This window comes from Brachybacterium sp. 107, from assembly GCF_052379725.1.
Lineage (GTDB): Bacteria > Actinomycetota > Actinomycetes > Actinomycetales > Dermabacteraceae > Brachybacterium.
Genome location: NZ_JBQSYW010000001.1, coordinates 398,966 through 456,636 on the forward strand (window position 1 = coordinate 398,966; position 57,671 = coordinate 456,636).

Here is a 57,671-nt window from a genome sequence, read left to right on the forward strand (position 1 = left end):
GCTCGCTGACCCCCGACGCCCCCGAGATCATCTCGGCCGCCGGCGCGATGGTCGCCTACCAGGGGCAGATGGACTTCTCGTACCAGGGCTCCGGCGGCGGCATGAAGCTGCTCAAGAAGATGGCCACGGGCGAGGGCGGCAACATGATGCGCACCCGCGGCCAGGGCGAGATCTTCTACGCACGCCAGGCCGATGAGATCTTCCTGATCCAGCTCGAGGGCGAGGCCCTCACCCTGAACACGAGGAACATGCTCGCCTTCGACAGCTCCATCCAGTGGGACATCAAGTCCCTGGGCGGGGCAGGCTTCATGGCCGGGGGGCTGTTCAACCTGTTCCTGCAGGGACAGGGCATGGTCGCCGTCACCTCGGACGGTCCGCCGATGCTCCTGGACTGCTCCCAGCAGCCCACCTTCGTGGATCCGCAGGCGGCGGTGTGCTGGTCGGCGAACCTGCAGCCCCAGATCAAGAACGACTTCAAGATGGGCTCGCTGATCGGGCGCGGCTCCGGCGAGTCCTTCCAGCTGGGCTTCCACGGCCCGGGCTTCGTCGTAGTCCAGCCCTCCGAGGGCATCCAGGTCTCCAGCGGTTCCTGACCGCCGCATCCAGCATCGACCCGCACCGGATGCCTACGATGGTCCGGTGAGCATCGCAGCACCTGGAGCACTGGTCGACGAGCTGGCCGCGCTCGGCCCTCGAGGCCGGCGCCTGGCTGCGACGTCGGCGGCGAGCATGTTCGCCGCCGACGTCTCCGCCCCGACCCCCGTGATCGACCCCGTCCCGGTGGTCCTGGACGCCGAGGACTGGGACACGCTCTCCGCGGGGCTGATCCAGCGGGTGCGCCTGCTCGACGCCCTCTACGCGGATCTCTACGGCCCCCGCACCGTGCTCGGCACGGACGTCGCACCGGCCGCCGAGCTGCTCCAGGACCCCGCCTATCTGCGCTCCGCGATCGGGATCCCCTCCCGGGGCGCCACCCACCTGTTCGCGGTGACCAGCACCGTCGCCCGCCAGGCCGACGGCAGCTGGGTCGTGCTCGAGGACAGCGTGGACGTCCCCGACGGGGCAGGTTTCACCCTCGAGCTGCGGCGGGTCCTCTCGAGGTGCGCGCCGACGCTGTACCGGACCACGGAGCTCCGCCGGCTGCATCCCTTCTTCGACACGGTGCGCACGGCGCTGCACCGGCGCACCCGCACCGACGGCCGCGCGGGGAGGACGGTCGTGCTCACCGACGGCGACGCGGACGATCCTCTGCGCGCGTTCGATCAGAGCTGGCTCGCCAACCTCCTGGGCTCCCCCGTGGTCTCCGTCGGCGATCTGCAGACCGGGTCGGGCCCGTTGACGCTGCGCCTGCCGGGCGTGGACTCCGATCCCGGCGACACGGTCGACGCGCTGGTCCGTCTGCTCCCCTCCACCCAGCTGGATCCGCTGGATCTGGGCCCCACCCCGTACGGCGGGGTCACCGGACTGGTCGAGGCCGCTCGCTGCGGGGACGTCGAGATGCTCAACCCCTTCGGTGCCGGGCTGCTCGAGAATCCCGCCCTGCGCGCCGCTCTCCCGGACCTGTGCCGCCAGATCCTCCACGAGGACCTCCAGCTGCGCCCCGCCGCCCCGAGCTCCGACGCCTCCCCCGGGTCGGAATCGTCCCGCTGGCTGTCCTCGGATCCTGCCGGGGGTGACGAGCTGGTGGAACGTCCGGCCCGGTTGCGCCTGATGGTGATCACCTCCGAGGACGGCTACGAGGTGCTGCCCGGCGGCGTCGCCCACACCGACGACGAGGCCCCCGAGGCGCTCAAGGACGTCTGGGTCACGGTCCCGGAGACCTTCGCCCTGCCCGAGGGGCCCGACGGGAGAACGAACGGCGAGTGCTCCGTGCCCGGGCAGGCGAGCGGTTCCGCACCCGAGTCGAGCTCGGCGAACGCCTCCGGGACAGACCTCGGGGCGGATCTCGGGGTGGACCTCGGGGTGCTCACCGCATATCCGGCGATGACCCGATCCATCGGATCGGACCTGTTCTGGTTCGGCCGCTATCTCGAACGGGTCGATTCCACCGCGAGGCTGCTGCGCACCGTCCTGGACACCTCGAACGATCTGGGCTCGGAACGGAGCGCCTCCGCCGGCACCGCGCAGGCCGTGCTCCTGGGTGCGGTCACCGACGTCACCACCACCTATCCGGGGTTCCTGGACCTCGATCCCCAGGACCCGGAGTCGGTGCGCAGCGAGCTCGCCAGCCTGCTCACGGACGGCGGCCGGCCCGGTTCCCTCGCCCAGTCCTATGCTTCCCTGGCACACACCACCCGGACCCTGCGCGATCTCATCTCGGATGACGTCTGGCCCGTCATCGCCCGCATGCGTGGCAGCTTCCACCAGCTGTCCAGCAGCGACAACCGGCCGCTCGAGCAGGGTCTGACGGACATCGTCGACGGCTGCCTGACCCTGTCCGGGGCGGTCGCCGACTCGATGCCCCGCAACCTCGGCTGGGATCTCACCGAGGTGGGCCGGAAGCTCGAGCGGACCATGGGGCTGCTGTCCCTGCTGCGAGCCACCCTGGGACATCGCCGCACCCGCGCCGCGGAGGCCCGGATCGCCGGCGCGGTCGCCCTGATCACGGAATCCGGGGCGTCCTACCGGCGCACGTTCCACGCTGCCGTGCAGCCCGAGCTCCTGCTCGAGCTGCTGCTCCACGACACCACGCTGCCGCGCTCGATCGCCTTCCAGCTGGACCGGTTGAACTCCACCCTGGACCGGTTGCCGGAGGTGACGCCGTCGCCCGAGCTGCGCGCGCCGCTGACCGCCCTGCGTTCACGCATCGGCTCCTGGCAGCCGCAGGAGCTGCTGCGGCCGGTGCCGGCCTCGGGAATGGCTCCCGGCGCCCCGTCGGCCGCAGCTCCGGCGGCGCGTGGTGGCGCCCCGACCTCGATGCTCGAGGAGGCCGACGCCGCGATCGCGTCCCTGCGCGAGCTCGCCACGGCGCTGGAGAACCGCTTCTTCCAGCCCTCGGAATCCACCTCCAGATGGGGGATCGATGATGTCTGACCACCAGCAGGCCCGCCCGCAGACCCGCCCGCTCGCGCCCGAGATCCCGCTGCGCAGCGAGGGCGACCCGTCGGCCGACGCGGTCGACTATCTCGTGCACCACCTGACCAGCTACCACTATGCGAAGCCGGTCTCGCGGAACTACGGGCGCGCCCACGTCGAGCCCCGCGCCACCCCGTACCAGCGGGTGCTGTCCCACGAGGTGATCGTGGACCCGGTGCCGGCCCGGCTCACCGCCCACACCGACTTCTACGGCAACTCCTCGACCTATCTGCTGGTGGACGGCCCGCATTCCCAGCTCGACGTGCACTCGCACGCCCGGGTGACCGTCTCCGAGCGGCGCTACCCCGTCGAGGCGATGTCCCGCCCCTGGGAGCAGTGCGGACCGGATCATTGGGGGCCGCTCCTGCCCGCCGAGAGCATCGACTTCGTGCACCCCTCGCCACGGATCCCCGACCAGGTCGAGGCGCACGAGGTCTCGGCGAACGTGTTCACGCCCGAGCGCCCCATCGGGGAGTGCCTCGCGGAGCTCACCGGCTGGATCCACGCGAACTTCACCTATGACTCCCGAGCGACCACCGTGACCTCGACGCTCGAGGAGGTCCTCGCGGCGCGGCACGGGGTCTGCCAGGACTTCGCGCACGTGGGGGTCGCCGTCGTGCGAGCCGCGGGCCTCGCCGCCCGGTACGTCTCGGGCTACCTGCGCACAGCGCCGTCCTCCGAGGGCACCCTGGTCACCGAACCGGCCGACGAGATGATCGGCTCGGCCGCCTCCCATGCGTGGCTCAGCGTGCTCGTGCCCGGCATCGGCTGGGTGGACATCGATCCCACCAACCGCACCTTCGTCGACCAGCGCTTCGTCACCACCGCCTGGGGGCGGGACTACGCGGACGTCCCGCCGCTCAAGGGCATCGTCGTCGGCCCGCCCGGAGCGACCAGCACTCTCGATGTCGCCGTCGGCGTGGTGCCGGTGGCACCCGGGGCGCCCGGGGTGTCCGGGTCGCCATGACGGGCGGCCGGCAACGGCTGTGAGCGCGTCGGCCCGCTCACACGGACCGGGGCCGGGACGAATTTCGCGTATATGGTTGTGCGGAAATCAACGTGCGATCGACGACGCACCGACCAGGCGCCCCGCGCCACGAGACCGAGGTGAGATGTCCTTCTCCCAGCAGCCCTTCCGTCTGGCCGTGATCGGCTCCGGCCCCGCCGGCGTGTACGCCGCCGAGACCCTGCTGCGCAACGAGCGCGTCAAGAACGGTGACCTCGAGGTCGCGATCGACCTCTTCGACCGCCTCCCGGCACCCTTCGGCCTGATCCGGTACGGGGTCGCGCCCGACCATCCGCGTATCAAGGGCATCATCACCGCCCTGCACCGCATCCTCGGCCGCGGCGACATCCGGTTCCTCGGCGACGTCCAGTACGGCACCGACCTCACGGCGGAGGACCTGCGCACCCACTACGACGCGGTCATCTTCGCCACCGGCGCCCTCAAGGACGCCGATCTCGACATCCCCGGCATCGAGCTGGACGGCTCCCACGGCGCCGCCGACTTCGTGGCCTGGTACGACGGCAACCCCGACTACCCCCGCACCTGGGAGCTCGACGCCGAGTCCGTCGCCGTGATCGGCAACGGCAACGTCGCCCTCGACGTGGCCCGCGTGCTCTCCAAGAGCGCCGACGAGCTGCTGCGCACCGAGATCCCCGCCAATGTGTACGAGGGCCTGCAGTCCGCCGCGACCACCGACGTGCACGTCTTCGGCCGCCGCGGCCCCGCGCAGACGAAGTTCTCGCCGCTCGAGGCGCGCGAGCTCGCCCACCCCAAGGGTCTGCAGGTGGTCATGGACCCCCGCGACGTCGAGCAGATCACCGAGACCCAGTGGGCGGCCATCAAGGCGGACAAGCGCACCGACCAGGTCACGCAGACGTTCGTGGGCTGGCTCGAGGAGCAGCAGCGCCGCGAGGCGGCCGGCGAGGAGCCGACGGACAAGAACGGCGGCCCCGTCCAGCGTCGCCTGCACATGCACTTCTGGCACCGCCCCGTCGAGGTCCTCGGCGAGGACGGGAAGGTCACCGGCATGCGTTTCGAGCGCACCCGCCTCGACGAGGAGGGGCGCCTCGAAGGCACCGGCGAGTTCGTCGACTACGAGCTCGGTGCCGTCTACCGCGCCGTCGGCTACCACGGCTCCGAGCTGCCCGGCATGCCCTACGACGCGAAGCGCGGCGTGATCTGCAACGTCGCCGGGCGCGTCACCGAGGCCGATGGCACGCTCGTGCCGGGCGTCTACGCCAACGGCTGGATCAAGCGCGGCCCGGTGGGCCTGATCGGCGCCACGAAGTCCGACGCGATCGAGACCATCTCGAGCCTGCTCGAGGACCTCGATGCCGGCCATCTGTCCGCCGCGCGCGAGCGGGACAACGAGGCGATCCTGCGCCTGCTCGAGGACCGGGGCGTGCAGTACACGACCTGGGACGGCTGGATGGCCCTGGACGAGCACGAGAAGACCCTCGGTGCCGCCGCGGTGGACGCCGACGGCGAGCCCCGTGCCCGCGTCAAGGTCGTCGAGCGCGACGAGATGGTCTCCGTCTCCCGCGCCGGGATGCCCGAGCACTCCCGCGCCTGATCCGCAGGACGCGGGGCGCTGGGCGCTAGGCGCTAGGCGCTAGGCGCTAGGCGCTAGGCGTAGGACGCACTACGCGAGACGCAGTTCGATGTCCCGTTCGTTGACCAATGTATTCGGAGGCTGCTGTGCTCGTTCTCGGTTCGATCCTGGCTCTGGCCGCGGCACTGCTCCATGGGTTCATCTTCGCCCTGGAGTCGCTCCTGTGGGGAACGCCCCGGGCCCAGAAGGTGTTCGGGCAGCAGAGCGCTGCCGAAGTCTCCACGACCCACGACCTGGCGTTCAACCAGGGGTTCTACAACCTGTTCCTCGGGGTGCTCGCCGCGCTCGGCGCTGTTCTCACGCTCGCGGGCGTGACCACTGTGGGCGTCACGCTCATGCTCGCCGGCACGGGGTGCATGCTCGCCGCAGCGGCCGTGCTCCTGCTCAGCTCCCCGGCACATCGGGGAGCTGCGGTGAAGCAGGGCGCACTCCCCCTGCTCGCCGTGGTCGCTCTGCTGATCGCCCTCGCCCTCTGACCGGAGGCACGTCGGAGGGGTACCGATGTCGTGCCCGAGGGTGGTGCCGGAGGGGTGCCGGAGGGGTGCCGGAGGGTTGCCGACGGGGTGCCGACGGGGTGCACAGCCTCACCCACTCGCCGATGGGCAGACACTCCCCGCCCCGCTTGCCGAGTCCCTCGATACGTCCCGCATTTGAAGCGAATCAAGGGAATCGGGGCATCCTGCCGGGGATCCGATCCCTTATGGCACGAGACCTCACGACCACTGGGCACCTCGCACCGATCCGGCACCTCGCACATCGGATCTGTCACCTGGCACCGGGCACCAGTGGCCGGCTCCGCAAGGATCACGTCGGCGGCAGTTGAGCGACAGCCTCGCGATGAGTCCTGATCCGCTGGTCGGCTGTTCGGATGCTCGCGTCCAGCAGCGCGAAGAAGTCCTTGGAGTCCTTGTGGTCCTCCACGGTGATCCGCAGTACCGCCCACCCTTCGCGGTGCAGCAGCTCGTCCTTCGTATGATCCTTCCGAGCCTGCTCTGCCGTGAAATGCCGCTTGCCGTCGTACTCGATCGCGATCTTCCACGCGGGGTACGCGAGATCGATCCAGTACTCCTTGCCGGTCACCGGGTCGCGGAGGGGCCGGTTCGTCTCAGGTTCGGGGTACCCGGCTCGGACCACCATCAGCCGCGTCATGGTCTCGCGCGGAGAGTCGACCCGATCCCTGGCGTCACGCACGGCCGCCCTCACGGCACGGATACCGCGTGCACGTCGTCCCCGGCACGCTGTCCGCACCGCGTCCACCGTGAGCCCTCCCGCGACACGAATCCGTGAACCGAGGGAGTCGATGCAGGCCACGAGCTCGTCATGGCTGAGCAACGGTGCAAGGTCCAGCAGTACGTGGAACGGATGCTCCACCCTGACTCCGTCCACGACGAGGGAGGGTGGATCCTCGCGCACGTGGACCCTGAGCCTTCGGGCTGAGCCCCGCTTCTGCTCCGGCTGCACCGTGCAGTGGATGTCCGCACCGCCCTCCCAGGTGAGCTTGTCCGGCAGCGGGAGGCCGAGGAGCTCGGCCGCCGTGACGTGGCAGATGAGACTGCCCGGGACCACTCTCCTCTGGAGGATCCGCGCCACTTCCCGAACTCCGGCCGGCTCAGCAGCCACGGTGTAGCACCCGGGAAGCACGCGCAGGAACTCGGGGCTCGACAGTCTTCGGATGCTGACCCCCATCTTGAGCATGCCGGCGCGCGTGAACACCCGACCCGTCGGAATGCTCGCTCCGTTGCTGTCCTGACCGCTGCTCATCCCCCGACAGTAGGAACGTGATGGGTCGCGGAGACTGCTGCAGCCCTCGCAGTGGAAAAGATCCACTGGGGAGGAGAGACGCGAGCAGAGCACGCCCGCCACGCCGACGCGCGCCAGATCAGGGGCGACGCGCCGAACGAATCCACGAGAACGTCCCACCAGCGGGACGAATCAGTGGACTCGGCGAACGAGGGAGGCGGAAAGGGTCCGAGGGGCAACCTAGCGGACCAGCGGACCAGCGGACCATCGGACCAGCGGATCAGCGGACCAGCGGACCAGCGGATCAGCGGATCAGCGGATCAGCGGCGGATGCTTGCGAGGTAGTCGCCGATGCGGTCCACGGCGTTCGCGAGCATCTCCGCGGGCGGCAGCGTCACCAGGCGGAAGTGGTCCGGGGTGTCGAGGTTGAAGCCGGTGCCGTGGGTGACCAGCAGCTTCTGCTGGCGCAGCAGGTCGTAGGCGAACTGCTCGTCGTCCTCGATCGCGTACATCTCGCGGTCGAGCTTGGGGAACATGTACAGCGCTCCCTGCGCCTTGACCACGCTGATGCCGTCGATCGCGCTGAGGCCCTCGTAGGCGACATCGCGCTGCTCGCGCAGACGCCCGCCCGGCAGCAGCAGCTGGTTGATCGACTGGTGCCCGCCGAGCGCCGTCGCGACGATGTGCTGGGCCGGGACGTTCGGGCACAGGCGCATGTTCGAGAGGACGTCCAGGCCCTCGATGAAACTGGTCGCGTCGTCCTTGGGTCCGTACAGCGCCATCCAGCCGGCCCGGAACCCGGCCACCCGGTACGCCTTGGAGAGCCCGTTGAAGGTGATCGACAGCAGGTCCGGGGCGAGCGAGGCGATCGAGGTGTGGACCGCGTCGTCGTAGAGGATCTTGTCGTAGATCTCGTCGGCCAGGATCATCAGGCCGTGGGTGCGAGCCACCTCGACGATGTCGCGCAGCACGTGCTCGGGGTACACCGCGCCGGTGGGGTTGTTGGGGTTGATGACCACGATGGCCTTGGTGCGGTCGGTGACCTTCGAGGCGATGTCCTCGACGTCGGGCCACCACTGCTGCTCCTCATCGCAGCGATAGTGCACGGCGCGGCCGCCGGCCAGCGACACCGAAGCGGTCCACAGCGGGTAGTCCGGCTGCGGCACGAGCACCTCGTCGCCGTCGTCGACGAGTCCCTGGCACACCATCTGGATCAGCTCGGAGACACCGTTGCCGAGGTAGACGTCGTCGAGGTCGATGCCGGGCATGTCACGCATCTGGTAGTACTGCGCGACGGCGCGACGGGCCGCGGGGATGCCCTTGGAGTCGGAGTAGCCCTGCGCGGTGGGCAGGTTCTTGATCATGTCCACGAGGATCTCGTCGGGCGCCTCGAAGCCGAACGGTGCGGGGTTGCCGATGTTCAGCTTGATGATCTTGTGACCCTCGGCCTCCATGCGAGCTGCTTCTGCGGGCACGGGACCGCGGATCTCGTAGCAGACGTCGCGCAGCTTGGAGGACTGGGTGAAGATCATTCGGGGGCTCCTGGCCTGGTCGGGTGGGCACAGGATATCGCCGCCCGACGGGCCGCCGATCCCGTGACCGCACTGCAACCCCGAGACACCCTTGACGTCAGCCCAAGTATTTAGTTTCATGGTTTCAGTTAAGGCGGCTCGCAGGGCGACGGAACGCTCGACGGGTACCGCATCTGCGGCCTCCTCCCGGGCGATCCGGCCGGATCGGCGGCCCTGTCGGCACCATCCGCTGTCCCGCCCGTTCCGTCTCACCTCGTCTCGTCCCGCCCTGTCCCGTCCCCTCCCGTCCCAGAGGTCATCGATGTCCCCACGCAGGTCCTCCGTCAGCACCGCCGTCACGGCGCCCAGTCCGGGCTCCACGCAGCGGGTCCACCTGACGGCGTCCGGGGTCTCCGTGGTGCTGGACGTGACCGACGGCCGCTCCCCCGCCATCGCCCACTGGGGCGCGGCCCTGGGTACGCTCGACCCGGAGGGTCTGGAGGCCGTCTGCGCGGCGGCCGTCGAGCCGGTCCCCCACAACGCCGTCGACGTGCCGCTGCGGATCGCGATCATCCCCCAGCAGGCCGACGGCTGGATCGGCCGGCCGGGACTGACCGGTTCGCGCCCCGACGGCTCGGGATGGGCGCCGCGCCTGGTCACGCGCGCGATCTCCCTCGACAGCAGTCCGCTGACCGCCCCGCACGCCGAGGCGGGGGCGGCGCTCGTGCGGATCGATCTGGACGACGAGGAGCTCGGGCTCGAGGTCGCGCTCGAGGTCGAGCTGCTCCCGTCGGGGCTCCTGCGCCAGCGCGCCACCTGCACGAACACCGCCCAGTGCCCGTACGCGCTGGACGAGCTCACCGTCTCCGTGCCCGTGCCCGGCGACGCCGACGAGCTGCTGGACTTCGCCGGCCGCTGGTCCAAGGAACGCACCCCACAGCGCAGCGCCTTCACCGTCGGCACCCACCTGCGCGAGAACCGTCGGGGCCGCACCGGGGCCGACGCCGCCCACGTGCTGCACGCCGGGCGGCCCGGGTTCGGCTTCCGCCACGGCGAGGTCTGGGGCGTGCACACCGCGTTCTCGGGCAACCACCGCCATCTCGCGGAGCAGATCAACACCGGCAGCCGGATCCTCGGCGGCGGCGAGCTCCTGCTGCCGGGCGAGGTGGTGCTCGATGCTAACGAGTCCTACGCGAGCCCGTGGCTCTACGCCTCCTACGGCGAGGGGCTCGACGCGGTCGCCTCCCGCTTCCACCGGCACCTGCGGGCGCGTCCGCACCATGTGGGAACTGACCGGCCCGTCACCCTGAACGTGTGGGAGGCCGTCTACTTCGACCACGATCTGGCCCGGCTCACCGACCTCGCCGACCGCGCCGCCGATCTCGGCGTGGAGCGGTTCGTGCTGGACGACGGCTGGTTCGGGTCCCGCCGCGATGACACCTCCGGCCTCGGCGACTGGATCGTCTCGGCGGATGCCTGGCCGGGTGGGCTGGGCCCGCTGGTCGACCACGTCACCGGCCTCGGTATGGAGTTCGGCCTCTGGTTCGAGCCCGAGATGGTCAACGAGGACTCCGACGTGGCCCGGGCGCATCCGGAGTGGATCATGGCCCCCTCCCCCGACCGGATCCCCCTGGAGTCCCGCCACCAGCAGGTGCTGAACCTGTCGATCCCCGAGGCCTTCGCCCACGTGCGCGAGCAGATGGGCGCGGTGCTGGATGCGCACGACATCGGCGACATCAAGTGGGACCACAACCGTGACCTGCTCGAGGCCGCCACCCGCGGCACCGGCCGCGCCGCCGTCCACGCCCAGACCCTGGCCACCTACCGGCTGATGGATGAGCTGAAGGAAGCCCACCCCGGGCTCGAGATCGAGTCGTGCTCCTCCGGCGGCGCCCGCGTGGACCTCGAGGTGCTCGAGCGCACCGATCGGGTGTGGGTCTCGGACTGCATCGACCCCCTGGACCGCCAGCAGATGAACCGCTGGACCTCGCAGCTCGTCCCGCTCGAGCTCATGGGCAGCCACATCGCCTCGGGCCGCTCCCACACCACGGGACGTCTGCACACCCTCGACTTCCGCGCCGCGAGCGCCCTGTTCGGACACCTCGGCATCGAATGGGACCTCACGCAGGCGGACGCGGAGGAGACCGCCTCGCTGCGCTCCTGGATCACGCTCCACAAGGACCACCGCGAGCTGCTGTTCACCGGCGACCTGGTGCGCGCCGATCGCGGCGACAGCCCGCTGTGGCTGCACGGCGTGGTCTCCCCGCAGCGTGACCGCGCCCTGTTCACCCTGGTCGCCGTCGGCCGCTCCGACCGGTCCCAGCATGACCGGCTCCGCTTCCCCGGGCTCGACCCCGAGGCCCACTACCGCGTGCTGCCGCTGGCGACCGGTGCCCGTACCAGCAGCCTGATCCCGCCGCGCTGGATGCAGCAGGCCCAGGAGTCCGCCGACGACGGCGGTCTCCTCCTCCCCGGCGCGGCCCTCATGGTCTCCGGCCTCGCCACCCCGCTCCTCGACCCCGAGCAGGCGCTCCTGGTCGACATCACCCGCGCCGAGGCCTCCTGACCTCCACGCGCAGTACGCACGGAGCCGGGACATCCGGCTCCGTCCGACGAAAGAAGGTAGCCATGTCCACCGCGACGACGTCGACGCGGTCGGCCCCGAGACGCCGACGGAAGGACGACACGAAGCTGGCACTGCTGTTCATCGCGCCAGCGACCGTCGGCCTCCTGGTGTTCCTCGTGTGGCCGCTGCTGACCGGCCTGTACTACTCCTTCACGGAGTACACGACTCTCACCCCGCCCCAGTGGATCGGGCTGGAGAACTATCAGAGGCTGATCGCCGATCCGATCTTCTGGAAGTCCCTGAAGGTCACGGTGCTGTACGTGCTGATCAACATCGGCGTGCAGACGGTCGTGGCCCTGCTGATCGCGGTGCTGATGCAGCGCCTGACCCAGTCCACGATCCTGCGCTCCCTCGTGCTGACCCCGTACCTGGTCTCCAACGTGGTCGCGGCGATCACGTTCCTGTGGATCCTCGACACCCAGCTGGGCATCTTCAACATCTTCTTGACCTGGATCGGCTTCGATCCGGTCTCCTTCTGGTCCAGCGAGACCTGGGTGATCCCGACCGTCGCGCTGGTGAACGTGTGGCGCCACATGGGCTACACGGCGCTGCTGCTGTTCGCGGGCCTGCAGTCCATCCCCACCTACCTCTACGAGGCGGCTCGCACGGAAGGGGCGGGAGAGATCGCCCAGTTCCGTCGCATCACCCTGCCGCTGCTGCGCCCGATCCTGGCGCTGGTGCTGATCATGACGATCATCGGCTCGTTCCAGGTGTTCGACACGATCTCCGTGACCACCCAGGGCGGACCGGCCGACGCCTCGAAGGTGCTGCAGATGTACATCTACGAGAACGCCTTCGCCCAGTACGAGTTCGGCTATGCCTCGGCGCTGTCCGTCGCGCTGCTGATCATCCTCATGGTCATCACGTTCACGCAGTACTGGCTCACCAAGGCCGGACAGTCGGACCTGGACTGACGGGAGAGAGAACACCATGACCACCACATCGCATCCCGTCACGGGCAGCCCCGGCACCGCCGGCACCACGAATTCCCACGACCCCACCGGTCGCACCATCCATCGGCCGAAAAAGCCGATCCCCTGGGGGAAGATCGTGGCCTGGGCCGTGATGGTGATCTTCCTGCTGATCACCCTGTTCCCCTTCTACTGGATGCTCCGCACGGCGCTGTCCAGCAACAACGCCCTGGCCACCGACCCGGGCAGCCTGCTGCCGGTGGGGATGAACTCCGGCGGCTTCGAGCGCGTCTTCGGCCTGCAGGACGTCGAGACCGCGATCTCCCAGGGCGGCAGCGGCGCCTCGATCAACTTCTGGCGCTACCTGCTCAACTCCGTCATCGTCGCGACCGCGGTGACCGTCGTGCAGACCTTCTCCTGCGCGATGGCCGCCTACGCGTTCTCGCGGCTGCGCTGGCGCGGCCGCGAGACGGTGTTCCTGATCTTCCTGGGCTCGCTGATGATCCCGCAGATCTTCACCCTGCTGCCCAACTTCATCCTGATCAAGAACCTCGGCCTGGTCGACACGCTGCTGGGCATCATGCTGCCCACGCTGTTCATCTCGAGCTTCGCGATCTTCTTCCTGCGGCAGTTCTTCAACAACATCTCCCGCGAGGTCGAGGAAGCCGCCCTCATCGACGGGGCGAGCAAGGCGCGGGTGTTCTTCACGCTCATCCTGCCGATGTCCAGCGCCCCGCTGGCCACCCTCGCCCTGCTGACCTACATGTCCGCGTGGAACGAGTACTTCTGGTCGCTGATGGTGTCCTACACCGATCAGTCCCGCGTGCTCACCGTCGCGCTGGGCGTCTTCCGGGCGCAGGCGCCCGGAACCGGCCCCGACTGGTCGGGCCTGATGGCCGCGACGCTGGTCGCCGCCGCCCCCATGCTGATCCTCTTCGCCCTCTTCGCGAAGAAGATCGTCAACTCCATCGGTTTCAGCGGGATCAAGTGAGGTGCCCCAGATGAACTCCCCGATCCACCGAGCACACACTGCTCGCGCCACCCCGTCCGACACCACCCCTCCGACTGCCCCGCCGCGGGCCGACGGATCGTCTCTGTCCCGTCGGCGCCTGCTGCAGGGATCCGCCGCTCTCGCCGCCGGCGCCACCGCGGCCGGAGCGCTGTCCGCCTGCGGAGGTGCCTCCGCCCCCGCGGGGGCCACCCAGATCGACTACTGGCTGTGGGACGCGAACCAGCTGCCCGCCTACTCCGCCGCGATCGATCTCTTCATGGAGAAGAATTCCGACGTCTTCGTGCGCGTCACTCAACTGGGCTGGGACGACTACTGGACGAAGCTCACGGCGAGCTTCGTCGCGGAGGCCGGGCCCGACGCGTTCGCGGACCATCTCGCCCGCTATCCGGAGTTCCTCAAGCTCGGGGTGATCGCCCCGCTGGACGGCCTGGGACCGCTCGACGACATCCCGGCCACCCAGTTCCAGGACGGTCTGCAGGAGCTGTGGACCGGCCAGGACGGCAAGCGGTACGGGATGCCCAAGGACTACGACACGATCGCGGTCATGTACGACAAGAACATGCTCGAGGAGGAGGGGCTCGCCCCCGAGGACCTCGAGGACCTGGACTGGAATCCGGAGGACGGCGGCACCTTCGAGAAGATGCTGGCGCGGCTCACCCTGGACGCGAACGGCGTGCGCGGCGACGAGGACGGCTTCGACCCCAAGAACGTGGCCCGCTACGGCATGGCCGCCGACGGCGGGATCGACTACACGGGCCAGACCAGCTGGTCCGCCTTCGCCTACTCGACCGGGTGGACGTTCACGGATGCGGACACCTGGGGAACGCATTTCAACTACGACGACGAGCGCTTCGCGGCCACCATGGACTGGTACTTCGGCCTCGTCGACAAGGGGCTCTTCCCGCCCTTCGGTGTGTTCGGCGACTCCAGCCCCACCCAGACACAGGTGCAGTCCGGCAAGGCGGCGCTGTCGCTGGCCGGCTCGTGGATGATCACGACCTTCAACAACATGGAGGGCATGGAGCTGGGCATCGCCCCGCTCCCCTCGGGTCCCATCGGCACTCCGATGTCGATGTTCAACGGGCTCGGGGACTCGATCTCCGCCCAGTCGGACAACAAGGAGGCGGCTGCCCGACTGATCGCGTTCCTGGCCTCTGACGACGCCCAGCAGGTCATCGGGGAGCGCGCCCCGTTCTTCCCGTCGACCGATGTCGGCACCGAGGCGGCGATCCAGGCGTTCGCCGACGAGGGCTTGGACGTCACCCCGTTCACGGACCGGGTGGCGAACGGTGAGACCGGGCTGTATCCGCTGGTGGAGAACTCCGCGGCGATCATGCAGATCATGCAGTCGGCCTTCGACCAGTGCTGGATGCGGCGAATCGACGGGGCGGACTTCGCCTCGTACAACGACCGGGTCAACGCCCTGTTCGAGTGATCGAGTGATCGAGTGATCGAGTGACAGAACGGCCGACGCCTGCGAGGGCGTCGGCCGTTGTGTCGTCAGTGATTCTGTCGTCTCTCAGGGGACGCCGACGAACTCCTGGATGCCGATCACGGCGGCACCCCGGGCCCACTCGTCGAAGTCCCCGCTGAGGGTGCGCACCACGAGGCCCTGCTGCCCGCGGGCGACAGCACTGCCCAGAGCCTCTTCGAAGACGGGGAACACTGCCCTGATCAGGTCCACGTTCTCACCACCGAGCACGATCGCCTGGGGGTCGATCACGGCGACCAGGCTGCCCGCGGCGAGCGCGACGGCCCGGGCCAGGTCCTCGGCGATCTCCCGTGCGGCGCGATCACCCGAGACGACCAGGGCGCGCAGCGCGTCGATCCCCTCGTCGGCGGCGAGCACGCCTCGCGCCCGGGCCGCCCGCACGACGGCCTCGGTGCTGGCCACGTCACGGATCGCCAGCGGCTCCCCCTGGGCGTCGTGGCCCACGGCGAGCCGGCCGGTGAGGCCCGCCATGTGGTTCCGGCCCTCGACGACCCGCCCGTCGATCACGGTGCCGAAACCCACGCCGGCACCGATCGTCAGCACGACGAAGGAGCTGTAGGCACGGCCGATGCCGAACCAGTGCAAGCCGTTGATCATCGCGACCAGGTCGTTCTCGACCACGACGGGCAGATCCACCCGGGCCTCGAGCACGGCGGCGAGCTCGACCGGGCTCTGCCATCCCAGGAGGTGCGCGGTGACCACGGTGCGCCGCCCGGCCACCAGGCCGCCGAGGCTCACCCCGATCCCGGCGACGTGCGGATGCGCGTCGAGGAGGGCCTCGACCGGGGTGAGGATCGCCTCGACCAGCTCGTCCGGGGAGCTGTCCTCGAGCGGGATCACGAGCTCCTCGAGCATGTTGCCGCGCACCGTGGTGACCACGGCGTGGACCTCCTGCGCAGTGACCTTGACGCCGATGAAGCGCGGGCCCCGGTTCTCCACGATGTCGAGCGGCTCATGGGGACGGCCCTTGGGGCGCACCACCGCGGTGAGCGGGTGCAATCTGTCGTGATCCAGCAGATCGCGGGTGACCCTGGTGACGGTGGGCGCCGACAGGCCCAGCCGTTTGGTGAGTTCGCTGCGGGAGCGGGGACCGAAGCGCAGCAGATCGCGGTAGACGGCGCGCATGCTCTCGGTGCCGAGGTCGGCGACGACGTCCGGCCCTGCGCTGTGCTCCTCGTGACTGCCCTGCATAGCGCGAGCTTATCCGCCGCGGACCGCTTCCCGAGTGCGGTCCGGGGTTGCCGTCAGGACCGAGAGATGAACAACCACGGCGTCATCCGGGACAGGAGGCGCGCCAGCGCTGCCCGCGCGGCTCCCGCTGAGGCGATCAGGGCAGGGCCCTCACCGTCCAGCGGCTGCTCGGAGACGGCGACATACAGGCTCGCGCCGGTGGCGTAGGCGTTGTGCCACCACGCCGGGGGCCGATCAGGCGTGCGGCCAGCAGGTCCAGCACCTCCCGACCGGTGGCGATGCCCGTTCGGGCGCATTCGCCGAGGTAGTCGGCACCATGGGCGACAGCATGGAGCCACCCGAAGTCGTCGTCGTACCCACGGGTGTCCGACTCGGCGGGGTACCACCGCACGACAGCCTCGAAGGCCTCCCGATCCCCGGCATCGACCACCCAGGTCAGCATCAGGGGTGCGAACGTGCGCGCCTGCACCTCGGCGGAGGCGGTGGAGTGGGGCAGCCAGATCTGACATGCTTCCTCCCAGACCAGCGGGCCCTCTGGCGAGGTCCCGCGACGAACCCACGACATGCAGCAGGGGAGCCCCATGAGCGAGATGCCGGCGGACGCCGCGACGGACGATCAGCCCACGATCTACACGGCCTACGAGATCGACTTCATGCTGGCTCTGCGCCCCACGCAGAGCGGGGCGATCACCCGCGAGCAGGTGGGCCTGCGCCGCGCCCCCGAGGACGCGCAGGAGTTCGTCACCGCAGCGGTCACCTCCGGGCTGCGGGCACGCGGGAAGGTGAAGCGCTCGGACGACGGCCAGTGGCTGCTCGGCGAGGAGGGCCAGATCGTGGCGAGCGCGCTGACCTCCGCCGATCGCTGGCTGGGCCTCGCCCTGGCCGAGGGCGAGGCCATGCGGATGGCCTTCGTCATCAAGGCGGACGACGCGGTCCTCATGCTCACCCAGGACGAGCTGGACTCCTTCGTGGTCTCCGCCCTGCCCGATCCGGAGCATGTGCCGACCTCGGTGGCCGACATCGTCACCGCCTTCCTCGACGACGGGCGCGAGCGCACCGTCTCGCTGCGCCGCAAGGACATCGCGACGCCCGAGGACGAGACCCCGATGATGCTCCACGTCGAGGCCGACGGCACCTGGCGGTCCGGGCACCTCCCGCTCGACGACGACGGGATCCTCGCCGTCTCGGACATCTCCCGGGACGCGGTCGCCGAGGCCGTGCGCCTCCTGTGGGCCGACGGCACCAGTTCGGCGCTGGCCGCTCCGGCCGTCTGAGCCCGCGGTTCAGGACCGACCATCTGAGCCTGCGGTTCATGAGCCTGCGGTTCATGAGCCTGCGGTTCGAGACCGACCCCCTGAGCCCGCGGTTCACGACCGACCACCTGAGCCCGCGGTTCAGGAGGCGGGGCCGAGCCCCGTCGTGCGCCCGGCGCGAGCGGTGCGCAGCCTGCCGCGCAGGTTCCGGTAGAGCTTGTGGACCCGATAGATGAGGTAGATCCCCGCGGCGAGCAGGACGAGCGCCACCACGGCGGCGACCGCGGGCAGCAGGAGGGTCAGGCCGCCGACGACCAGCGCGGCGACGTCCTCCCCGGTCGAGACCACGGCGTTGGAGACCGGCTCCGGTGACACGTTGACCGCAGCTCGCGCGGTGGACTTCGCCGCATGCGACCCGAAGGCGGCCACCGCGCCGATCACGGCCATGACGATCGCCGTCGTCGTATCGGTCTCTCCGCCCAGCAGGAAGCCGATGGCGCCGCCGGCGATCGGCCGGATCACCGTGTGCAGCTGGTCCCAGAAGGAATCGAAGAAGGCGATCTTGTCGGCCGCGAAGTCGACCAGCAGCAGGATCGCGGTGATGACCAGCAGATCGGTGCGCTGCAGAACCTCAGGGACCTGCTCGAGACCGAAGATCCGCCCGGCGAGCCCGAGCAGGAAGACCATGAAGTAGGGCCTGATCCCGCTGACCCAGCCGGATCCCACCGTCATCAGCAGTGCTTCCATCACCGTCTCCCGGTTCCGTCGTGTCGGCCTCTCAGCGTTTGCCCCGTGCGGCCCGTTCCCGCCGGCGCAGCTCTGCGCGCAGTGCCCGGATGGTCTGTCCGGAAGGTCGAGTGTAGGTCCAGATGTGGCGATCCAGGGCGGGAACGACGATGCGGGTCCCGTCGCGCAGCCGCAGGCCGACGGTCAACCAGTGCACCGGGTGGATCACCCGGGACTCGATCGCCACGATGCTGCTCCACGGCACGTGCCGGGTCCGCAGCGCGCCGACCACCCGCAGCCCCTCCTCGGAGATCTCCAGGCGCGACCTCGCGGTGCCCAGGGCGACCAGGCCGAAACGGATCCCGAGCAGAGCGCTGAGCGTCGCCGCGAGGAGGAGCGCGAGCAGCACCAGCAGCAGGCCGACGCCCGGGGCATGGCCGTCCGCGGTCGTCGCCCACAGGAGCACGGCCGCCACCGTCATCACCAGCGAGCCGCCGAGAGCGAGGGCGGCGACCACCGACCGCAGCAGCGTGTCCTGCACCGCGTCGGCCGGACGCACCGTCCTGACGATGCTGCGGCCGGCCCGCCCCCGCACCGCCCGCTGCTGCTGGAGGTTCGCCACCATCCGTTCCACCGTCGCCGCGCTGCGCGAGTAGTCGGGCAGGAGAGTACGGACCCCCGGCTCGGGGTCGAGGTGCCGCGGAATGGTCATCTCCGCAGACTATTTCGGGCTCTGTGCAGGGTCGATGGGCTGAACTCCCCACGTTCGGAGCCTCGCAGCGCGAGCCGCGGTGTCGAGCGGAGGACGACGGTGACCACGGCTGTGCGGTGCGGTGCGCCACCGCGTCGATGCGTGCCCCCAGGTGCCCGCCGTAGAGTTCACGGCATGTCCTCCTCTGGATCCAGCTCTCCCCGTTTCCGTCGTCCGGCGTCGTTGTTCCCCTCGACCGCGGAAGCCATTCCCGGCGATCCGGATCCCTCGACCTCGACGGATCTGGCCCACGACTCGGCGCAGGCCCTCCTGGACGGGGTGTTCCACAGCTCGGATCCCGAGGTCGTCGAGCGGGTCCTGCATCTGGCCGCTCAGGACGGGCTCTCGGACCTGGCGGCCCTTTGGTCGGGATCGCCCGCGAGCACGCTGCCCGGCGCCCTGTGGCGCCTCTACGTGCTGCACACCTGGTTCCAGCACAGCGGCGAGGACGTCGTGCACCGCTACCGTGCCGGATCGCGCACCATCCCCGGGCTGCGCTACCTCTCCGGGTTCGCCGAGCCGCCGGACGTGCAGCAGGTCCAGCGCACGATGGACGACATCCTGCGCGGGGCGTTCACCGGAGACCTCGCCATCGCACTGACCCGCGCCGGGGCGGTCGCCACGATCCTCGCCCACGGCACCGCCCACCTGGCCGATGAGGATCCCGGTCCCCATCGGACCCGGCAGGCGGAGCGGCTGCTGAGCACCGGCGAGGAGCTGGCGATGGCCGGCCGCCATGCCGAGGCCGGCCGGTTGGACTGAGCTCCGAGCCGCGCAGCGGGGCTGAACGTCACACAGCGGGGCTGAACGTCGCCGCGGACGTGGCACATGCCATTCCTGCCCGGGTCACGGGTGGATGCCCCGGGCGTCAGTGCCCTACGATGTATGGGCGCCGGGCCGCGGTTGCCCCGGGCTCCAACATTTGCCGCTTCGAGCGGCCTTCGCGCCGACAGGCGCATCCCGGTCCGGCGCCCCAGCATCTCGAGCATGTCGACACCTCCCACCAGCGGTGATCGGCACCGGGTACAGCGCCCCACGGCGCAAGGAGGAGACCTGAGGTGGTGCAGCTCTTCCCGCGTCGCGTCGAACGCTCGATGACTGATCTGTTCAGCGAACTCGCCGAGCTCCTGGTCCAGGCCACCGACACCCACTCCCGGATGCTCGGGCACGGGTACCGCGAGCGCACTCGCATCGCGCCCGTGCTGCACGACCAGTCGACCCGCGCCGAGGAGCTGTGCCTCCGGATCGCGCAGCGCCTGGCGCAGTCGCTGATCACGCCGTACGAGGCGGAGCTGCTCTACGACCTCGCCCTCACCCTGGCGGACACCGTCGCGTCCCTGGAGAACACGGCCGAGCTGCTGGTCCTCTCCCGGATCGGTGCCCTCCCCACGCCCCTGCTCGAGGCGGCCAAGGGCATCGAACGGGCGGCCGAGCTGACCGTCGTCGCGACCTGGACGCTGAACCGCGTGCGGGACATGGGTGACTACTACCCGCAGATCCGCAAGCTCAAGCGGCAGGGAGACCGGCTGGTCCGCCAGTCACTCGGCGAGCTCTACCAGCGCGGCGGGGCGTCCACCGATCTGCTCCCCCTGCGCGACATCACCGCCTCCGTGGCGAGCACGATCGAGCTGCAGGAGCACGCCGGGCGCCTGGCCGATCTGCTGCGCGTCAAGGACGCCTGAGTGACCCCGGCACTGCTCGTGCTGGTCGTCCTCCTCGCGCTCGCGATGGCGTTCGTCAACGGGTTCCACGACGCTTCCAACGCGGTCTCCACCGCCATCACCACCCGGTCGCTGCGAGAGTCGACGGCCCTGGGGATGGCCGCCATCTTGAACCTGCTCGGAGCCCTGCTGGGGATGTTCCTGCTGGCGGTGACCGCCCAGTGGGCGCTGCACCTCCTGGGACTGGGGCAGCTCGCCGCCACGACCGCCGGGACGCCTGACGTGCTCGGGGCGGGCCTGGTCGCGATCCTGCTCGCCACCCTGTGCTGGGAGCTGCTGACCTGGTGGATCGGCATGCCCTCCTCCACCTGGCACGCCTTCTACGGGAGCGCGATCGGGGCGTCCCTGGCCATCGGCGCGGCCGCCGCCTGGGATCGCCTGGTGGTGATCGTCGTCGGCTCGATCGTCGGCCCGCTGCTCGCGGTGCTCGTGTCCTATCTGGTGATGCAGGGGATCCTCGCCCTGGCGCGCGACGAGCGCCTGCGCGTCGCGCATCTGCGATTCGCCCAGACGGTCACCGCCGGTGCGGTCGCGACCGGGCACGGCCTCAGCGACGCGCGTCTGCCCCTCGCCGTGATCGTCGTCGCGGCCTCGGTCTCCGATCTGTCCTTCGGCGCCGCCCTGCCGATGATGGTGGCCGTGGCGGTCGCCGTCGCGGCCGGCACCTTCCTGGGCGGGCATCGGATCATCCGCACCATCGGTCGCCGGCTCACCGATCTCTCCGTCGCCCAGGGCCTGGCCGCGGAGGCCTCCTCGGTGCTGTCGATGTCGGTGGCGATCTTCGGGCTGGAATCCCCTGTCTCCACCTCGCACGGCCTCGCCTCGGGCGTGGTCGGCGCCGGGGTCGCCGTGGGCCGTCGCCAGGTGCGCTGGCGCGTGGCCCGCACGATGGTCGCCGTGTGGCTGCTGACGCCGATCGTGGCGGCGGTGCTCGCAGCGGCGCTGGCCGGCGTGATGCTCGAGCTGAGCTGACCGCGAGGAAGGCGTCGTCCGCCCGCATCGGACCGGACCGCACCGCACCAGACCGCTCCGCACCGGACGCCGAGGGTTCTCGGAGGGTCGACGGCTATCCTGTGCAGGCCCGATCGCGAAGGAGACCCGATGCCCGACGGCGAGTCCACCACTCCCGCCCCGAGGAAGCGTCCTGTCTACGGGCGCCCTGCGCCGGCGTCCGCCGGAGCCGCCTCCGGGCCGGATTCCGCCGCGCACAGCGGCTCTGCGCACAGCGGGTCAGCACAGGGCGCGTCCGTACAGGGCGGATCCGCACACAGCGGGTTCACGCACAGCGGGTTCGCTCAGGATCCCTCTTCTCAGGGGTCGTTCGCTCACGAGCCCTACCCCGATACTCCGGCCACCGGGCCGTTGCCGGCCCAGCCGCCCCGCTCATCCGGCGGGTCCTCGCCGTCCACGCGCCGCGGGCTGGCGCCGCTGATCATCGGTCTCGTGCTGCTGCTCATCATCGGCCCGGCCGCGACCATCGGCGGGCTCGTGTGGTCGTTCAGCTCGCTGGTGGGCGACGCCACGACCGGCCCCACCGTGGTCGAGGGCGGGACCGGGGAGCTCGAGATCGGCAAGAACGAGATGCTGATCCTCTATGTCCCCGCGGCGGACGCCGACAGCGCTCAGTGCACCGCCGAGGGCTCCTCCTCCGGCGCGGTCACCGAGTTCCCGACCTCCGGGTCGGTGACCTTCGGCAACGGGACGTCGTACGAACAGGTACTCGGCGTCGCCGCGACCGCGGACACCACAGTGACGATCTCCTGCACCGGCACGGACTCCCCGGCCTATCTCGGGCCGTACAGCGTGACGAAGATGGCGGCCCCGATGCTGATCGGCCCCATCATCGGCATCATCGCGGGATTGATCGGACTGATCCTCACGATCATCGGCATCGTCCGCCTGGTGCGGAGCCGTCGCGCCTGACGGCGTACCGGACGTCGCGCCTGGCGGCACAGCTGGTTACCACTGGATGCCGGCTGCACGTCGGGCGGCCGACGGCGCTCGTCCGACGGCGATCGTCCGACGCACACCGCGCCGCGTCTCAGGGATCGACCCTTCCGAGCATGTGCGCGGCGCCCCTGATTTAGAGTGGCGGCATGCCCACAGCTCAGGATGGAGTGATGATCATGCACCCCCGTGCAGGCCAGAAGGCCCTTCCGGAGGATCTCGTCGATGTCGACGCTCTCCTTGACGCCTATTACGACCTTCATCCAGACCCGTCGGACCCGGACCAGGCCGTCGCCTTCGGCACCTCGGGCCATCGCGGCTCGTCGCTGGACACCGCGTTCAACGAGGACCACATCGCCGCGACCACCCAGGCGATCGTCGAATATCGTGCCGGCCAGGGCATCCGCGGCCCACTGTTCATCGGCCGAGACACCCACGCCCTGTCCCGACCCGCCTTCGACACCGCTCTCGAGGTGCTCGCCGGCAACGACGTCGCGGCGCAGGTCGACGCCCTGGACAGCTACACCCCGACCCCGGCGGTCTCCCACGCGATCCTCGTGCACAACCGCGGTCGCGCCACGAACGATCCCGGCCGGGCCGACGGCATCGTCGTCACCCCCAGCCACAATCCGCCGCGTGACGGCGGCTTCAAGTACAACCCGCCCCACGGCGGCCCGGCGGATTCCGACGCCACCACCTGGATCGCGGATCGCGCCAACGAGCTGCTGGCCGCGGGTCTGAACGGGGTGCGCCGCCATGGCCGGCAGAAGGCCCTGCAGGATGCCGGCCGCTACGACTACCTCCACACGTACGTGAAGGATCTGACCGACGTGGTGGACATCGACGCGATCCGTCGCGCCGGGATCCGGATCGGAGCCGACCCGCTGGGTGGGGCCTCCGTGGACTACTGGGCCGAGATCGGCGAGATGCACGACCTGGATCTCACCGTGGTCAATCCCGAGGTGGATCCGCAGTGGTCGTTCATGACCCTGGACCGCGACGGCAAGATCCGGATGGACTGCTCGAGCCCGTGGGCGATGGCTTCCCTGCTCGAGAAGCGCGACGAGTTCGACATCGCCACCGGCAACGATGCGGACTCCGACCGCCACGGCATCGTCACGCCCGATGGCGGGCTGATGAACCCCAACCACTACCTCGCCACGGCGATCCAGTACCTCTTCGCCCACCGCCCCGAGTGGCCCACCGGGGCGAAGGTCGGCAAGACCGTCGTCTCCTCGAGCCTCATCGACCGGGTCGTGGGGTCGCTGGGCCGCGAGCTGTACGAGGTCCCCGTCGGCTTCAAGTGGTTCGTGCCGGGCCTGATCGACTCGTCGGTCGGCTTCGGCGGCGAGGAGAGTGCGGGAGCGTCGTTCCTGCGCCAGGACGGGTCGGTCTGGACCACGGACAAGGACGGCATCATCATGGCGCTCCTGGCCTCCGAGATGCTCGCGGTCACCGGCCGCTCCCCCAGCGCGCTGCACGCGGAGCTCGTCGAGGAGTTCGGCTCGAGCGCCTATGCCCGCATCGACGCCCCGGCCGACCGTGCACAGAAGGCGAAGCTCAAGGCTCTGAACCCTTCGCAGGTGACGGCCACCGAGCTGGCTGGCGAGCCGATCGTCTCGGCGATCACGGACGCTCCCTCGGGAGGTGCGATCGGCGGCTTGAAGGTCTCCACCGAGTCCGCCTGGTTCGCGGCTCGCCCGTCCGGCACCGAGGACGTCTACAAGATCTATGCCGAGTCGTTCCGCGGCGAGGACCATCTGGCCGAGGTCCAGGAGGCCGCGAAGGCTCTGGTCGACGGCGCACTGGCCGACTGATCCTCTCGGCGCCCCGCCCTCCGGCTGCCACGGCTCCGGAGGGCGGGGCTCCGCGTGGAGGCGCGGCACGCAGCGCGGAGCTGCTGAAAGCGGCACGGAGCGGAGCATGGAGCCGCTGCATGCAATGGCGGACTATCGCGAATCGTGTCGCCCGTCACCGTGCAGGGGAGACGACCTGTCTAAGCGGCCTCGACGAGATCGCCCGGGAGGGACGCCGGCGGGGCGTGGAACCGGCGTTCATCCCGACGGTGTCCGCCCCTCCGGGAGGAATGCCCTCCGCGGTGCCCTCAGGGCTAAATGACCCCTGCGTCATCTGGGCATTCACGGCTCCTCCCCATCGCTCTCGCTCGCCTCGACGCGGAGGCTCTAGCTGGACATTCGGGGTATAGCGCCAGGTCGCTGGTCAAGGAATCACCAAGTCCCGGTCAACATTGCGTGCGTCACGTGGGGGTGTCTCCGTCCACACCCCCTTGCGCCGACCCCCGTCTGCGCTGGAGCATGGAGCCCGAGGGTAAAGGTTCGGTAGGGTAATATGCTTCGTCGAGCCACCCAAGATGACGCCGACCACACCCGTCGGAAGAGCGTCCGAGAGAGGGGGAATTGCGCCTATGCGGTTACGAACACGTCTGTACGCCTGCTCCGCTGCCGTCACTCTCGCCCTCCCCGCGGCCGCCGCCCCCGCCCTCGCCACGCCCCCCGAACTCACCGACCAGGCCGACCGGTCGACCGCCGAATCCGCTGACGGCACAGCCACAGTGCCCGCCGATTCCACACAGGCCCCCGACTCGACACAGACTGCCGAGTCCGAAGAGTCCGCCACCTCCCCCGACGCAACCGCGACCGCGACCGCAACCGACGAGTCCACAGAAACCGACGGCTCCACCGCGTCCGAGAAGCCCGCCGATCCCAACAATGCTGACGAGCCCGCTGAGGGCGCCGGCTCCGGCGAGGGCGCGGACCAGACAACCGGCGGTCCGGCCGACGGCGAGTCCGCATCTGACACCCCCGATCCCGGCAGCGAGGACCCGTCCCAGCCCGCACCGGGCCCGGACGACGAAGCCTCCGACGACGATGATGATCAGAATGCCGGGGATGACCCCGCGGATCCGTCGGACCCGGAAGTAGAACCTCCGGCCGACTGCGCGGGGGTCGTTCCCGTGGTCTCCGACCTCCTGGCGACCGTGCGCGGTGAAGCCGAGGGCTGCGAGGGGTCCGAAGTAACTGAGTCCGGTGACACCGAGAACCCGGATCAGACAACGTCCCCCAGCGCTGACGTCACAAAGCCGGGCAACGCGACGCCGCCGTCGATTCCAGCTCAGACGGCGACTCCGCCGAAGCCGACACCGCCGGAAGAGACCACCACGCCCGCGGAGACCCCGACCTCCACCGAGCCCCCCGAGGGCGAGGAGTCGACGGGGACGTCCACGCCTTCCACGACCGAGAAGCCGGGCGGTGGGTCGGACGGCGAGACGACCCCGACCACCCCGCCGACCGAGAAGCCTCCAGAACCGGAGAAGCCCGTCGCCCCGGAGAAGCCCGCAGAACCGGAGAAGCCCGTCGCCCCGGAGAAGCCCGCGGAGACGGAGAAGCCTGCAGAGCTGGAGAAGCCCGCGGAGACGAAGAAGCCGAGCGTCATCGCCCCGCAGGTGAAACCTGACGCCGAGCCCGAGACCCGGTCAACGGCAGTGGCGCCGGAAGCCCCTGCCGCCGATGACGGTGCGACGACCCAGGCCGACGAGACCGAGCAGGCCAGCAGGACCTCCGAGCGCACGTCGCCCGAGACGAGCAGCACCACCGAGGAGACCACCTCGGAGGAGACCACCTCGGAGGCGCCGGCAGCGCCCCCCGAGGACCCCAGCCCGTCTGTGCAGCCTCAGCCGGTCGCGAGCACGCAGGAGGGCGGCCCGATCGTCCAGCTCCTCAACGCCGTGTCCTCGCAGGACCCCGATTCAGCGTTCGGCCGCATGCAACAGGTGCTCGCGATCGCGCTCGGCATCGGCTTCCTGACCACAGCCGGCTTCGCCGGTGCCACCTGGTACAGCCGGCGTACCGCGAGCGCGAGAGCACCCAAGGAATAAGCCGTCGTCAGCGGGCGCTCAGCGCGTCCTGCACACGGGCGATGATCGCGGGCAGGCTGCGCTGCATCTGCACGATGGTGCGATTGAAGGCGCCCTGCCCCTCGTACCAGGGGTCATCCACCGCCATCTCGGTCTCCGGGGTCTCCGCCGGCGTCTCCGGATCGAACCTCCGCCACAGCGCGACCTCCGGGACACTCTTCCCCTCAGGCGCCTGCTCGACCATCCGGCGCAGAGCCTGGGCGTGCTCGATCGTCATCGGGAGCACGAGGTCCCAGGTGAGCAGTTCCGTGAGATGGATGGTCTGCGCCGTGTGCTCGAAGGGCCGCGCATATCCCGCACGGACGAGAGCGAGCTCGGTGCGGTCGTCCATCGGCATCCCCTCGGCCTCCCAGCTGGTGCCGGCGGACCCCACCTCGACACGGTCGGCGAGACCCGCCTCCAGGATCGCCTCGCGCAGCATCACCGCTGCTGCGGGAGACCGGCAGACGTTGCCGGTGCAGACGGTGAGGACACGGAAGGGCGACATCTCCCCATTGTGTCAATGATGCCGAGGTGGCGAGCGCAGAATCGCCAGGCCCCGTACAATACTGAGGGAAGCGCGTGCGGTGCCCACCGTGCCGTTCGCGCATATTCGCCAGGGTAAGGTCACGAGTACAAGATGGCAGTGACCATGCCACGACGGCTCAGGAGGACAGCCATGGCCGAAATCATCCGCGCCCACGACGACGACTGGTCGCTCGTGCGCGAGATCCGTCTCCGGTCTCTCAGCACCGACCCCTCGGCCTTCGGGCAGAGCTGGGAGAAGGAGTCGACCTACGAGGACTCCATCTGGAAGAAGCGCGTTCGTGAGGCCGCGTGGTTCCTCGCGGTCGAAGCAGGCCAGCCGGTCGCGGTCGTGGCAGTTCGCCACGAGGGCGACTCCCCCGCCAACGAGCGTGAGCTCCAGGCGATGTGGGTGCTGCCGAGCGCACGTAAGGGCGGTATCGCCGGAAAGCTCGCCGACGCGGTCTTCGACTGGTCCCGTGAGGACGAGGCGGACACCGTCACGCTGTACGTCGGCCCCAAGAACGAGGTTGCGCAGTCTCTCTACCAGGCCCTCGGATTCGAGGACACCGGGGACCGCTGGGAGATCATCGAAGATGATCCCGACGGTGCCTGGCTGAAAATGGCCCGAGGCCTCTGAGACCAGGTGCCCTCCTCCCGTCGAGCCGCCTCCGGCCTGGCCTCCTCCCGATCCGCGTCCCGCGCGGCCGGTGGAGGTCCGGGCCGGAGGCGTCCTCATTGGTCGGCCCGTTTCGAGGACGTCAAGAACGCCACCGTGGGCAGAGCACTGCAACGGTTGCACTGGGATCTCCGGCTCCAGCCGTTCCACGGATACGGCTCTCCGACGCAGGTCAGGGTGCTGGCGAAGGTCCTCTACGCCTCACCCGGTGCTCCGGCCGACTTCCATGACCAGCCGGTCCACGACATGCGCACCATGGCCGTGCGGGGGTGGCGCAACTTCGCGAGCCAGGTCGCACCCTTCCGCACCGTCACCATCCGGATCGGTGGTCAGCAGTTCAGCGCGCGTGCGGACCGCACCGGGATCGTCGACGTCCAGCTCGACGTCGACCTCGAGCCCGGTCAGCACGAGGCGCTGCTGTGGACGGTCTCCGGCAACGAGGTGGCCGCCGACGTCACCATCTTCGCCCCCGAGGCCACCGTGGGCCTGGTCAGCGACATCGATGACACGGTGATGGTGACGTTGCTGCCGCGCCCGCTGCTGGCCTTCTGGAACGCCTTCGTGGTCCACCAGTCCTCCCGCCAGGTCGTGCCGGGCATGCCGATGCTCTACCAGCGCCTCGCCCGGCAGTACCCCGAGATGCCGGTGCTGTACCTGTCCACGGGCGCCTGGAACGTGTTCCCGGTGCTCAAGAGGTTCCTCTACAAGAACGGGTACCCCGACGGTCCGCTGCTCCTGACCGACTGGGGACCCACGAACACCGGGTTCTTCCGCTCCGGCCGGGAGCACAAGGAACGGGCGCTGCGGCGCCTGGCCGAGACCTTCCCGGAGCATCGCTGGCTCCTGGTCGGCGATGACGGACAGCACGACCCGTCGACCTACGCCGATTTCGCCGCCGAGCGTCCCGAGCTCGTCGAGGCGATCGTGATCCGTCAGCTGACAGAATCCGAGCAGCTGCTCGCCCACGGCACTCTGCGCCCCCTCGAGCGGCGCAGCCACGGAGACCTCACGCCGCTGGTCGTGAGCGCGCCCGATGGCCACACCCTGCTCTCCGCCCTGCAACGCGCCGAGGTGATCCGATGACCGTCCCCAACCCTGTCACCACCCTGACCTCCACGATCGCGATCCGGCCCGCCCGTGAGGACGACGTCGAGCACATCGTCGCGCTGGCACAGGCCGCCTATCGCGGCACCGGCGGCTGGACCACGGAGGCGCACCTGGTCACGGGCACCCGGACGGACTCCACGGAAGTACGCGACATGGTCGCCGATCCGGCCGTCACCCTCCTGGTCGCCGTGCGCACCCCGTCCGGGACCGCGCCGTCCGACGCTGACCCCGGCGCCGAGGGCGAGCAGAGCACTGCCCGCGAGGGCGAGCACGGCACCGCCCGCGAGGGCACAGCGGAGGGCGCGGAAGAGGGCATCCACGAAGACGAGATCGTCGGGTGCTGCTACACCCGTCGAGAACCGGCCGACGCCGACGGGCTCGTCCGTGCGGAGCTGGGGCTGTTCGCCGTGCATCCGTCGGCCCAGTCCCGCGGGCTCGGGCGCAGCCTCCTCACCGCCCAGAGCGATCACCTGCAGCGCGACGGGGTCGACGTGCTCATGATCCGGGTCCTGCAGTCCCGGCCGGAACTGCACGCCTGGTACGAGCGGCACGGCTTCGTGCGCACCGGCGTGGCCGTGCCCTTCGCGGGCGATCCCGCGGGGCTGCAGATCGCGGGACTGGGCATGGACGTCATGGAGCGTCCTCTCCACGAGCTCTGACCTGCACTCGTCGTCGTGTCATGTGACCGGGGCGACTAAACTGCCGGCATGAGCACCGACGCCTTCACCCCGTCCCCCCATCGCTACGAGAACGTCCCGTATCGGCGGGTGGGCCGTTCCGGGCTGCGCCTGCCCCCGGTCTCGCTGGGCTTCTGGCAGAACTTCGGTGAGGGCCGCGACCTGCAGGTCCTCCGCGCCATCGTGCGCCGTGCCTTCGACCTCGGAGTGACCCACTTCGACCTGGCCAACAACTACGGTCCGCCTCCGGGCAGCGCCGAGACCCATGTGGGCCGGATCCTCGAGCAGGATTTCCGCCACCATCGCGATGAGCTCGTGATCTCCACCAAGGCCGGCTACGGGATGTGGGACGGCCCCTACGGCGACGGTGGCTCGCGGAAGTATCTGCTCAACTCCCTGGACCAGTCCCTGCGACGGATGGGCCTGGGCCACGTCGACATCTTCTACCACCACCGCGAGGACCCCGCGACCCCGCTCGAGGAGACGATGGGGGCGCTCGACCACGCGGTGCGCAGCGGCAGGGCCCTGTACGCCGGGATCTCGAACTACTCCCCCGAGAAGACCCGGGAGGCGACGGAGATCCTCGCCGACCTCGGCACCCCGCTGCTCATCCACCAGCCCTCCTACTCGATGTTCAACCGGCACATCGAGAACGGGCTGCTCGAGACAGTCGAGGACCTGGAGATCGGCCTGGCCGTCTTCTCGCCGCTCCAGCAGGGGCTGCTGACCAACAAGTACATGTCCGAGGTGCCCCACGGATCCCGGGCCAGCGGGACGGGCGGGTCGCTCACCTCGCGTCAGGTCCACGACACGACCTACCAGACCCGCATGCGCGCCCTGACCGAGATCGCCCACGAGCGCGGCCAGAGCCTCGCCCAGCTCGCCCTGTCCTGGGTCCTGCGCCACCAGGCCGTGGCGACCGCACTGGTCGGTGCCTCCTCGGTGCGTCAGCTCGAGCAGAACATCGGCGCCACCGAGAACCTCACCTTCACCCCGGAGGAGCTCACCCGCATCGACGAGTTCGCGGTCGACGGCACCGGTCGCTGAGCCGCCGGGCTGCGCTCCCGAGACGCGCTACCGAGGCGCGCTCCTGGGACGGGCTACCGGGTCCGGGTCTGGTCCCGGATTTCTGAGGTCTACCCGCCACGCTGATCGAGTGCGACGTTGGCGCTGCCCTCGGGCACGAATGACGGCTCCAAGGTCGCACTCGCCGCACGGAAGAGGAGCGACCGACCGGGCCGTGGGGCGCAGCTCACCGTCGGGCGCAGCTCACCGTCGGGCGCAGCTCACCGTCGGGCGCAGCTCACCGTCGGGCGCAGCTCACCGTCGGGCGCAGCTCACCGTCGGGCGCAGCTCACCGTCGGGCGCAGCTCACCGTCGGGCGTAGCTCACCGTCGGGCGCAGCTCGCCGGCACGCACACATCGACGTCGGGCGATGCTCGAGCCGGGTAGCGCACAGGGAAGGGCCCCGACGATCCTCAGGATCGTCGGGGCCCTTCCCTGTGGCACGGGACGGCTCAGCCGGTGTTCTTCAGACCGGCGGCCACACCGTTGATGGTGGTCAGCAGCGCACGCTGCAGCTCCGGGGAGAGCTCCTCACCGCGGGCCGTGGCGGCCCGGGCACGCTGCAGCATCGCGACCTGCATGTAGGAGATCGGATCCAGGTACCGGTCGCGCACGGCGAGCGTGCGCTTGAGCACCGGCTGGTTGTCCAGCAGGTCCAGCACCCCGGTGAGACGCTCGATCTCGGCGACCGACAGCTCGAACTCCGCCTTGATGCGGTCGAACAGCGGCCACAGCCGCTCCGGCACCAGCGAGTGCACGTAGTGCCCGGCTATCGCCATGTCCGTCTTCGCGAGCGTCATCTCGACGTTGCTGATCACGGTGCGGAAGAAGTGCCAGTTGCGCAGCATGTCGTGGAGATCGGGCTCGAGGCCCGCCTCACGAGCGGCCTTCAGACCGGAGCCTGCCCCGAACCAGCCCGGCACGATCTGTCGGGACTGGGTCCAGCCGAAGACCCACGGGATGGCCCGCAGACCGTCCAGGCCCTTCTCGGAGGTCGCGCGCTTGGAGGGGCGCGAGCCGATGTTCAGGTCGCCGAGCTGCTCGACCGGCGTCGAGGTCACGAAGTACTCCGGCAGATCCGGGTCGTCCGCCAGCGTGCGGTAGCGCGCATAGGAGGCGTCGGAGACCTGCTGCATGACCTCGCCGAAGCGTTCCAGCTGCTCGGGCGTCGAGCGCGGCGCGGTATGCAGCGCCGAGCCTTCGAGCACCGCGGCCAGCGACAGGTCCAGGTTCTCCCGGGCCAGCGTGGGCAGCGTGTACTTGTCCGAGATGACCTCACCCTGCTCGGTGAACTTGATCTCGCCCTCGAGCACGCCGTACGGCTGAGCCAGGATCGCGTCGTACGTCGGGCCGCCACCACGGCCGACGGACCCGCCGCGGCCATGGAACAGCCGCAGCGTCACCCCGTGGCGGGCGGCGACATCGCGCAGCAGGCGCTGAGCCTGGTGGATCTCCCACTGGCTCGTGATGACGCCGGAATCCTTGTTGCCGTCGGAGTAGCCGAGCATGACCTCCTGGAGGTCGCCGCGCAGGCGCACGATCTCCCGGTAGGACGGATCGCTGAGCATCTCGTCGAGGATCTCCCCGGCGTGACGCAGCTCGGCGACCTCCTCGAGCAGCGGCGCGAAGCTGATGTCCGACCGGTTCTCGTCGCCACCGGGAAGGGTGACCAGGCCGGCTTCACGGGCGAGCAGGGCGACGGCGAGGATGTCGTCGGCGCCATGCGTCATGGAGACGATGTAGGTCTCGATCGAGGACTGGCCGTACTGCCGGTGCGCGTCCCGGATCTCGCCGAACACCTTGTAGGTGGTGCGGGTGGCGTCGTCGAGGATCGTCTCGTCCTCGGCGAGGGCCGTGCCGACCAGCGGACGGCGGTTCGCGAGCTCCGCGGCCAGCACCTTCGTGCGCTCGTCGCGGCTGAGCTCCGCGTAGGGACGGTCCAGCTCCCCGACCCGGTCGAAGAGACGGGCCAGCACCTCGTGGTGCTTCTCGGAGTGCTCGCGCACGTCGAGGATGGCGAGGTTCAGGCCGGAGCCGGCGAGGACCTGCTGGGCGACAGCGATCGCCCCGTCGGCCGCCCGACGACCGCCGTGGCGGGCCAGGGCTCCGCGCAGCACGGCGAAATCGTCCTGCAGCTCCTCGGAGTCGTAGTAGTCCTTGCCATGCACATGCGGCTCGCTGGTGCGGATCCGCTCACCGGTGGCCTTGAGCTTGCCGCGCATCGTGCCGAGCTTGAGCCGGTAGGGCTCCTGCTCGAACATCCGCTGCTGCACCTCGTCGACCTCGGAGTCGAAGGCGAGATCCGCCTCGATGCTCGCGCGCAGCTCCTCGTCGTCACCGGTCATCTCGCTGGAGATCGACAGGTCGCCGATGAGCTCGGAGACGACGTCGATCGCCAGCTCGACCGCGGTCTCGGCCTGGAGCTGGAGCACCTCACGGGTGACCTCCGCGGTGACGTACGGGTTGCCGTCGCGGTCGCCGCCGATCCAGGACCCGAACCGCAGCGGCACCTGACGCTCGCGCAGGTCGGCGCCATGGGCGCGCAGCTCCTCGCGCAGATCGTCGAGGAACCCCGGCATGGTCTGGCGGTACAGCTGGGTCAGGTAGTAGAGCACGTTGCGCGACTCGTCCTGAGGGGTCGGACGCTGGCGACGCAGCTCGTCCGTCTGCCACAGGGACTCGATGAGCTCGGAGAGCAGATGATCCTGCCGGCGCCGCTCGGTCGTGCCGTCCTCGGTGTCGTTCTCGAGGATGTCCGAGATCTTGCGGAGCTTGGTCAGCACCGCCCGACGGGAGGCCTCGGTGGGATGCGCGGTGAAGATCAGGCGCACGTCGAGCGAGTCGACGGCCTCCTGCAGACCCTCCGGACCCACGGACTCGTGCACGGCCGCGACGGTGCGCGGGACCCACGACTCCGAGGAGGGCCGCTCCTGCAGGGAGCGGACCCGGTAGACCTGCTCGGCCGCATTGGCCAGCAGGAAGTACTGGGCGAAGGCACGGGTCAGCGCCGTCGCCTGTTCGAGCGGGAGCTCGGCGAGACGCTCCTGGACATCTCGGGCCTCGGCCTCGGAGTCCGAGGACTTCGCGTCCTTGGTCAGCTTGCGGACTTGCTCGACGAGATCCAGCATCTCCTGACCATGCTGGTCAGCGAGGGTGCGACCGAGCAGCGTCGAGAGGCGACGGACTGTCGCTCGCAACGGTGCATCGATATGGGGATCATCGCCGACGACGGGGAACTCGCTCGTCAAGGTCGGGACGGCGATGGCGTCGGATTCTGGCACGGGGCCTCCTGGGGTCGGCGGCGCCACACAGCGGCCGCCGACAGCTGGGGCGACCGCCTCGGCGCGGAACGAACGGGCACAGACTATCGCGACGGGACGGGAAGCCCTGCCGCGGACCGGTCTGCGGACGGGACGAGAACAGACAGGACGAGACAAGTCGGGACTGAGGCCGGAGTCAGAGCTGGAGGTCAGAGCATGGGGTCAGAGCTCGAGGTCAGAGCTCGAGGTCAGAGCACGGCGTGCAGGAAGTCCCTGGTGCGCTGGTGGCCGGGGTCGCTGAAGATCTTCTCCGGCGAGCCCTCCTCGACGATCGATCCCTGATCGAACATCATCACCCGGTCCGAGACGTCCCGGGCGAACTGCATCTCGTGGGTCACGATCAGCATCGAGATGTCCGTCTCGGCGGCGATTTCCTTCAGCACCGCGAGCACCTCCCCCACCAGCTCGGGATCCAGCGCCGAGGTGACCTCGTCCAGCAGCAGGATCTCGGGGTCCATCGCCAGCGCGCGGGCGATCGCCACGCGCTGCTGCTGACCACCGGAGAGCTGCGAGGGGTTGAAGTCCCGCTTGTCGCTCATGCCGACCTTCTCCAGCAGGCCCTCGGCCTTGGAAACCGCCTCGGCCTTGGACAGACCCATGACGTGGATGGGCGCCTCGGTGATGTTCTCCAGCACCGTCATGTTCGGGAACAGGTTGAAGTGCTGGAACACCATCCCGATCTGCGTGGTGGTGCGACGGCGGGCCTTGTCCGAGACGCGAACGCGCTTCCCGCCCCGGTCCTCGTACTGCAGGGGGGTCCCCCCGACATGGATGAACCCGTCGGTGAGCTCCTCGAGGGTCATCACCAGGCGCAGGATCGTCGTCTTGCCGGAGCCGGAGGGCCCGATCAGGGTGACGCGCTCCCCCTTCGCGACGGTGAAGTTGAGGTCGTTCAGCACGGTGTTGTCGCCGAACCTCTTGACCACGTCTCGGAACTCGATGTGCGGAGCACCGGTGGCGGATGCCCCCTCGGGGGCGGTGTTCTCAGGCAAGTTTCTTCTCCAGTCGTCGGATCAGAACGGACGTCGGATAGCTCGCGACCAGGAAGATCAGGCCGGCGAGCGTGATCGACTCGGTGTACCGGAAGGTGTCCCCGCCGTAGGTCTGGGCGACGCGCACCATCTCCAGGACGTAGATGAGGGAGAGGAACGGCGTCTCCTTGAACATCGAGATCGCGTAGTTGCCCAGCGACGGCAGGGTGCTGCGGATCGCCTGCGGGATGACGACCGCCCGCCAGGTGCGCAGCAACGGGAGCGACAGCGCGGTGGCCGCCTCCCACTGTCCCTTGGGCACGGAGTCGATGCCGGCGCGGTACACCTCGGCCATATAGGTCGTGTAGTGGATGCCGAGCACCCAGATGCCGATCGCGAGCGTCGAGTCGAGGTAGGGCGAGAGCACCAGGTTCGCGAACACCAGCTGGACCACGAGCGGCGTCATCCGGATGAACTCCACGACCCAGGTCACCGGAGTGCGGATGACGGCTGGCGCGATCCGTCGGATCATCGCCACGACCAGGCCCAGCACCACGGCGATGAGCGTGCCGAGCACGGTCGCCACCAGGGTGTACTTGAAGAAGCCCTCCAACAGCAGGGGCAAGACGGCGGCGGCGTGGTCCCAGGACCACCAGGACTCGTTCATGCCAGTCCTCCCTTCGCCACAGCGGCACTGCCCGGGGAACGCAGCAGGGATCCGAGCGACTTCGACAGCGCCGGGCCCCGGCCGATCTTGTGCTTGGCCCGGACTTCGAGAGCGTTCATGATGATGACGATCACCCAGGCGATGAGGTAGTACGCGACCAGGGCGAACAGGAACGCGAACCACGTGCCGGTCTGATCACGCACCTGCTCCACCCGGAAGTAGAGGTCGTAGAGCAGCACCGTGCTGACGATGGCGCTGCCCTTGAGCAGCTGGATCCACAGGTTCGACAGCGAGGGGATCATCAAGGCCCAGGCCTGCGGGATGATCACGCGGAACATGCCGCGCGCCGGGGAGAGGCTCAGCGCGCTGAGCGCCTCGTACTGCCCCTTGGGCACCGAGCCGATCGAGCCGCGCACCACCTCGGCGCCGTAGGCCCCGTAGTTCAGCCCCAGCGCCAGCACGCCGATGGCGAGGGGGGTGAATGGCGAGGGGGGTGAGCTGCCACCCGAACGGATAGGGCAGCTGCGGCAGCACGAAAGCGAGCCAGAACAGCTGGACCATGAGCGAGGTGCCGCGGAAGAACTCCACGAAGATGCGCGCGAGGATGCGCACAACGGCGACCTTCACGGTCTGAGCGATGCCGAACACGAAGGAGATCACCAGTGCCAGCAGGCCACCGAGCGCGGTGGCCAGCACGGTGGCCTGGACACCTTCCAGGACCTGCGGCATCCGTGCGCCGAGGATCTCGATATTGGGTCCGAGCTGCTCGAAGAAGCCCATCACACCATCCATGGGCGGATCACCTCCTCGACTCGCGCCGCTCCGGCGCGTCCCAGATCGGGGCGCGCCGGAGCGGTATGGACGAGATCGTCAGAGGTCACTGCAGGGACGACAGATCGCCGGAGCACAGGATCTCAGCGGTCATATCCTCCGGGGGGAGCTCTTCCTCGGAGAAGCCGAACTCACCGACGATGGAGAGGTACCGCTCCGGATCGGCGATGATCTCGGCGAGCTTCTCGTTGTACGCGTCCAGCAGCGAGGTGTCCGCCTTGCGGAAGACGGTGCCGCCGGCGCCGACCTGCTTCACCCCGTCGATCTCGGCGACGAAGCTCTCGGTCACCTCGAGGTCGGTGTTGGAGTTGTCGGCCAGCCAGTTCAGGGAGATCGCGGTGAGCGCGAAGGCGTCCGCGTTGCCGCTGGTGACGGCGTCCACGCCGTCCTGCGGGCCGCCGACCTCGATGCTGTCGAGATCGAGGTCCTTCGCGTAGGTGCTCTCGACCGCGCCGCTCATGGTGGCGACGGTGAGACCGGAGTCGACGAAGGAGTCCATGTTCTCGAGGTTCTCGGGGTTGCCCGCGGGCACCATGAGCGCGGTCGTGTACTGGAACTCCGGCTCGCTGAAGGCGGCCTCGGCGCAGCGCTCGGGGAGGATCGACATGCCGGCACTGACCGCGTCGAACTGCTGGGAGTTCAGGCCCGGGATCAGTGAGTTCCAGTCGGTGAGCTTGCCCTCGACCTCGTCGATGCCGAGTTCGCCGAAGATCTCACGGTGCATGGCCACGGTCGCGCCGGTCAGCTCTCCGTTGTCGTCGAAGCTGTAGGGCGCCTCCCCCGCGAAGCCGACGGTGATCTTGCCGGCCTTCTGGAGCTTGGACAGCAGATCGTCGCCGCCACCATCGCTGGAATCGCCACCGCCGCCGGTGCTCGTCTGGCTGCAGGCGGCCAGGCTGCCGCCCAGTGCCGCGGCGGACAGCACGAGGCCGGTCCCTCGGAAGAATGTACGGCGATTGTGCATGGGGAGTTCCCTCTCGCTGAGCGATCGACCGGCCGACGCGCGCTGGCTGCTCGATGCTGAGCTGTCGGACAATCTGATCTCTGGATATCGGATTCCTGTCCACGTTATAGGTGTTGGCCGAGTGGGTCGTACCCCGTCCACGTTTCGTGATGGGGTCGTAACCCGCTCGGAACTCGTCCCGCGTCCGCTCCGGTCCGCGGCCCCGGACCGCGCCTCGGACCACGCCCCGGCGAGGTCCCCGAGTGAATCGAGCGACTGCACCGGTCCTCCCATGCTGACGTGAGGTCTCCCGCGTTCTACGATGACGCGACGCGGAAGTGGACCGCGCAGGAGCAAGGAGAACGGCGATGACCTCTCGTCTGGAACGAGTGCAGCTGCCCATGATGCAGCCGCTGCGTCGGCCCTCGATCATCGATCAGGCCGAGCTCGAGCTGCGCAACGCCATCTACTACGGCGACCTCCGCCCCAGCGACGGGATCCCCGAGGTGCAGGTGTCCCGCCAGATGGGGATCTCCCGCTCGTCCCTGCGCGAGGCCTGCCAGCGCCTGGTGCGCGACGGCCTGCTCACCCAGATCCCCGGTCGCGGCCTGTTCGTCACCCGTATGGACGCCGGGACGATGTCGGACTTCATCGACTACCGCCTCGGGATCGAGATGCAGTCCGCCACGATCGTGGCGGACACGATCAGCACGTTGCGCCGCCGCGGCGGGACGGCGGAGATCGACGCGCTGCTCGCCCCGCTGCGCGCCTCGCTCGAGCGCAGCCGCACGGCTCTCGCGGCCGAGCAGCTCATCGAAGCCGGCAACGCCGACCTCGACCTGCACCAGCAGCTCGCGGAGATCACCCAGAACCGCTTCCTCAGCACCGCGATGAACACCATCGTGATCCTCACCCGGATGGGCAGCTTCTCCGACCCGCTGGGCTTCGGCGTGCGCGCCGACCTCACCTCCACCCATGAAGCCCTGCTGGAGGCGCTCGCCGAGGGCGACGGCTCCCGTGCGCGCGCCCTGCTGCGCGAGTCGCTGCAGGAGCTCGCGGGTCGTCTGCGTGCGGGCGTCGAGTCCGACGTGGTGCGCGATCCCGATCTGCTGGAGAACTCCGGCCCCGAATGGACGACGATCGGCGAGGGCACCGGCGAGAGCCTCTGAGCGTCGGCCCGTCGGCCCGTCGGCCCGTCGGCAGAGCATGGACAAGGCCCCTGTCCCGCGATGTTCTCGCAGTACAGGGGCCTTGCCGTCGGCGGAGACGAGAGGATTTGAACCTCCGAGGCGATTTTTGTCGCCTACTCCCTTAGCAGGGGAGCGCATTCGGCCGCTCTGCCACGTCTCCTGATGCCCGGGTCGAACTGGGCATGCCGGAACAGCATACGGGAGCGCGCGGGGTGCGCCAAAGCGGGAGCGCGCAGATCACGTCACATGTGCCGACCACCACCGTCGGACGGGTGCTCCCGCACGACCTCGCGCCGGCATCGCTCCCCCGGGCAGGCGTGATCCGGAGCCGGGATCAGAGCCCGAGCTTCTCCTGCAGCAGCGCGATGTGCTTCGGGGTGCCCACGCGGTACTTCACGAAGGTCAGCACACCCTCGGCGTCGATCGCGAACGTCGAACGGATCGTGCCCTGGACCTTCTTGCCGTACATGTTCTTCTCGCCCCAGGCGCCGTAGGCCTCCATCACCTGGTGCGATTCGTCGCCCGCGAGGGTGTAGGGCAGCTCCTGCTCCGCCACGAAGCGGTCGAGCTCCGCCACCGGATCCGGGGAGATCCCCACGACGCGGTAGCCGGCGTCGAGGAACATCTGGTGGTTGTCGCGCAGGTCGCAGGCCTGCTTGGTGCACAGAGACGTGTTGGCGGCCGGGTAGAACCACAGCAGCGCCGGGGCGCCGCGCAGCTCGGACAGGCTGATCCGGCCTCCGCCGGCGGTGGGCAGATCGAGATCGGGGGCGATGTCGCCGACGGCGAGCTTCACGGGTGCGGCAGGCATGTCTCTCCTGGAGGGGATGCGGATCGAGGTGGTGGCGGGGGACGACGGCGTCCGACCAGGCTAGCGGGAGACGGCGACCCGTCGGCCCCGGCGACCGCGCCGCAGATACGTCTCCCGGAAGCGTCGCTCGGCGTGGCGATCACCGAGCAGCAGCAGCTTGCCCGGCGCCGAGGGGATCGACTCGGTGTCATAGCTGAGCGTGCCGTCGTCCCCCGCCACGGCCACGATGTGGCAGCCGGTACGACGATGCACCTCGGCATCCCGGACGGAGCGCCACACGAGGGAGGAGGGCCGCGGCACCAGGAACAGCTCATTGCCCTCGGCCACCAGCACACGATGGCTGAGCCCGGCGTGGTTCCACAGATCGGTGGCGCCGATGGTCGCGTACGAGAGGACCCCGTCGGCCCCGGCGCGGTACAGCGTGGCGACGTTGCGCTCGTAGGTCGCGCGCGAGACCACCTGGAGCTCGGGGCGCAGGCGCCGGCAGAACAGGGTGAGGTACACGTTCAGATCGTCATCGCGCGGCGTGACCAGCACGGCCGAGGCGCTCTCGAGCCCGGCCCTGCGCAGGACCCGCTGGTCCGCGGCGTCACCGTCCACGACCGTGTAGTTCGCCGTCCCCTCGAGTGCGGAGTACGAGTTCTCGACCCGGCCCGGCAGCTGCTCGACGATCGTGTTGGGGACTCCCTGGGCGGTGAGCTCGCGGGAGGCCGAACGACCCACCCGGCCGCCGCCGAGGATGATCACCGGGTCCTCGGACTGCTCCAGGACCTGGAACTGCTCGTCGTAGGCGTCGAGCTCGGCGGACTCCCCCGCGAGGATCAGCACCGTCTGCTCGGTGATCGGCAGCTCGGGCTTCAGCGGGCGAAGACGCCCCTTGCGCATGATCGCCAGGATCCTCACGCAGGAGCGGAGCTCCGCGATGGCCTCGCCCAGCGTCTTCCCCACGAGCGAGGTGCCGCGCACCGCGGCCTCGGCGATGAGGGTGTCCCCGAAGCTGCCGATGCGATGGATCCTGCCCGTCGAGCCCAGCACGCGCCCGGCCATCTCCTGGCCCAGCACCGCGCCAAGCTCGAGCACGTGGTCGGAGCCGGCGAGGGAGAGCACGTCCACCGAGACCGGCTTGCTCGCGGTGACCGCGACCGGGACGTCCCCGCAGACCTGACGGACCGTGAAGGCGACGTTCGTGTTCGCGGTGTCGGAGAGCGTCGAGGCGACCATGCGCGCACGGTCCGCCCCGGCGCTGCGATAGGTCTGGGCGGAGTCCAGAGGGCCGACGACCACCTGGCGCCCCTGGTCATGCAGCTGTCCGGCCTCGACGGGATCCTCCACGACGAGCACCGCGGGGACCTCGGAGCGCTCCGCCCGCGCGGCGAACGCCTGGGTGACCGCGTCGGAGCCCACCAGCAGGACATGGTCACGCAGCTGGGCCGGCACCTTGCGGGGCGTGCGGGCCGTGCGCCGTCGATCCAGCCAGGGGGTGACGACATACTGGATGACGAAGAACGGCAGCAGCACCAGCATGTAGACGACACCGCTGAGGAGCACGAGCAGGGAGAACAGCCGGCCCAGGTCCGTCGAGAAGGTGATGTCGCCGTAGCCGAGGGTCGACATCGTGGTGATCGTCCAGTAGATCGCCCCGATCCAGGAATGATCCTCGCCGTCGGCACCCATCAGGGTCTTGAACACGGTGGCATAGAGGATCACCATGACGGCGCCGATCGCGACGATCAGCAGTCCTGCACGCGATTTCCGGCGCGCGACCGGCACCCGATCAGCGCGTCGGGGCATGCCTCCCGGCAGCTCCATGGATGATCCTCTCGACGACGGTCCGTGGCACCCGGACGAAGCTCGCTCCGGGGCACCTCGCGGAAGCGTAGGCCTGTTGCCCGGTGCATGCCTAACGATCGACCACCGCATGCGGCCCAGGGCACCCTCGCCCGGGGCTCACCGTGGTGAGGACCATCTCCTCGGCACGCTCCGGATCGCCGCACACCGCGAGCTCACCATGTCGGGGAGGTTCAGCAGGCCGTGGGGTCCGACGCCCAGGCATGCTCGACGAGGTCGCGCAGGACGTCGAGGTCCACGTCCTCGAGCTTCCGGACCCACACGCACGCCGCACCGCGCCGGTGCTTCCCGAGCCGGTCGAGCAGTTCGTCGGACCGCGGGGCGCTCACCAGCCCGTAGAGGGCGAGGTCCGCCGCGCGGGGGCTGAAGCCGAGATGGAAGGTGTCCCCTTCGCGGCCCGAGGCGTACACGTAGTGGGTCTCGCCGTAGCCGATCATGCTCGGACCCCACATGACGGCCTGCTCCCCGGTCGCCTCGCCGAACAGCTCCAGAAGCTGCTGGCCCTCACGACTGCGCCGGGCGCTCAGGCCCGCGACGTACTGGGCCGGGTCGACCGTCGTCGCATGGGTCCTGATGTCCTTCGCGCTGCGCCCGGTGCTGCCGCGGGTGACCGTCGCCCCGCCGCTGCGCGGAGCAGGCGGGTCCACCAGGGATTCGCCGTGCTCCTCGAGGACCTGCTGGAGGCGACGACCGGCCGCGGGGCCGACGCCGTGCAGCCGCGCGAGCTGCGTCCAGTCCACGCCGACGAGGTCGCCGACGCTGTCAAGTCCCTGCTCGGCCAGGGCGCGGGCGGCCGGCCTGCCGACTCCGGGGACCGCGTCGATCGATGTGCTCAGCTCGCTCATGGCCGCAGGCTACTCGCGAGCGATGGCCTTCGCGGTCGATCCGCGGGGGACGAACTGGGTGGGCAGGCCGATCCGGGCATGCTTCGGGCTCCGGCCGTGGGCATCCTCGTCACCGCTGGCGCCCTGGCTCTCGAGATGGCTCTCGCCGTTGCGGCGGCTGCCGCCGTCGTGGAGCAGGTCGATCGCGGTGACACCCATGTCGTAGCGGGGCACCCGCACAGTGCTGAGCCCCGGGGTCACGAGGGAGGAGAACTCGATGTCGTCCCAGCCCACCACGCTGATCTCCCCGGGCACGTCGACGCCGAAGCTGCGCAGGCGCTCCATCAGAGCCAGCGCCATGAAGTCGTTGTAGACGAGCACCGCGGTGACGTCGGTGAGCAGCACCGCCTCGGCGCCGCTGCGGCCGCCGTCGACGGTGGGTGGGAAGGAGCCGATGTCCGTCCAGTCCATGCCGGCCTCGGTGCAGGTCCGCTCGATCATGGGCCGGCGCACGGCGTCGGATCGGCTCACGCTGGGCCCGCCGACGTACCCGACATGGCGGTGCCCCATGCGATGGAGGTGGCGGATGGCCGAGGGGATCCCGGGGATCGGATCCGCGAAGACGCCGGGCAGCACCGGGGACACCCGGTTGACGAGGCTGAGCGGGGTGATGTCCGCGGCCTCGCGCAGGGAATCCTCGGTCATCCGGCTCGAGCACAGCACGATCCCGTCGACCTGGGCGGCGAGGGTGCGCACCAGCGGCAGCTCGCCCTCCGGGGCCTCCCCCGCGTCCGTGATCAGCAGCTGGGAGCCGAGCTGGTGGGCGCGGGCCTGCGCCCCCTTCAGCACGGCGGGGAAGAAGGGGTTCTCGAGGTCCGGCACGATCACGCCGTAGACCCCGGCGCGGCCGGTGATGAGGGCGCGGGCGCTGCGGTTGGGGCTGTAGCCGAGGTCGGCGGCGGCGGCGAGGACCTTGTCGCGCGAGGTCGTGCCCACGAGCTCCGGTCGCTGGAAGGCGCGCGAGGCGGTCGCGACGGAGACGCCTGCGAGCGCCGCGACGTCCTTGAGGGTCGTGGCCATGCGTCGCCTCCAGGTCGTGGTTCGTGATCGTGGTCGTCGTCGTGGCCGTGGCCGCGGTTCGTGCCCACTGCAACTTTTGCAGTCATGCGGAATCCTACGGCATGAACACCCCTTCCCCGCAGGCCCAGGGTATGCAATCGTTTACGATGGTCGTGCGCATCCCCGCCCATCACGCAGACCTCGGACAGGAGCACCATGAGAGCACTGCAGGTGACGACCCCCGGCGCCGCCGTGGTCGCCGAGATCGACGACACGATCCCTGCTCCCGGTGAGGCGCTGCTGCGCGTGCTCTACGCCGGGATCTGCGGCTCGGACATCCAGACCTTCCGCGGCACCCAACCCTTCACGACCTACCCCCGGGTCCCGGGCCACGAGTTCTCGGCCGAGATCGTGGAGATCCGCGCGGCCGACGGCGACAGCGCAGGGCTCCAGGTGGGCGACGTGGTCACCGGTGTCCCGTACTTCCAGGACGGCACCTGCTACTCCTGCCGCCGCGGCCTGATCAACGCCTGCGAGCACAACGAGACCATGGGCGTGCACCGCGACGGAGCCTTCCAGGAGCTGCTCACGATGCCGCTGGATCGCCTGCATCGGGCCGACGGGGTGGACCCTCGCGACCTCGCCCTCGTCGAGCCCTTCTCCATCGGCTATCACGCGGTGCTCCGAGCGGACGTCGGCCCGTCGGACCGTGTGCTCGTGCTCGGAGCCGGAGCGATCGGCCTGCTCACGATGCTCTCCGCCCTCACCCGGGGCGCACAGGTCTGGATCGCGGACGTGGTCCCATCCCGCCTGGAGCTCGCCGATCGGCTCGGTGCCGCCGGCACGATCGACCTCAGCGGGGCGGAGCTGTCGGAGATCGTCGACGCGGCGACCGACGGTGACGGCTTCGACGTGGTCTGCGAGGCGACCGGTCTGCCGGTCTCCTTCCTGGGCGCGATCGAGGCCGCCGCGATCGGTGCCCGCCTGGTGCTGATCGGCAACGGCACCGCCGAGGTCACGTTCAACCAGTCGCTGCTGATCAAGAAGGAGCTGACCGTGCTCGGCTCACGCAACAGCCGCGAGGTCTTCCCCACCCTCATCGAGCTGCTGCGTTCCGGCGCGGTCGACGTCTCACCGATCCGCACCCTCGTGGTCCCGTTCGCCGAGGCGCGCGGCGCGCTCGAGGCCGCCGCGGCCGGCTCCACGAGCGAGGTCAAGGTGCTCCTGGACCTCGCGGCGAGACCGTGACCGCACCCGTGCCCCCGCCCGACAACCACGACAGCACCATCACCCACCTCTCTGATCGGAGAACCCCATGACCCTGCGCACCGACTCCCTCGCGGCGAGCATCCGCTACGACGGCTCCGTCCGCTCCCTGCAGCTCGAGGCCTCCGCCGCCGAAGCCCTGTCCGCCTTCGAGGGCGAGGCCTCCGCGGCCGGCGACGGCCACGTGCTCACCGGTCCCCTGACCACCGCGAACGCGAAGGCGCTGCAATCCGCCTTCCCGGCCCTGCGCCCGCAGCTGATCGGCGGCCACCGCACCTCCGTCGGCACCGGCGACCGCACCGGCCTCGCGACCCCGGGCCAGGCCCGCGCCTTCGGCGCGCAGGGCGGGAGCGTCATGCCGGTCCTCGCGCAGCAGTCGATCCGTGAGATGGACCGCCTGGGCCGCAGCGCCCGGTCCGTCATGGACGACGCGGTCTTCGGGCTCGTCGAGGCGGGCTGGGACAGCGGCTTCGGCGCCGACTGCGACCACATCAAGACCACCGAGGGCATCGACCGCGGCCTCGAGGCCGGGTTCGTCATGTTCACCCTGGACCCGGGCGATCTGGTCGCCGACGTCACCGGCGGAGTCGCCGAGGCCGACGCCGCCGAGCTGCCCTGGGACCAGCTCGAGGACACCCTCGAGGACGCGAAGAAGCGCTACGTGGGGATGACGCTGGACGTCGGCCACTCGCAGATCGAGGTCACCGAGCAGGACGTCCTCACCGCGGTCGTGAAGTACGGCCGCGCCGTCGTCGAGTCGATGCGCCTGTACCGCCACGTCACGGAGAACGCGCCGCACGAGGTCGAGGTCGAGTTCGCCGTCGACGAGACGAAGTGGCTGACCACCTTCTTCGAGCACTACTACATGGCCACCGAGCTCACGCGCCTGGGCGCCTCCTGGTTCAGCTTCGCCCCGCGCTACGTGGACGGCTTCGAGAAGGGCCTGGACTTCCTCGGGAACACCGAGGAGCTGCGCCTGAACCTCGAGGCCCATCACGCGATCTCGCAGCAGTTCGGCGGCTACAAGATCTCCCTGCACTCCGGGTCGGACAAGTTCTCGATCTACCCGCTGTGCGTCGAGGCCACCCAGGGCCTCGTGCACCTGAAGACCTCGGGCACCAGCTACCTGTGCGGCGTCGAGGTCGTGGCCGCCCATGATCCGGAGCTGTTCGCCGCCATCTGGGACATCTCCCGCGCCTCCTATGTGAAGGCCCGCGCGAGCTACCAGGTCTCCGCCCATGAGGACCGGACCCCGACATCGCTGACCGGCGTGGACCTGCCCGAGCTGATCCGTTCGGCCGATGCCCGCCAGATCCTGCATGTCGGCTACGGCGACTCGCTCAACGGCACGGATGCCTCGGGCGCCTCGATCCACGACCGCTTCCTCGCCGTGGTCGCCGAGAACCAGGCTCAGCACACCGATGTCCTGGCCGCCCATATCGGCCAGCACCTCGCGCCCTTCGCCGCCGCCCCGACGGGGCGCTGACCGGGCGCTCGGGTGGCGCTGACCGGGCGCTGACTCGGCACTGAGGAGGTGCGCCCCCATGCCCGTCCGTCGGCCGGTCCGCCTCTCGGCGCGGGCAGGCCGACGGGCAGGACGTCGCGCAGGCCGACGGGCAGGGCGTCGGGACGGCCGACGGGCAGGCAGATGCCAGGTCCGCTCCGGGATGTCGGGCGCGCCACTGTCCGGTCCGGGGCGTCTGCTGCGGATGCCAGGATGTCCCTGACGAGCATCGAAAGGGGGCGGCAGTGCTGGATGTGCTGGGCGTACTGGGCGTGCTGATCGCCGTCGCCCTGTGGTGGTCTGCCTACCTGCTGCTCTTCCGGGAAGACCACCGCCGCGTGCGCACGGGGTTCGCTCTGCTGCTGGCCGTCCACGCGAGCGCCTCGTTGATCGCCGTGCTGGTCTTCTGGGGCCATCCGTTGGGCCAGCTGCTCCTGCTCGTCACCGGTGCTCTCGGGCTGATCGGTGCGCTCGCCCTGGGCGTCACCGTGGTGGTGGGATCGGTGGCGGTGTCCCGCTGGGAGAGCGGCCTCCTCGGGCGCCTCTCCTCGGGCCTCGGTGGGATCGCGCTGCTGGTCTCCCCCGGTGCCGTCGTGGCACTCGCGGGAACGGGGACGGCGCTGGGCCTCGGGACCGCGATCGCCGCCGGCACCGTCGCCGGACACCTGGGCCTCGCCTACCTGGTGTTCCTCGGTGCCACGGTCCCGTACCAGCTGTTCCCGCCGCACCGGGAGAGCACGGGGATCGTCATCCTCGGCTCCGTCCTGTTCGACGGGCGGGTGCCGCCGTTGCTGCGAAGCAGGCTGGACCGCGCTGTCGCCGAGCGCGAGCGCCTCCTCGGCCTCGGGATCGATCCGCTGCTGGTGCCCTCGGGCGGCAAGGGCGACGAACACAATCCTGCCGAGAGCGAGGCGATGGCCTCCTACCTGATCGAGGTCGCCGGGGTGCCGGCCGATCGAGTGCACGCGGAGACCGAGTCCCGCACCACCGAGGAGAACCTGATCCTCTCCCACCGGATCCTCGACGCGGCCGGCCATTCGGGGCCCTACATCATCACCACCAGCCGCTATCACACCTTCCGTGCCGCACTGCTGGCGCGCGGCCTCGGGTTCGCCGACGAGGTGATCGGCGGTCCGACAGCGACGTCCTACCTGCCCACCGCTACGCTGCGGGAGTTCGTCATCACCATGGCCTATCGCCTGCGCTGGGTGCTCGCGACCGTCCCGGTGACCGCGGCGCTGGCGGTCCTGCTGATCCGTCTGCTCGCCCCCGCGTGAGGGTCAGTCGCCACCACGCGAGAGTAACCAACGTCGCGACGATTGCCGAGTCCCTCGAAACGTCCCACAAACGACACGAATCGAGGGACTCGCCGACGCCCCTCGGGCGCGCCGTCCTCGACATCACCCACCGACAGAGCGAATCCCCCGATACGTGTCCCTGAGGACACGGATCGAGGGATTCGGTGAGGTGCGCCGGGCTCTCGGGCGCGTGGCCGCAGAGTCGAGCGGCGCTCAGCGACGGGCGCGGCTCAGCGGCGGTCGTCGAGCGCGCGCACACCCTTCCAGGCGGCGGGGATCAGGGCGGCGGCGATCGCGGCCTTGACCAGGCCACCGGCGAGGAAGGGCCACACGCCGGCGGCGAGGATCCCCCCGATGCCCATCTCTGCACCCATCACGACGTTGAGGATCATGGCGAGGTAGGGCACGCCGACCAGGAAGGGCACGACGCTCGCGGCGACGAAGCCGATCATGGCCAGGACCGGCTTGCGATCCCAGGCGCGCTCGGCGAACCACCCGGCCACGAAGGCTGCGGGGATGAACCCGAGGATGAACCCGAAGCTCGGGGACAGGGCCGCGGCGGGTCCGCCGGTGAACTCGGCGAAGATCGGGGCGCCGGCGAGGCCGACGAGCAGGTAGGTGAGCATCGCCATCGCACCGCGGCGGGAGCCGAGTGCGGCACCGACCAGGATCACGCCGAGGGTCTGACCGGTGATCGGCACGAGCGGCAGCGGGATCGTGATCTGGGCGAGGAGCGCGACCACGGCGGTCCCGGCGAGGACCAGGCCGGCATCCTGCAGAAGGGAACGGTGCGGGGCCAGGGCGTCGGCCAGGACGGGACGGCGGGCCGGAACGGCGATCGCGGACATGGAGCTCCTCGGAGGATCGGGCGGGGAAGGGAACAGCGTAGGCCAGACTACGCACCTCATGTCCACCCACGACGCTCTGTGAACTCCGCCCGTGAACACCGCTCCTCCGCGCTCGCCCACGCTCGTCCGCGCAGGTCCATGCTCGTGCGTGGCCCGCGATGGGTGGTTCGTGACCACCGGTGCCCGACGCTCAGACCCGGGCGATGACGCCGAGATCGGTGCGCACCCACCAGTCGCCGCTGCTGCGCCGTTCCTCGGGGGTGGTGAAGCGGTACTCGAAGTACCTCACGCGGATCGCGGTGGGCGGGGTTCCGTCGAACGGGTCCGAGCGCAGCAGCCGGCGGATGGCCGGTTCCCCGGCCCGGAGCTTCTCCAGCAGTGCGACGAACCAGTCCTCGGCGCCCGGCCGAAGCGCGAGGAACCACATCTGCCAGTCCAGTCGCAGGTGGTACGGGGCGAACTGGGCCGGCCGGCGCCGCACGTCACCGGGCTTGCCACGGAACTCGTAGGGCCGCCAGGTGCCCTCGTCGGCCCCTGCTCCCGCGGGATCCAGCGTGCCCTCGATGACCACCTCGAACCGACGAGTGGTCATCGAGCCGAAGGCGCCGTAGGCGTTGACGAGGTGGAATCGGTTGAAGCTCGCGTTCATCAGCTGGTCGGCGGAGAACAGATTGCGCAGCGGCTGCCAGCTCAGGGCCACCAGGAAGGCGACGATCACGAGGATCAGCACGTGCCACCACAGGGGCGAAGGGTCCCCTGCGAGCCCGTGGCCGGCGGCCTCGTGGGCGGCGTCCGTTGCGGTGCCCGGGAGCGTGAGGCCCTGCCATCCCCAGCCGGGCCAGGGCCCGCCGACGATCCAGCGCAGGAAGGAGTCGCTGATCGCGGAGAAGGCGACGAGGATGGTCAGCCAGTTCAGCCACGCATAGTTACCGGTGACCACCAGGAACAGCTGGGTGAGGATCACGAGCGTCGCACCGATCGACGCGAGGGGCTGGGGCAGCAGGATCAGCCAGATCGCCCCGAGCTGCACGGCGTGGCTGCCGAGGACCTCCATCCGGTGCCACCAGCGGGGCCGCAGGTGGGCGAGGCGGCTGAGCGGTCCGGGCATCGGCTGGGTCTGGTGGTGGTGATCCATCGCGGTGAGATCCCGCCAGGCCTGATCGCCGCGCATCTTGATCATTCCCGCACCGAACTCGAGGCGCAGCAGCATCCAGCGCAGGAACCACAGGATCAGCAGGGGCGGCGCCACCTCGTGCGCCCCGAGGAAGCCGACCAGGAATCCGCACTCCAGCAGCATCGATTCCCAGCCGAAGCCGTAGAAGGTGCGACCGAGCGAATGGATCGAGAGGTACAGGACCCACATCCCCAGGAACACCGGGATCGTGGTCCAGCCCGGCCCGCGCTGCGGCAGCCCGAGGACGACCGACGCCCCGAGCAGCATGCCGACCAGGCACATCACCCGCAGCAGCCGGTCGCTGTAGGGGAAAAGCCGGGTGTGGAACAGGCTGGGGCCCCGTCGGCCCCGCGGCCGCGCCAGGTGCTCGCGGACCGGCAGCAGGCCACGTTCCCCCAGTAGCGCGGGGAACTGGGTCAGGGTCGAGAGGAAGGCGAGCACGAACACGGCGGCGACCCCGCGCAGGATGACCTCGCGGGCGATCGTGTAGTCGTGCGCGTCCAGCAGCGCGAGCCAGCTCGTCCACTCCATCCGGGCCACCTCCGAGCCTCGAGGACACCTCGAGTGTGGACCCTGGCGCCGCTCCCGTCACCCGGGTCGGCGGCGAGGCGCGGAGGATCGCCGGGCCGGGCGACTGCCAGGCGGTCCGGTCAGAGACCGCCGAGCACCTGCGGGATGAGCGTCGTCCCGGCCCACCACGTGCAGGCGGCGAGCACGACGACGTAGCCGAGGTTCCAGGTCCACGCGGGCAGGGGCGTGAGCTGTGCGAGCTGGCCCGGGTCGTCGGACCTGCCGCCCCCGCGCATCACCGCACCCAGGTGCCGCCAGGCGCCGAGCAGGAGGAACACCCCGGCCGCGAGGGTGATCAGGGCGTTCAGCCCGGGACTCCCCCACCACCAGGCGGCGCCGATCCCGGTGGCGGTCGCGAGCACCACCAGCAGGGTGTGCGCGGATCGGGTGAACACCAGCGAGAGCACGAGGATCATGAGCGCCGCGAACAGGGCCGTGCTCGACCAGCCGTGGAGAGCCACCTGGATCAGCAGGGTGCCCAGGATCGCCGGGGCGGGATAGCCGGCCCACGTCGAGAGGATGCGCCCGGCGCCGCGGCGGGGGCCGACGGTCACGGCGTGGCCGGACATGTCCGCGCTGACCACGAAGCCCGTGAAGCGCCGACCGCAGAGCATGCCGACGATCGCGTGGCCGAGCTCGTGCACGATGGTCACGGCGGGCCGCGCGAGTCGCCACAGCGGCGGCATCGCGACGGCCACCAGCGCCACGACGAGGGCCAGCAGCACCCACCATCCCGTCTCGGGGACGGACGCGGGCACGATGCGCTCCCACACCGCGCGGCCGACATCGTGAAGATCCATCTCGTCATCGTGGCAGGCCTCCCCCGGCGTCGGCTGGGAACCACGGCGGCCGGGCCGGGTCCACGCAGGACCCTCACACGCCCCACGCATCCGCGACCGTCCCGTCCGCCCGCCCGATCGCCCAACCTCCCAAGCGCCCAAGCGCCCAAGCGCCTGTCCGCCTGTCCGACCGCTCCTGCGGGACCTGCGCCCGGCAGCGTGCCAGACTGTCGGCACTTGTCGACGCGGATACGAAGAACCAGGTGGAAACTGCCGATGGCGGACATCAACCCCTCCCTTGCCCGGTGGATCGCCGCACCGGGGATCGATCCGCAGAACCCCCTGCTCCGCACGACGTTCGAGCTCAGCGCTCCGCCGACGTCCGCCCGACTGCTCGTGACCGGCCTGGGCGTGTTCCGCGCCTTCGTCAACGGCTCCCCCTACCGGCGCTCGCGCCTGGATCCGGGCCTGACGGACCCGCGGCATCGGGTGCAGGTGTGCGAGGCGGACGTCTCCGAGCTGCTCACGCGGGGCACGAACGTGCTGGGCATCTCGCTGGGACGCGGATTCCACGACATGTCCACCCCGAACGTGTGGCGGTGGGAGCAGGCACCCTGGCGCGGCCCCGTGCGAGCCTGGGCGCACCTCCGCCTCGAGCTCGCCGACGGCACCTCCCGGGCGATCACCACCGGCGAGGGATGGCGCACGGCGCCCGGGCCGATCTCCGCGGACTCGATGTACGAGGGGGAGGTCTTCGAGGGCGGTCAGGACCCCGACGCCTGGCTGCACGCCGACTTCGACGACTCCGCCTGGGAGGGAGTGCTCGTGGACCGTCCGGGGCACGGGTCCCGCCGCGCGGCTCCGGTCGCCGTCCCACAGATGCAACTGCAGGTCCAGGAGCCCGTCGTCATCCAGGAGGAGATCATCCCGGCGCGCGTCGAGGGTCCGGGACCCACCAGCGCCGGGGACGCACGCGTGGTGCTCGACATGGGTCGCGTGATCGCCGGCTGGTGCCGCTACACGCTCCGCGGCCAGGAGCCCCTGGAGTTCTCCGCCGTACACGGCGAGAAGCTCCGGGCCGACGGCACCGTCGACGCGGACAACGAGCACATCCACACCGACCGCTTCCAGGAGGATCTGGTGCGGCTGGGGCCCCACTCCCCCTCCTTCGAACCGCAGTTCAGCTACAAGGGATTCCGGTATGTGGAGCTTCAGGCCCGCCGGGGAACTCTCGAGGACCTCGAGGTCACGGGACTTCTCGCCCATGCGGATCTCTCCGTTGCCAGCGCTCTGACCAGTTCGGACGAGTACCTCGTGCGCTTCGACTCGGCGATGCGGGCGTCGCTCGCGAACAACATGCACCATGTCCCCACCGACACCCCGATGCACGAGAAGAACGGGTGGACCGGCGATGCCCTGACGGGGCTGAGCGCGATGGTGGCGAGCTTCGACATGCGCCGGATGCTGCGGAAGTGGGCGCGCGACCAGGCCGACGGCCAGCGCCCGGACGGCTCTCTCTCCGTGATCGCCCCGAATCCCGGCTGGGGGTATGAGGAGCTCTCCCCCGCGCCGGAGTGGACCTCGCTGCTGCCTGAGCTCCTCGACGAGCTCGCCACCGAGTACGGCGAGGTGGACATCGTGCACGAGCTCGGCCCTGCCGCCGCGGCCTACCTGTCCTACGAGCTCGGGCGCCGCGACGAGGACGGCCTCGTCTCGGGAGTCCTCGGCGACTACCTGACACCCGGCAGCCCAGGCCCCGCCCCGGAGGACAAGCGCCTCACGGCGTCGCTGTTCCTCGCGCACGGCCTGCGCGCCCTCGCCCATGCGGTCGAGCTCGCGAGCATCGACGGCAGCCCGGCCGACGGCAACCCCTGGACCTCGCGCGGCGACCGGATCGACGGGGTCCCCACCCCGGCGCAGCTGCTCGACGACGCCAACGGCCTCGAGGCCGCCGTGAACACCGTCTTCCTCGACCACCAGCGCGGGATCTACCGCGACCCGGGCTCCACGGAGTACCGCCAGACCAGCAACCTGGTGCCCCTGGCCTTCGGCGTCGTGCCCCCGGGCCGGGTGGCCACGGTGGTCTCCCACCTAATCGCGGACCTCGAGCTGCGCGACGCCCACCACGACTGCGGGCACATCGGCGTGCGCTTCCTGCTGCCCGTGCTCTCGGCGCACGGGCACGGCGAGCTCGCCCTCCGGGTGCTGTCGAACCCGACGGCGCCGGGCTGGAAGGCGTGGCTGGACGCCGGGAACTCCACGTTCATGGAGATGTGGCACGAGCCCCGCTCCTGCTCCCACTACTTCATGGGGACTCCCGCGACGTGGATCCACGAGAACGTGGCCGGGCTGCGCCGCGGTCCGGACGGGTGGCGGGAGTTCGACGTCGTCCCGGACCCCGATGTGCCCGTCGGCCGGATCGAGCTGTCCCGCCGCACGATCCACGGCGAGATCGTGGTCGACGTGGATCGCGACGCCCGGATCGTGACTCTCGAGGTGCCCGAGGGCACCCGCGCCCGCGTGATGCTCCCCGGCCTCGAGCAGCACCTGGACCCGGGACTCCACTCCGTGTCCTGGTGACCTGGCGAGCTGGCGAGCTGGCGACCCCCGCCACCCACTCGCCTGCCTGCCCGTGTGCTCACCCGGGACGCAGAACGACGCCCGCCGGTTCCGACATTTAGCCGGACCCGACGGGCGTCGTGGTCTTGACCGGGATCCGCGAGGCGGACCCGCCGGTCTTCAGGGCCGATCAGTGATCGGCCGGGGCGCTCAGATGGCGCGGATGTTCACTGCCTGCATGCCCTTGGGGCCCTGCTCGGTCTCGAACTCCACGCGCTGGTTCTCCTCGAGATCGCGGCGGCCGGTGCCGGCGATCGCGCTGAAGTGCGCGAACACATCGGCGGAGCCGTCCTCGGGGGCGATGAAGCCGTAGCCCTTGTCGGAGTTGAACCAGGTGACGATGCCAGTAGCCATGGCGATATTCCTTCGTTGTCGTGAACCACGTTCGTGGCCCGGGTATCCGTGGCGACGGCGCCGCCGCGGATGTGGTGCACCCCAGGCGTTGCGCCGACCGATGCGGTCGATGCTGCCAGGACGGGGTGCGTGTGCGGCCTCGAGGGCCGCCTGAGCCGCGGCCAGCGACATGAAGTCGCCGATGCGGCCGAACTGGGGCCCGAAGGCCGTGTGGACCGGCGCGTCAGCGGAAGGGCTGACGACATGGCCGGCGAACTCTCCGGCGAGCGTGGCGACATGGACGTCGTCATCGGCTCGGAGCCAGGAGAGGGTGGGGTGCGCTGCAATGACCAGCGATGCGGCCATCGGCGCGGACGAGAGGGGTGACGTCGAGACGTCGTCGTGCGTACTAAGCAGTGCGGAGGAGGTGATGAATACTCAATTTCGTAGGTGTTCTGCGCGACCGTCGTCGGTCGCCTCCGAAAGAGGCATCCAGCGCCGTGCGGCCATCCGCTCTCAGCACCCGAGCTCCGCGACCCTAGGGTGCGGTGCGTGCTGTCCCGCCGAGGCGAGATCGTGCGAACGACTCCGAGGAGACTACGGCATTCCCGGGGGTCACGGTGACACGATGTGATCCACCGGACGCATCGATGGCGGGACCTCACGGCGAGCCGACCATCAATTCCAGAGATGACCTGCACGATCACCCGGACGCGAGCGGAGCGACGGGCGTCGAGCACTGCCCGCGAGCCGGACGACCACGTGGTCAGCCGGCGGTGTGGCCAGCTGCCAGCACTGCCCCGCTCCGGGAGCAGGCACCGAGCTCACTCCTCCCATCGCACGTCGTCCGCCTCCTTGTCGCGACGCCATCCGCGCCAGACGGGTTGGCGCAGCCGTCCGTCCTCGGTGCGCTCGGTGTGCTGGACCTCGCCGACGAGGTCCGCACGCACCCATTCCGCGTCCCGACGGTCCGTCGCGGGCACGTCGTCCACCGGTGGGGTCTTCCGGGTGCGAGAAGCGAGCGTGCTCGCGATCTGCTCGAGGTCGCGGTCGCTGAATCCGGTGCCGACGCGACCGGCATAGCTCAGGTGTCCCTGGGCGTCGGGCACGGCGACGAGCAGGGATCCGATGCTTCCGGAGCGCGCGCCCCTTCCGTGCCGCCAGCCGATGACGACCACTTCCTGATGGCGGGCGTTCTTGAGCTTGATCCAGGTGCGGCTGCGCGTGCCGGGCCGGTAGATGCCGGTCTCCGTCTTCGCCATGACGCCTTCGAGCTGGAGCTCCTGCGAGAGGCCGATCGCGTGGTCGACATCGCCGTGATCGGCATGCGGCAGCTGGACGTGCTCGGTCGCCTCCACCGCGGCGAACAGGGCGTCGCGCCGCGCGCGGTACGGGGTGCGCAGCAGGGAGTCGCCGCCGCACACCAGAAGATCGAAGAGCATCACGTGCACCTCGACGTCCTTCCGCGCGCGCTCGACGTCGCGCTCGCGGGTGAGGCCGAGGCGCTGCTGGAGCCGGGAGAAGGAGGGCCGGTCGTGGGTGTCGAGCGCGACGATCTCCCCGTCGAGGACGGTCTCCCCCGCGGCGAGGATCTCGGGGTCGACTGCGTCCTGCAGCTCGGCGAGCTCGGGGAAGGTGGCGGTGAGGTCCTTGCCGCCACGGCTGGCCAGGCGCACGGCGTCGGCGGTGACGGTCGCGATGACGCGCACCCCGTCCCATTTCATCTCGAAGGCCCAGTCGTCCTGGTCCCGGATGTCCTCCCGACGGCCGAGGGTGGCGAGCATCGGGGAGATCGGAGCACTCGTCCCGGCCGGAGCAGATCGGGCTCCGGAGGAGGATGGCGCAGAGGGCGCCACGTCCCCTGCCGTCGACTGGTCCTTCATGAGGTGCAGCAGCCAGTTCGCGTCGGCCTTCTTCTCCGCCGCCGCAGACTTCTTCATCCCGCCCATGCCACCGGTGTGGAGGAAGGCGTAGCGCCTCGGCGCTCCGCCGAGGCCGCCATCCCCGCGACCGTGGCAGACGACGATGACCTCCTTGCCCTCGCGCCACTTCTCGATCTCGATCGTGCCGGAGTCCCAGAGGATGACGTCGCCACCGCCGTACTCGCCCGTCGGGATCGTCCCCTCGAAGGAGCCGTACTCGAGCGGATGATCCTCCGTCTGCACGGCGAGCCGGTTCACGTCCACGTCGAGCGGGGGCCCCTTGGGCACGGCCCAGGAGACCAGCACGCCGTCGTGCTCGAGGCGGAAGTCCCAGTGCAGGCTGGAGGCGTGATGCTCCTGGATCACGAACATCGGCGTCTCGGAGCGCAGGGCTTCGAGCGCATCCTGTTCGGCGTCGGAGTCAGAGTCAGAGTCGGAGTCGGAGCCTGCTGTCGGAACCGGTTCGGGGGTCTTCGTGGCATCGCGCTTGGAGCGGTAGACCTCCAGCCTGTCACGCGACGTGCCGGCCGACCCGCTCCCCGCGCTGCCGTTCATGCCCAGGGCCGCGATCGGGTCCGTGCCGTCCTCGATCCGCTGCAGGACCTCCTCGAACTCGAGCTGGTCGAGCTCGGGGTCCTCGATCTCCTCCCAGGTGCGGGGCGCCGCCACCGTGGGGCGCAGCCGGCCTCGCAGGGAGTACGGGCACACGGTGGTCTTGTGACCGTTGTTCTGCGACCAGTCCACGAGCACCTTGCCCGCTCGCAACGACTTCTTCATGTCGCTGACGACGTGATCGGGATGGTCGTCCTCGAGGGCCTTCGCCAGCTCGTGGGTGACCCGTGCGATCTCCTCCGCCGTGGTGACGCCATCCAGGGGTGCGTAGAGGTGGATGCCCTTCGATCCCGAGGTGACCGGATAGGACTCCATCCCCATGTCCTCCAGGATCTCCCGGCACCACTGGGCCACGCGGGCGCACTCGGGAAGCCCCACCCCCTCCCCGGGATCAAGATCCAGGACCAGCCGATCAGGGTTCGACGGTGCGAGGTCCTCGTCGAAGCGCCATTGCGGGGTGTGAATCTCCAGGGCGGCGAGCTGGGCGAGCCACACCAGCACGGCGGTCTCGTCGACCAGGGGGTAGGTCAAGGTGCCGTCCTTGTGCTCGATGTCCGCGCGCGGCACCCAGTCCGGTGCGTGGTCCTCGAGGTCCTTGCGGAAGAACACCGAGCCGGGATGCTCGGCCGTGCCCACCCCGTCGACCCAGCGCTTGCGGGTCGCGGGTCGACGCGTGGCCTGCGGGATCATCACCGCAGCGATGCGCCGGTAGTAGTCCAGCACCTCGCCCTTCGTGGTCCCCGTCGAGGGGTAATAGACCTTCTCGAGGTTCGAGACCTTCAGCGTGCGGCCGTCGACCTCGACCTTCTGCTCACCGGTAGCCATGGGCCCACTGTGCCCCCGTTCACGCGATCCGTCACGGGATCACCTGCGAAGCGACCGACTGCTCGACCCTGGTCAGGGCGCGGGCGGCGTGGTGTCATGGGGCATGCGCGCGATATGGAGCGGTGAGATCACGTTCGGGCTCGTCAACGTCCCGGTGAAGCTCTACGGGGCGACCAGGTCGCACGACCTCTCCTTCCACCAGGTCCACGACGAGGACCAGGGACGCATCCGGTACCAGCGCACCTGCGAGGTGTGCGGCCGCGAGATCGACTACGAGCACATCGACAAGGCGTACGACGACGGCGACAAGACGGTCGTCCTCACCGATGAAGAGCTCGAGGACCTGCCCGCCGAGGACAACGACGAGATCGACGTCGTGCAGTTCGTGCCCGATGAGCAGGTGGATCCGATCCTGCTGGGAACGTCCTACTTCCTCGAACCCGTCGGCCGGTCCTCGAAGGCGTACGTGTTACTGCGTCGGACCCTCGAGGACACTGAGCGCACGGCGATCGTCACCTTCACGTTGCGCACCAAGACCCGCCTCGGCGTACTGCGGGTCCATGGGGACCTGCTCGCCCTGCAGACCCTGCGCTGGCCGACTGATCTCAAGGACGTCGACTTCGGCCCGTCGAAGACGACGATCAGCGCCAAGGAGCTGACGATGTCGGCCTCGCTGGTCGAGCAGTTCAGCGGAGACTTCGATCCCGAGCAGTTCACCGATGAGTACCAGGTGCAGCTGCGCGAGCTGGTCGAGGCCAAGCTCGACGAGGGTGACTCGGCCGATACGGATGCGACGTTCGGCAAGGACGGGTCGGCCGATGAGGGTGACGACGGCGACGGAGGCGGGAAGGTCATCAGCCTGATGGACGCGCTGGAGCGCAGCGTGCAGAAGCGCCGCGGGTCCGGATCGTCGTCCG

The 57,671-nt window shown here is 69.9% G+C and carries 47 protein-coding genes, 1 tRNA gene and 1 pseudogene (2 of these 49 running past the window's edge); 26 read left to right on the forward strand and 23 right to left on the reverse strand.

Translation table 11 applies throughout. The annotated features are described in order from the left end of the window. From ACT3UL_RS01780 to ACT3UL_RS01800, 5 genes are all read left to right on the forward strand, one after another. Positions 1-593 carry the 3' portion of an AIM24 family protein gene (locus tag ACT3UL_RS01780; protein ID WP_444576408.1) on the forward strand. It extends 85 nt beyond the left edge of the window, so 593 of the gene's 678 nt are visible here — the last part of the coding sequence; its start codon lies beyond the left edge, outside the window; it ends in the stop codon at positions 591-593. Between the two features lie 46 nt (positions 594-639). Next, positions 640-3,033 (forward strand): circularly permuted type 2 ATP-grasp protein, encoded by a 2,394-nt coding sequence (locus tag ACT3UL_RS01785; RefSeq protein WP_444576409.1) that lies wholly within the window; start codon positions 640-642, stop codon positions 3,031-3,033. Then, positions 3,023-4,042, forward strand: coding sequence for a transglutaminase family protein (locus ACT3UL_RS01790; RefSeq protein WP_444576410.1), 1,020 nt, complete (start codon positions 3,023-3,025; stop codon positions 4,040-4,042). Before ACT3UL_RS01785 ends, ACT3UL_RS01790 begins: the two co-directional genes overlap by 11 nt. Before the next feature lie 145 nt (positions 4,043-4,187). After that, positions 4,188-5,654: an FAD-dependent oxidoreductase gene (locus ACT3UL_RS01795; RefSeq protein WP_444576411.1), complete on the forward strand. Its 1,467-nt coding sequence runs from the start codon at positions 4,188-4,190 to the stop codon at positions 5,652-5,654. Between the two features lie 125 nt (positions 5,655-5,779). Further along, positions 5,780-6,169 (forward strand): DUF1304 domain-containing protein, encoded by a 390-nt coding sequence (locus tag ACT3UL_RS01800; RefSeq protein ID WP_444576412.1) that lies wholly within the window; start codon positions 5,780-5,782, stop codon positions 6,167-6,169. Between the two features lie 328 nt (positions 6,170-6,497). On the opposite strand, the gene ACT3UL_RS01805 is transcribed toward ACT3UL_RS01800, so the two are convergent. Together ACT3UL_RS01805 and ACT3UL_RS01810 are read right to left on the reverse strand one after the other, a co-directional pair. Then, positions 6,498-7,454, reverse strand: coding sequence for an endonuclease domain-containing protein (locus ACT3UL_RS01805; protein WP_444576413.1), 957 nt, complete (start codon positions 7,452-7,454; stop codon positions 6,498-6,500). Positions 7,455-7,753: 299 nt separating this feature from the next. After that, positions 7,754-8,965 (reverse strand): pyridoxal phosphate-dependent aminotransferase, encoded by a 1,212-nt coding sequence (locus ACT3UL_RS01810; RefSeq protein ID WP_444576414.1) that lies wholly within the window; start codon positions 8,963-8,965, stop codon positions 7,754-7,756. Between the two features lie 301 nt (positions 8,966-9,266). On the opposite strand from ACT3UL_RS01810, the gene ACT3UL_RS01815 reads away from it, so the two are divergent. The 4 genes from ACT3UL_RS01815 to ACT3UL_RS01830 all read left to right on the forward strand — a co-directional run bounded on the left by ACT3UL_RS01815 (position 9,267) and on the right by ACT3UL_RS01830 (position 14,928). Beyond that, positions 9,267-11,510 carry an alpha-galactosidase gene (locus tag ACT3UL_RS01815; RefSeq protein WP_444576415.1) on the forward strand — a complete coding sequence of 748 codons (2,244 nt, stop codon included), beginning with the start codon at positions 9,267-9,269 and terminating at the stop codon, positions 11,508-11,510. Positions 11,511-11,572: 62 nt separating this feature from the next. Further along, positions 11,573-12,484, forward strand: coding sequence for a carbohydrate ABC transporter permease (locus ACT3UL_RS01820; protein ID WP_444576416.1), 912 nt, complete (start codon positions 11,573-11,575; stop codon positions 12,482-12,484). Between the two features lie 16 nt (positions 12,485-12,500). After that, positions 12,501-13,472, forward strand: coding sequence for a carbohydrate ABC transporter permease (locus tag ACT3UL_RS01825; RefSeq protein ID WP_444576417.1), 972 nt, complete (start codon positions 12,501-12,503; stop codon positions 13,470-13,472). 10 nt (positions 13,473-13,482) lie between these two features. Further along, complete coding sequence (locus ACT3UL_RS01830; protein ID WP_444576418.1) at positions 13,483-14,928, forward strand: ABC transporter substrate-binding protein; 1,446 nt, start codon at positions 13,483-13,485, stop codon at positions 14,926-14,928. Positions 14,929-15,012: 84 nt separating this feature from the next. Here the strand turns inward: ACT3UL_RS01830 and ACT3UL_RS01835 are convergent, their stop codons facing one another. Next, the gene (locus tag ACT3UL_RS01835; protein ID WP_444576419.1) at positions 15,013-16,176 is read right to left on the reverse strand and encodes an ROK family protein; all 1,164 of its coding nucleotides are present in this window, start codon (positions 16,174-16,176) and stop codon (positions 15,013-15,015) included. A gap of 136 nt (positions 16,177-16,312) precedes the next feature. After that, positions 16,313-16,759, reverse strand: a complete 447-nt coding sequence (locus ACT3UL_RS01840; RefSeq protein ID WP_444576420.1) for a DUF2785 domain-containing protein — start codon at positions 16,757-16,759, stop codon at positions 16,313-16,315. Between ACT3UL_RS01840 and ACT3UL_RS01845 the strand changes: the two genes are divergently transcribed. Continuing rightward, the gene (locus ACT3UL_RS01845) at positions 16,758-17,450 is read left to right on the forward strand and encodes a hypothetical protein (protein ID WP_444576421.1); all 693 of its coding nucleotides are present in this window, start codon (positions 16,758-16,760) and stop codon (positions 17,448-17,450) included. The genes ACT3UL_RS01840 and ACT3UL_RS01845 overlap by 2 nt on opposite strands. A gap of 120 nt (positions 17,451-17,570) precedes the next feature. Here the strand turns inward: ACT3UL_RS01845 and ACT3UL_RS01850 are convergent, their stop codons facing one another. Together ACT3UL_RS01850 and ACT3UL_RS01855 are read right to left on the reverse strand one after the other, a co-directional pair. Further along, the gene (locus ACT3UL_RS01850; RefSeq protein WP_444576422.1) at positions 17,571-18,176 is read right to left on the reverse strand and encodes a DUF4126 domain-containing protein; all 606 of its coding nucleotides are present in this window, start codon (positions 18,174-18,176) and stop codon (positions 17,571-17,573) included. Positions 18,177-18,207: 31 nt separating this feature from the next. Then, positions 18,208-18,867: a PH domain-containing protein gene (locus tag ACT3UL_RS01855; protein WP_444576423.1), complete on the reverse strand. Its 660-nt coding sequence runs from the start codon at positions 18,865-18,867 to the stop codon at positions 18,208-18,210. A gap of 174 nt (positions 18,868-19,041) precedes the next feature. Between ACT3UL_RS01855 and ACT3UL_RS01860 the strand changes: the two genes are divergently transcribed. From ACT3UL_RS01860 to ACT3UL_RS01885, 6 genes are all read left to right on the forward strand, one after another. Continuing rightward, positions 19,042-19,668, forward strand: a complete 627-nt coding sequence (locus tag ACT3UL_RS01860) for a hypothetical protein (RefSeq protein ID WP_444576424.1) — start codon at positions 19,042-19,044, stop codon at positions 19,666-19,668. A 296-nt stretch (positions 19,669-19,964) separates the two neighbouring features. Continuing rightward, positions 19,965-20,588 (forward strand): DUF47 domain-containing protein, encoded by a 624-nt coding sequence (locus tag ACT3UL_RS01865; RefSeq protein WP_444576425.1) that lies wholly within the window; start codon positions 19,965-19,967, stop codon positions 20,586-20,588. Further along, complete coding sequence (locus tag ACT3UL_RS01870; RefSeq protein ID WP_444576426.1) at positions 20,589-21,599, forward strand: anion permease; 1,011 nt, start codon at positions 20,589-20,591, stop codon at positions 21,597-21,599. Positions 21,600-22,070: 471 nt separating this feature from the next. Continuing rightward, positions 22,071-22,550, forward strand: a complete 480-nt coding sequence (locus tag ACT3UL_RS01875) for a hypothetical protein (RefSeq protein WP_444576427.1) — start codon at positions 22,071-22,073, stop codon at positions 22,548-22,550. Positions 22,551-22,753: 203 nt separating this feature from the next. Continuing rightward, complete coding sequence (gene pgm / locus ACT3UL_RS01880; protein ID WP_444576554.1) at positions 22,754-24,391, forward strand: phosphoglucomutase (alpha-D-glucose-1,6-bisphosphate-dependent); 1,638 nt, start codon at positions 22,754-22,756, stop codon at positions 24,389-24,391. A 608-nt stretch (positions 24,392-24,999) separates the two neighbouring features. Further along, positions 25,000-26,469 (forward strand): hypothetical protein, encoded by a 1,470-nt coding sequence (locus ACT3UL_RS01885; protein WP_444576428.1) that lies wholly within the window; start codon positions 25,000-25,002, stop codon positions 26,467-26,469. Between the two features lie 7 nt (positions 26,470-26,476). Here ACT3UL_RS01885 and ACT3UL_RS01890 read toward each other — a convergent pair whose 3' ends face one another. Further along, positions 26,477-26,995 carry an arsenate reductase/protein-tyrosine-phosphatase family protein gene (locus ACT3UL_RS01890; RefSeq protein ID WP_444576429.1) on the reverse strand — a complete coding sequence of 173 codons (519 nt, stop codon included), beginning with the start codon at positions 26,993-26,995 and terminating at the stop codon, positions 26,477-26,479. A 171-nt stretch (positions 26,996-27,166) separates the two neighbouring features. Here ACT3UL_RS01890 and ACT3UL_RS01895 point away from each other — a divergent pair, with 171 nt between their 5' ends. The 4 genes from ACT3UL_RS01895 (at position 27,167) to ACT3UL_RS01910 (ending at position 30,522) form a co-directional block, all read left to right on the forward strand. Continuing rightward, a complete protein-coding gene (locus ACT3UL_RS01895) occupies positions 27,167-27,652 on the forward strand; it encodes a GNAT family N-acetyltransferase (RefSeq protein WP_444576430.1) in 486 nt (161 codons plus the stop codon). A gap of 135 nt (positions 27,653-27,787) precedes the next feature. After that, a complete protein-coding gene (locus tag ACT3UL_RS01900; RefSeq protein WP_444576431.1) occupies positions 27,788-28,774 on the forward strand; it encodes an App1 family protein in 987 nt (328 codons plus the stop codon). Further along, positions 28,771-29,457, forward strand: a complete 687-nt coding sequence (locus tag ACT3UL_RS01905) for a GNAT family N-acetyltransferase (RefSeq protein WP_444576432.1) — start codon at positions 28,771-28,773, stop codon at positions 29,455-29,457. The genes ACT3UL_RS01900 and ACT3UL_RS01905 overlap by 4 nt, the downstream gene beginning before the upstream one ends. A gap of 48 nt (positions 29,458-29,505) precedes the next feature. After that, positions 29,506-30,522 (forward strand): aldo/keto reductase, encoded by a 1,017-nt coding sequence (locus ACT3UL_RS01910; RefSeq protein WP_444576433.1) that lies wholly within the window; start codon positions 29,506-29,508, stop codon positions 30,520-30,522. Between the two features lie 470 nt (positions 30,523-30,992). On the opposite strand, the gene ppc is transcribed toward ACT3UL_RS01910, so the two are convergent. From ppc to ACT3UL_RS01940, 6 genes and pseudogenes are all read right to left on the reverse strand, one after another. Next, positions 30,993-33,821, reverse strand: coding sequence for a phosphoenolpyruvate carboxylase (gene ppc / locus ACT3UL_RS01915; RefSeq protein WP_444576434.1), 2,829 nt, complete (start codon positions 33,819-33,821; stop codon positions 30,993-30,995). Positions 33,822-34,048: 227 nt separating this feature from the next. Next, complete coding sequence (gene ehuA / locus ACT3UL_RS01920) at positions 34,049-34,852, reverse strand: ectoine/hydroxyectoine ABC transporter ATP-binding protein EhuA (RefSeq protein ID WP_444576435.1); 804 nt, start codon at positions 34,850-34,852, stop codon at positions 34,049-34,051. Beyond that, complete coding sequence (gene ehuD / locus ACT3UL_RS01925; RefSeq protein ID WP_444576436.1) at positions 34,845-35,498, reverse strand: ectoine/hydroxyectoine ABC transporter permease subunit EhuD; 654 nt, start codon at positions 35,496-35,498, stop codon at positions 34,845-34,847. The genes ehuA and ehuD overlap by 8 nt, the downstream gene beginning before the upstream one ends. Then, positions 35,495-35,959, reverse strand: a complete 465-nt coding sequence (locus ACT3UL_RS01930; RefSeq protein ID WP_444576437.1) for an ABC transporter permease subunit — start codon at positions 35,957-35,959, stop codon at positions 35,495-35,497. The genes ehuD and ACT3UL_RS01930 overlap by 4 nt, the downstream gene beginning before the upstream one ends. 118 nt (positions 35,960-36,077) lie before the next feature. Beyond that, a pseudogene (locus ACT3UL_RS01935) lies at positions 36,078-36,290 on the reverse strand (ectoine/hydroxyectoine ABC transporter permease subunit EhuC); the annotation flags it as partial. 85 nt (positions 36,291-36,375) lie between these two features. Then, positions 36,376-37,293 carry a transporter substrate-binding domain-containing protein gene (locus ACT3UL_RS01940; RefSeq protein ID WP_444576438.1) on the reverse strand — a complete coding sequence of 306 codons (918 nt, stop codon included), beginning with the start codon at positions 37,291-37,293 and terminating at the stop codon, positions 36,376-36,378. A 347-nt stretch (positions 37,294-37,640) separates the two neighbouring features. On the opposite strand from ACT3UL_RS01940, the gene ACT3UL_RS01945 reads away from it, so the two are divergent. Beyond that, positions 37,641-38,441, forward strand: coding sequence for a GntR family transcriptional regulator (locus tag ACT3UL_RS01945; protein ID WP_444576439.1), 801 nt, complete (start codon positions 37,641-37,643; stop codon positions 38,439-38,441). Between the two features lie 92 nt (positions 38,442-38,533). Here the strand turns inward: ACT3UL_RS01945 and ACT3UL_RS01950 are convergent. The 5 genes from ACT3UL_RS01950 to ACT3UL_RS01970 all read right to left on the reverse strand — a co-directional run bounded on the left by ACT3UL_RS01950 (position 38,534) and on the right by ACT3UL_RS01970 (position 43,025). After that, positions 38,534-38,622 (reverse strand) — tRNA-Ser (locus tag ACT3UL_RS01950). Positions 38,623-38,796: 174 nt separating this feature from the next. Continuing rightward, positions 38,797-39,273 carry a peroxiredoxin gene (locus tag ACT3UL_RS01955; RefSeq protein WP_444576440.1) on the reverse strand — a complete coding sequence of 159 codons (477 nt, stop codon included), beginning with the start codon at positions 39,271-39,273 and terminating at the stop codon, positions 38,797-38,799. Positions 39,274-39,333: 60 nt separating this feature from the next. Further along, entirely contained in the window at positions 39,334-41,082 is a 1,749-nt protein-coding gene (locus ACT3UL_RS01960; RefSeq protein WP_444576441.1) for a potassium channel family protein, read from the reverse strand. Positions 41,083-41,294: 212 nt separating this feature from the next. Beyond that, positions 41,295-41,966: a DUF1801 domain-containing protein gene (locus tag ACT3UL_RS01965; protein ID WP_444576442.1), complete on the reverse strand. Its 672-nt coding sequence runs from the start codon at positions 41,964-41,966 to the stop codon at positions 41,295-41,297. A gap of 9 nt (positions 41,967-41,975) precedes the next feature. Further along, positions 41,976-43,025, reverse strand: a complete 1,050-nt coding sequence (locus tag ACT3UL_RS01970; protein ID WP_444576443.1) for a LacI family DNA-binding transcriptional regulator — start codon at positions 43,023-43,025, stop codon at positions 41,976-41,978. Positions 43,026-43,220: 195 nt separating this feature from the next. Here ACT3UL_RS01970 and ACT3UL_RS01975 point away from each other — a divergent pair, with 195 nt between their 5' ends. From ACT3UL_RS01975 to ACT3UL_RS01985, 3 genes are all read left to right on the forward strand, one after another. After that, positions 43,221-44,252: a zinc-binding alcohol dehydrogenase family protein gene (locus tag ACT3UL_RS01975; protein WP_444576444.1), complete on the forward strand. Its 1,032-nt coding sequence runs from the start codon at positions 43,221-43,223 to the stop codon at positions 44,250-44,252. 67 nt (positions 44,253-44,319) lie between these two features. Beyond that, complete coding sequence (locus ACT3UL_RS01980; protein ID WP_444576445.1) at positions 44,320-45,756, forward strand: tagaturonate epimerase family protein; 1,437 nt, start codon at positions 44,320-44,322, stop codon at positions 45,754-45,756. 263 nt (positions 45,757-46,019) lie between these two features. Then, on the forward strand, positions 46,020-47,051 hold the full coding sequence (locus tag ACT3UL_RS01985; protein ID WP_444576446.1) for a YdcF family protein: 1,032 nt from the start codon (positions 46,020-46,022) through the stop codon (positions 47,049-47,051). A gap of 251 nt (positions 47,052-47,302) precedes the next feature. Here ACT3UL_RS01985 and ACT3UL_RS01990 read toward each other — a convergent pair whose 3' ends face one another. The 3 genes from ACT3UL_RS01990 to ACT3UL_RS02000 all read right to left on the reverse strand — a co-directional run bounded on the left by ACT3UL_RS01990 (position 47,303) and on the right by ACT3UL_RS02000 (position 50,464). After that, on the reverse strand, positions 47,303-47,920 hold the full coding sequence (locus tag ACT3UL_RS01990; protein WP_444576447.1) for a biotin transporter BioY: 618 nt from the start codon (positions 47,918-47,920) through the stop codon (positions 47,303-47,305). Positions 47,921-48,110: 190 nt separating this feature from the next. Continuing rightward, the gene (locus ACT3UL_RS01995; protein ID WP_444576448.1) at positions 48,111-49,625 is read right to left on the reverse strand and encodes a lipase maturation factor family protein; all 1,515 of its coding nucleotides are present in this window, start codon (positions 49,623-49,625) and stop codon (positions 48,111-48,113) included. 119 nt (positions 49,626-49,744) lie between these two features. Beyond that, positions 49,745-50,464 (reverse strand): M50 family metallopeptidase, encoded by a 720-nt coding sequence (locus ACT3UL_RS02000; RefSeq protein ID WP_444576449.1) that lies wholly within the window; start codon positions 50,462-50,464, stop codon positions 49,745-49,747. 255 nt (positions 50,465-50,719) lie between these two features. Here ACT3UL_RS02000 and ACT3UL_RS02005 point away from each other — a divergent pair, with 255 nt between their 5' ends. Continuing rightward, positions 50,720-53,023 (forward strand): family 78 glycoside hydrolase catalytic domain, encoded by a 2,304-nt coding sequence (locus ACT3UL_RS02005; RefSeq protein WP_444576450.1) that lies wholly within the window; start codon positions 50,720-50,722, stop codon positions 53,021-53,023. A 189-nt stretch (positions 53,024-53,212) separates the two neighbouring features. On the opposite strand, the gene ACT3UL_RS02010 is transcribed toward ACT3UL_RS02005, so the two are convergent. Together ACT3UL_RS02010 and ACT3UL_RS02015 are read right to left on the reverse strand one after the other, a co-directional pair. Next, positions 53,213-53,416, reverse strand: a complete 204-nt coding sequence (locus ACT3UL_RS02010) for a cold-shock protein (protein ID WP_193118110.1) — start codon at positions 53,414-53,416, stop codon at positions 53,213-53,215. Between the two features lie 803 nt (positions 53,417-54,219). Further along, positions 54,220-56,754 carry an ATP-dependent DNA ligase gene (locus ACT3UL_RS02015; protein WP_444576451.1) on the reverse strand — a complete coding sequence of 845 codons (2,535 nt, stop codon included), beginning with the start codon at positions 56,752-56,754 and terminating at the stop codon, positions 54,220-54,222. A 103-nt stretch (positions 56,755-56,857) separates the two neighbouring features. Here ACT3UL_RS02015 and ku point away from each other — a divergent pair, with 103 nt between their 5' ends. Continuing rightward, positions 56,858-57,671: the 5' portion of a non-homologous end joining protein Ku gene (gene ku / locus ACT3UL_RS02020; RefSeq protein ID WP_444576452.1), read on the forward strand. The gene runs 212 nt beyond the window's last position; 814 of the gene's 1,026 nt are visible here — the first part of the coding sequence; its start codon is at positions 56,858-56,860; its stop codon lies off the right edge, out of view.

Bases quoted from the DNA above. Each gene is read 5' to 3' on its own strand.
- ACT3UL_RS01960 (WP_444576441.1), bottom strand. From the start codon at position 41,082: ATGGAGCTGCCGGGAGGCATGCCCCGACGCGCTGATCGGGTGCCGGTC.
- ehuD (WP_444576436.1), bottom strand. From the start codon at position 35,498: ATGAACGAGTCCTGGTGGTCCTGGGACCACGCCGCCGCCGTCTTGCCC.
- ACT3UL_RS02000 (WP_444576449.1), bottom strand. From the start codon at position 50,464: ATGGATCTTCACGATGTCGGCCGCGCGGTGTGGGAGCGCATCGTGCCC.
- ACT3UL_RS01945 (WP_444576439.1), top strand. From the start codon at position 37,641: ATGACCTCTCGTCTGGAACGAGTGCAGCTGCCCATGATGCAGCCGCTG.
- ACT3UL_RS01835 (WP_444576419.1), bottom strand. From the start codon at position 16,176: ATGCAGGGCAGTCACGAGGAGCACAGCGCAGGGCCGGACGTCGTCGCC.
- ACT3UL_RS01990 (WP_444576447.1), bottom strand. From the start codon at position 47,920: ATGTCCGCGATCGCCGTTCCGGCCCGCCGTCCCGTCCTGGCCGACGCC.
- ACT3UL_RS01855 (WP_444576423.1), bottom strand. From the start codon at position 18,867: ATGACCATTCCGCGGCACCTCGACCCCGAGCCGGGGGTCCGTACTCTC.
- ACT3UL_RS01975 (WP_444576444.1), top strand. From the start codon at position 43,221: ATGAGAGCACTGCAGGTGACGACCCCCGGCGCCGCCGTGGTCGCCGAG.
- ACT3UL_RS01845 (WP_444576421.1), top strand. From the start codon at position 16,758: ATGAGCGAGATGCCGGCGGACGCCGCGACGGACGATCAGCCCACGATC.
- ACT3UL_RS01890 (WP_444576429.1), bottom strand. From the start codon at position 26,995: ATGTCGCCCTTCCGTGTCCTCACCGTCTGCACCGGCAACGTCTGCCGG.
- ACT3UL_RS01910 (WP_444576433.1), top strand. From the start codon at position 29,506: ATGAGCACCGACGCCTTCACCCCGTCCCCCCATCGCTACGAGAACGTC.
- ACT3UL_RS01790 (WP_444576410.1), top strand. From the start codon at position 3,023: ATGATGTCTGACCACCAGCAGGCCCGCCCGCAGACCCGCCCGCTCGCG.
- ACT3UL_RS01860 (WP_444576424.1), top strand. From the start codon at position 19,042: ATGTCCTCCTCTGGATCCAGCTCTCCCCGTTTCCGTCGTCCGGCGTCG.
- ACT3UL_RS01805 (WP_444576413.1), bottom strand. From the start codon at position 7,454: ATGAGCAGCGGTCAGGACAGCAACGGAGCGAGCATTCCGACGGGTCGG.
- ACT3UL_RS01895 (WP_444576430.1), top strand. From the start codon at position 27,167: ATGGCCGAAATCATCCGCGCCCACGACGACGACTGGTCGCTCGTGCGC.
- ACT3UL_RS01840 (WP_444576420.1), bottom strand. From the start codon at position 16,759: ATGGGGCTCCCCTGCTGCATGTCGTGGGTTCGTCGCGGGACCTCGCCA.
- pgm (WP_444576554.1), top strand. From the start codon at position 22,754: ATGCACCCCCGTGCAGGCCAGAAGGCCCTTCCGGAGGATCTCGTCGAT.
- ACT3UL_RS01815 (WP_444576415.1), top strand. From the start codon at position 9,267: ATGTCCCCACGCAGGTCCTCCGTCAGCACCGCCGTCACGGCGCCCAGT.
- ACT3UL_RS01795 (WP_444576411.1), top strand. From the start codon at position 4,188: ATGTCCTTCTCCCAGCAGCCCTTCCGTCTGGCCGTGATCGGCTCCGGC.
- ACT3UL_RS01810 (WP_444576414.1), bottom strand. From the start codon at position 8,965: ATGATCTTCACCCAGTCCTCCAAGCTGCGCGACGTCTGCTACGAGATC.
- ACT3UL_RS02005 (WP_444576450.1), top strand. From the start codon at position 50,720: ATGGCGGACATCAACCCCTCCCTTGCCCGGTGGATCGCCGCACCGGGG.
- ACT3UL_RS01825 (WP_444576417.1), top strand. From the start codon at position 12,501: ATGACCACCACATCGCATCCCGTCACGGGCAGCCCCGGCACCGCCGGC.
- ACT3UL_RS01970 (WP_444576443.1), bottom strand. From the start codon at position 43,025: ATGGCCACGACCCTCAAGGACGTCGCGGCGCTCGCAGGCGTCTCCGTC.
- ACT3UL_RS01885 (WP_444576428.1), top strand. From the start codon at position 25,000: ATGCGGTTACGAACACGTCTGTACGCCTGCTCCGCTGCCGTCACTCTC.
- ACT3UL_RS01965 (WP_444576442.1), bottom strand. From the start codon at position 41,966: ATGAGCGAGCTGAGCACATCGATCGACGCGGTCCCCGGAGTCGGCAGG.
- ACT3UL_RS01820 (WP_444576416.1), top strand. From the start codon at position 11,573: ATGTCCACCGCGACGACGTCGACGCGGTCGGCCCCGAGACGCCGACGG.
- ACT3UL_RS01830 (WP_444576418.1), top strand. From the start codon at position 13,483: ATGAACTCCCCGATCCACCGAGCACACACTGCTCGCGCCACCCCGTCC.
- ACT3UL_RS01995 (WP_444576448.1), bottom strand. From the start codon at position 49,625: ATGGAGTGGACGAGCTGGCTCGCGCTGCTGGACGCGCACGACTACACG.
- ACT3UL_RS01980 (WP_444576445.1), top strand. From the start codon at position 44,320: ATGACCCTGCGCACCGACTCCCTCGCGGCGAGCATCCGCTACGACGGC.
- ACT3UL_RS01940 (WP_444576438.1), bottom strand. From the start codon at position 37,293: ATGCACAATCGCCGTACATTCTTCCGAGGGACCGGCCTCGTGCTGTCC.
- ACT3UL_RS01850 (WP_444576422.1), bottom strand. From the start codon at position 18,176: ATGGAAGCACTGCTGATGACGGTGGGATCCGGCTGGGTCAGCGGGATC.
- ACT3UL_RS01905 (WP_444576432.1), top strand. From the start codon at position 28,771: ATGACCGTCCCCAACCCTGTCACCACCCTGACCTCCACGATCGCGATC.
- ACT3UL_RS01955 (WP_444576440.1), bottom strand. From the start codon at position 39,273: ATGCCTGCCGCACCCGTGAAGCTCGCCGTCGGCGACATCGCCCCCGAT.
- ACT3UL_RS02010 (WP_193118110.1), bottom strand. From the start codon at position 53,416: ATGGCTACTGGCATCGTCACCTGGTTCAACTCCGACAAGGGCTACGGC.
- ACT3UL_RS02015 (WP_444576451.1), bottom strand. From the start codon at position 56,754: ATGGCTACCGGTGAGCAGAAGGTCGAGGTCGACGGCCGCACGCTGAAG.